Origin of the sequence: Thermonema sp., assembly GCF_026003375.1 — a bacterium.
Taxonomy (GTDB): Bacteria; Bacteroidota; Bacteroidia; order Cytophagales; family Thermonemataceae; genus Thermonema; species Thermonema rossianum.
Genome location: NZ_BPHD01000003.1, coordinates 419,401 through 476,872, shown reverse-complemented (window position 1 = coordinate 476,872; position 57,472 = coordinate 419,401). Strand labels below are relative to the sequence as shown.

Genomic DNA, 57,472 nt, shown 5'->3' with positions numbered 1-57,472 from the left:
CTTATCTTTTGCAGCACTACCCCATTGCCATCTGGTCTTTCTTCTTTGGTTTAATTGTGGCTTCGGTGTGGCTGGTAAGCAAAGAGGTAAAGCAATGGAATGCCGGTAGTGTGTTGGCTTTTATGGCAGGCACTGTTTTGGCTTATTGGCTCACGGCAGCCATGCCGGCCGAAACACCGGAAGCCTTATGGTTTGTGTTTTTGTCGGGCGCTATTGCTATTTGCGCCATGATACTGCCCGGCATTTCAGGTAGTTTCATTTTGGTTTTGTTGGGCAAGTATGCATTCATTCTGGAATCGCTGAAAGCATTGCGTTTTGAAGTGATGCTTACGTTTGCTGCCGGCTGTGTTGTGGGGCTGCTTTCCTTCGTGCGCCTGCTGTCTTATTTGTTGCATCGCTTCCCTTCGGTCACGATGGCTACTTTGTCCGGTTTTATGCTGGGCTCACTCAATAAAATATGGCCTTGGAAAGAAGTCATCAGCACCAATGCCAAGGGCGTGCCCGTGCTTACACGCAATGTGTTGCCGACAAGCTATGAACAGCTAAGCGGTCAAGAAGCTCAACCGGGTATTGCCTTGGCTTGTTGCATAGCCGGCATTGCCTTGATTGTAATACTTGAGAAAGTATCCCAAACCAAAGAAGTGGCCTCTTGATTGGTGGTGAGTGCCAAAATAAGGCAGCTTAAAAAAACAAACTGTGGCAAGGAAGTGCCTTTCTCTTTTGGCATCTGGTTGAGAAGGCACTTCTTTTCAAGCGCATTCTTTTTTGTCATTCCGGGCGCTTCTTCTTGTCACTTCGAGCCTTCCTTTTGTCACTTCGAGCGCAGCGGGAAATCTCTTTTATTTCTTGCCGCTTGGTTTGGGGTGATGAGATCTCTCACTCGCTTCGCTCGTTCGAAATGACAAGTTCCGCTTGCACCTTGTTCGAAATGATATGAGTCGTTGCGCTTTTGTTTGATGTTTGAAAGAATGCACCTGCAGCGTTTTTTTGAAAGACAGCAGGCTTTGCCTGCCTTCCATGTCACTTAAACATTCATTTTGTGAATGGTACGGCGCAAAGCCCATGCATTGAGTAACAAGGTGAAGCCTATCAAAAGCAAGGCAACCAAAGGCACTAAGGGATGCAAAACCGTGTCTATGTCGAAAGCATATGTTTCCATTCGCCGGGCAAAGAAATAACCACCGGCAGCCAAACCGGCAGCCACAAGCAAAAGCACCAGCAGCAGCATGCGGGCAAACTCACGCACAAAATGCCTTTCAATAAATCGTTGCTCATAGCCCAGCAGCAACAGCAATTCCACCTCGGTGCGCTTTTCCAAGAGAATGGAACGGAAAGTCAGGACAAACACAAGGAATGCCAACACCATAAAGGCAATGCCCACAAAGCCAATGGCAGACATGGCCACCACTGCCAACGCCCCCAGACGCCCCGCTTGTAGCTGGCTGCGATTGACTTCCCATCTTTTTTGTTTCAAGTAGTCAAGCAAAAGGGGGTCACCGCTGTTGGTTACTCGCACCAATAGCCGTGCCGGCGGGGTTTCTCCGGCAGTTATGCCTGCCAATCGTTCGTTTGCCCAACGCATAAAAGACATGGGCACCAAGATAGATGGAATACGATCCGAAAAGCCTACTACTTTCATTTTCACTATCACTTGTCCCCGGGGACCATATAGTTTGGTAGGCAAAGGAGGTGCCATGGCAATCAGGCCGGGGGTGATTTGGGGCAAGCCTTTTGCCAGGGCATAGCCAAAGTTGTAAAGGTTGAGAAACTCTTTCGACACCACCACCGGCACAAACTCATCGCCTTCGCGCCAATTCCAGCCGGGCGGGTCCACATCCAACAAGTGGTCGGGCACTGCTTCGAAAAACAGTTCCGTGCGCAAAGGGATGGTCTCGTTGCCATAAGTCCATGCGGCAAAATGGTTGCTTTCAAAAGGTCCCACCTCTTTCACAAAAGGCTGCGCCTGCAGGTCTTCAATTTCTTCTTGGCTGAAGCCCCCGGCCATGCCCGTAGCCGTATTGAATAAAGTAACCTCTTTGGTAATGATAAGGTAATTGCTTGCTTTTCCGGACTCAAATACCTCTTGCATGGTCATGTAAAGCTGGAGCATCAGCAAAACCAAACACAGCCCCGCGGCATAGCCTATAATTGCTATCCATACATGCCCCCCTCGAAAAGCACGAAAGACCAACTTCAATATATTGCGCCGCAAAATGGAAGGGTATAAAGGTGTCATAGCTTATCCGAGCAGCAGTTTTTCGTGAAATGTCATTTGATAATCGTAGCCTAACGAAGCCATAATAAAACCGGCATTTTGCTCCTTGCAGCGGCTTAGAATCAACTGACCGGCAAGTTTTATATTTTCCTCATCCAGGTGGCTGAAAGGCTCATCCAGTAGCAGCATTTCAAAGGGCTGTATGAGTGCACGAATGATGGCTATGCGCTGCCTTTCGCCATAAGAAAGCAAGGCTACCTGCCGGTGTAGCAAGTGCTTTACACCCAAATATTCTGCCATTGCCACTATCTTATCTGCATCTATGGGCTGCAGTGCCGCTTTCAACTGTAAGTTTTCCCATGCAGTAAGGTGCAGCAGCAAGCGCAGATCCTGAAAGACAATAGACAAATGCTTTTGGCGCAAAACAGCCCATTCTTGCGCCGGCATGCTTTGCACAGGTTTTTCATTTATGAAAACAGCGCCTTCATAGTCTTTGCGGATACCGTAAAGAATATGCAGAAAAGTGGATTTTCCACGCCCGGAGGGCGAATAGACCTGATAAAAACGCCCGCTTTCAAAAGTATAGCTTTGCCCCCACACTTGCGAGCGCCCATGCAGGCGCTCTTTCAAAGGGGCGGGCAGCAGGCCTTCGATACGTATTTTCATAAGCAAGGTAGTGGATTATGGAAACGCCTAAAAGACCGGTACTTCTTCCATGTCCTCCTCGTCCACTTCTTCCAACTCCATAGGCAGCCGTTTGTCGCTTGCCATTGGCTCTTCCTTGTAGCGGTTTTCTTTCTTTTTTGCCTCTGCTTTGATGGCATCTATAAGAATCAACAAGGCGTTTTTATCTTCTTCACGGAAGGAAAGCAAAACTTGTCCTTTTATTTTGCCATCGTCATATCCGGGACTCCAAATAACCAATTCGTTGATCAGCTGCACTGCTTCGGTGGCATTCATTCCCTTGAACCAAGGCAGCTGCGCCAACTGGGTCAGCAAATCGGCACGAATTCCCACAAAAGACGAAGCCTTTTTCATTTGGTCGCCCCACTCTTCGGGTATAGCAGCCGCCTCCCATATGGTTTCCGAAGCTCCCATAGCCAGGCGCAGGTAGTTTTCGTCTTTATACAGGTGAGCCATACCACCTGCAATCAAATAGACATCGCCCTCTGCATTGTTTTTTTTGACCAGCATGCCTTTCGAGAGCATGTAGTCGACCATTTTCTGATAAAGCTTTTCGTCACGTATTCCCATGGATACAGCCATTTCGGGGATGCCCGCGGCACCAAGGCTATTGAGCGCCATACAGAACTGACCATCCCACATGCTCATAAACTCATCGGCCGAAACTCCCAGCTGCCGGTCAAAATCTCTATTTGCCTCTGTCAACAGTTGTTTTTCCTTGATTTTATTGATGGCTGCCTCCGAAATGGCAAAGCTTAACAGCGCCAACGGCTTTTTGTAAGGTATTTTACTTACCGCCTTATTGATGTGCACATTGTAATAAAGCTGCATCTCTTTGCGTGTTTTCTCCGAAGGTATAAAAGCGGCATCACTGCGAATCAAGCCATCTTCAAAGGCAATTTGCATGGTAAAGAAAGCGTCTTTTAAGTATTGCTTTGCTTCTTCTTCCATTTCATCCACTGCGTCCAAGCCGGAGGTGGCATTCAGGTTTACCCACACAGTAAGGTCTTCGGCGTCGGCAAGCGCTTCTTTAAAAGATTTCTCTTGCTCGATAAGTTGCTTTTCCTTTGGTAATTTCAGCAACTCCAAAGCCTTTTCCACCAGAGCAGCGCTTTTTTCATCCTCCTTCTCATAGTAGCCCTTTTCCATGATGCCCACCAGTAGGACGTCGTCGTTCCATGCAGCCACCACTGTGGTGTAGCCTTTTTTTTCAAAAAACTTCACATCGTCTTTGGTCCGGATGGGGATTGGTTGCTCTTCTTCGAAGACCTCTTTCCAAAACTCAGGGTCTTCCATACTTTTATTCCATTTGCCGGCATCATCCAGAGGCACCACTATGCCTACAAAGTCATTCTCTTTTTTTCCAAAGACGTAGAAAGTGTTGGCGTAGTCGATACCGGAGTTTAAAATGCGCTCGAACTTTTGGGAGGTTTCCTTGGCTTCTTCTTCAGAAGCCCCCATTTCCTTTAAGTTCTTCTCGCTAAAAAGCTCGCCGGGTTGTAAACTTTTGCTAATCAAACGGCGCAGGTCTATAGCCACTGCAAAGTCGGCATCGGCAGGTAAATAGCTTACATGTGAGGGGGTGTTTTTCTTACCGGAGCAGGCAGCAAGCAGCCAAAGGCTCAGTAAGGCAAGTACCCATGCATTCAAGTTCGATTTCTTCATAATGAATAGGGTTTTTCTCAAGATTACATCTTTTTGCAAAGAAAAACAAAGCATATCAGCCTTTTTTTCGGCGTTTTATTTCTTGCTCCACCAAACGGTATTCGCGGTTGCTTTGTCCTTTGATAGAGGTATTTTCTTCTGCCCGCCGAATCAAATAAGGCACCACTGCATCTACCGGTCCATAGGGCACATACTTAGCCACGCGGTACCCTGCCTTTGCCAGGTTGAATGAAATATGGTCGCTCATGCCATAGAGCTGTGCAAAATAGATGCGTTCATCTTGGGGGGGTATGCCTTTTTCTTGCATGGCTTGTGCCAGCAACAGGCAGCTTTGTTCGTTGTGCGTGCCGGCACAAAAAGCTATTTTGTCCAAACGTTCGAGGCAAAAAAGCAGGGCTGCGTTGTAGTCTTCATCGCATTTTTGCTTGTTGGGCTGTATGGGGTCAGGATATCCCATTTCTTCGGCACGTTCGCGCTCTTTTTCCATGTAAGCGCCCCGCACCAATTTGGCTCCCAAATACACGCCTTGCTCTTGTGCCCAAGCAAAGGCCTCTTTCAACAGCTGCAGCCCATCGCGACGGTACAGCTGATAGGTGTTGTACACTACCGCCTGTTCGCGGTTGAAACGCTTCATCATCTCATAGGCAAGATGGTCGATGGCCGGTTGTATCCACGTTTCTTCGGCATCAATAAAAATACGCACGCCTTTCCGGTAAGCCGTTTCACAGATGCGACTTACACGCTGCTGCACTTTCACCCACTGTGCCTCCTCGGTTGCAGAAAGCGAAGCTTTGGTACTCACTTTTTCAAGCAAACCGAAAGGGGCTATGCCTGTCACCTTAAAGACAGCAAAAGGCACAGCAGGATGCCCGGCAGCAAAATCGATGGTGCGCAGCACTTCGGCCGTGGTTTTTTCAAAACCTTCTTCGCTCTTTTCGCCCTCTACCGAGTAATCCAAAATGGTGCCTATGCCATAGCGCGCCAGCTGTTCAATCACCGGCCGGCAGTCTTCAATGTCTTCGCCGCCGCAAAACTGCTTAAATAAGGTCGCTTTTACAATAAAACGGGTCAAAGGCTTGGTCAATGGAAATGCCAAAGTGGCTTTCACCAAAAAGGTGCCGGTATCGACCAGGGCAGGATAGTTCATCATACCGAAAAGCCAGTGCATGCGGCGCAAGTCTGCATCGGACTTGGAAGCAAAAGCAATGGAGGTATTTTGGAAGTTCAAAGCGATAGGTTCGGTTGGTTCGCTCATAGTTTTTTGCTTTAAAGTACAAAGACGCCCAAAGTTACAGTTTTTGTGCACTACTTTTGTTATCTTTTACAAAAGAACAGAAGCAAGGGCTACTGCCCTGTTCAACATTCAACCTTATGAAACTAAACCGGCAAATTATACTGCTTGTATGGCTGCTTTGTTGGCCGGCAACCAACAGCCGTGCACAACACAACGACGCCCGGCAAGCTGCCTTAATGGCCATGTATGAAGGAGATTACAAGCAGGCTATTCAGTATTACGAGCAAAGCCTTATTTATGACAACGACAAGCCGGAAATGCTTTGGGGGCTTGCACGCAGCCACTTCTATGCCGGCAACTACCCACAAGCAGTGCAAGTATGCCGGCAACTGCTGCAAAACAAAAAAAGCGCATGGAAGTGTCGTGCCACACTCTTGGAAGCATTTTGTTATTTCCGGATGGCCGATAGTGCCTTGCAGCAACGAATCGAAAAACTGCAGGCAGCACAAGAGTGCATGCCGCAGGACTACCGCACGCACTTTTACCTCGGTTTGCTGTATATGCAAAACGGCCAACTTAGCGAAGCAGAAACAGCCTTTAAACAAGCCTTGGCGTTGCGTCCCAAGCAAGGCGGCTTATGGATAGCCTTGGGAAACCTTTATGCCACACAAGAGCAGTGGAGCGAAGCAGCCAACTGTTGGTGTCAAGCGGCAGAGTTGCCCCAAGCCCCACCGGCAGCCGTTTATAATTGTGCCAAGCTGTTACTACGCAGTGGCAGCTATGAGCGTGGTTTGCAGATGATGGAACGCTATGCCCAAAATCATCCCCTGCAAGCCGACGATTATTTTGATGTGGCAAGGGCTTGTGCCGCAGGCCGACAATATGAAGAAGCCCTTCGCTACATAGCAGCTGCCATACAACTGGCTCCTCAACAAGGAGTGTACTATGCCGTGATGGCCGACTACCACGCGGCACTGCTGCAATGGGATGCCGCCTTGTATGCCAACAGCCAAGCCATACTCAAACAAGGCGAAGAAACCACCTACTTCATACAGCGCGCTCAACTGCTGCTCAACGCCGGCCGGGACGAAGAAGCAAAAGCATATCTTGAATTTTGGATACAACAAGAGCCCGACAACGCACAAGCCCACTATGCCCATGCCCTATGGCTGATGCGCAACAAAGGAAAAAGGCGTCAGATAAAACAGGCCGTAAAAGAAGCCGTGCGTCACGGCATGCACCCACAGGATATGGACGAGTCGCTTCAAAAATATGCTTATCGCCACCGTCAGCGCTTATGGTCTGCGCCTTAGGCGTTTGAGTAGTTGCCCGCCTATATGCACGAGCTCCTCCGACAAACGAAGCTTCCATATGGCTGCCGCCAGCAGAAGTAGCAACAAGCCTGAGCGAAGCAGTATATTGACCAAGGCAGGAAGGAGTCCTTGCACCGGTAGCAAGGGCAAAAACGCCAAGCCTCTCCACAATACCAGCAATACCAGCGTAGCCCACAGCGTCTGTTTGCTAAAAGGATGTATGCGCACTTTCACCCACAAAAAGAAGCTACGCAGCAGGTTATATACAAGCATGGAAAGGAAAGTGGCCAAAGCGGCACCCTCCAACCCCATCAAGGGAATAAGCCACCAGTTGGTGGCTATTACCAAAAGCGCCAACAAAATATTGGAAAGCAAAACAAACTTATAGTACCTTGACTGCAGCAAAATTTCGTTGTTCACGCCCATTGCCATATCGAAAAAGCGTGCCAGCCCCACCCAAAAGACCACACTCATTCCTTCGCGATATAGGTCGCCTTTGGGCATGATGGTAAAGATTTCTTCCCGGTTCAGCCATAACAATAAAAACAAAGCCCCACCAATCAACATTTGATTGATGGCCGATTGACGATACAGGTATGCAAGTTCGTCAATGGCTTGCTTTGCCCAAGCTCTTGCAATCAGAGGTGTGGTGATTTGAGAAAGTGCACGGCGGGGAATTTCTATCACATTCGCCATAAAAAAGGCTATGGTGTAAATGCCTGTATCGGCATCGCCCAGCAACATACCCAGCATCATAATATCGGCTTGGTTCACAACCACAATACTTAGTCCGCCCATCAAAATAAATGCGGCATATTTCATCATTTCACTTAAGCGTCCCCGCACTGCTTCCCACCAGCCGGCAGGAAACAGCCGGAAGCGATACAAGCGGTAAAGGTATGCCGTCAGCCCCAGAACAGCTATCACATAATAGGCAGTCACTGCGCCGAACATATACCCAAAGTGCATCCAATGCATCCCCACCGCAACTACCAGCAAGGCAATGGTCATTTTCAAAAAGAAATCCCGGAATAAAGCAGGCACGGCAATACGCAGATATGCCCGGCACCAAGCTTCCAGAATACTCTGAAATGCCATACCCAAAGTCAATGGAAAAAGGTAAAAGAAGTAATCTTTCACATGAGGCGAATTTTCATATAAGCTCAAATAATAGCTTCTCCCCCCCCACAAAAACAGACTCAACAAAAGGAAGGTAGTGAGTGTATAAGCAATACTCAAAGAAAAGAGAGCATTGCGCCGCCGCCCTTCAAAAAAAGGATGAAAACGTTCAATAACTTGCGGGGTGCCTGCAAGCACAAACGCACTTAGCAAGGTGGCATTGGCCAATATCTGCCGGATCCCCCCTATTTGTTCGGGGCTCAGTAAGGCGGGCATCAAAAAAAGATTAGTAAGTGCTCCTATCACAACCCCCACATACGCTATTAATGTGTATTTTGCCCCTTGACGAATGACAACCCCCATGCATTTTATTTTTTAAATTGCGCATCCAAGATAATTCAATTTTCATGTCAATAGTAAAGAAGTTGAAAAAATCCGTTTGGTGGGTACTCAACCAATTGCGCTTAGGCGCCCCCACCAACCTGGTATTGCAAAGCGGCTTGAAAGACTTAGGATGGTTTCGCTCTTTTTACACCAAACGCTCCGAAGATGCAGCAGGACACCCCATCCCTTGGTTTACCTACAGTGCCTATCTTTTTTTAGACCCGCGCCTGCAAGCCCACTTCCGGGTTTTTGAATACGGAAGCGGCAGCTCGACGCTTTACTTTGCCCAAAAAGTAGCTCAAGTGTATAGTGTAGAACACCACCCCTCATGGGCACAACAGATGCAAGCCAAGCTGCCGCCCAATGCCTCTGTGCTATACTGCCTGCCAGAAGACTATCCAACTGCTATCCGGCAGGCACAAGCCACTTTTCATCTCATTGTAGTTGACGGTATCTTGCGAAACGAGTGCATCCGGCAGGCGGTCAACTTCTTGACAGAAGATGGGGTCATTATTGTGGACAACAGCAACAGAAGTGAGTACCGGGAAGCTTTGTCCTGGCTGTGTGCACAAGGCTTCCGGCGGCTCGACTTTTACGGTATGGCACCTATAGGCACAGAGCTGTCCTGTACTTCCTTTTTCTACAAAGAGCTCAATTGTTTGAACATATGAGTTTATCGCCCATCATCATTTTTGCCTACCGGCGCCCGGAAGCCCTCCAAAGATTATTTGACAGCCTGACCCGGAATCCGGAGTGGCTTCATTCCGAAGTGTTTATATTTATTGATGCTGCCAAGCACCCCAGAGAAGAAGCCGATGTGGAAACTGTTGTTCAATTGACCCAAAGGCTGTCTCATCCACATAAGCACATCATCAGGGCATCGCATCCCAAGGGGCTCGCCCGCTCTGTGATAGAGGGGGTTTCGCATGTAATAGAAAAGCATCAAAGAGCCATTGTCCTGGAAGATGATTTGGAATGCACGCCCGACTTCCTTGCCTTCATGAATGCTGCTTTGAGGCTGTATAAAGACCATCAGCAAATATTTTCGCTAAGTGGCTATACTCCCCCTATTTCATGGCCCGGTGACTACCCGCATGACATAACCCTTCTACCTCGTCTGTCTTCGTTGGGCTGGGGCATATGGGCTGACCGCTGGCAAAGCATCGATTGGCAAGTAAGCGATTTTCAGCTCTTTTGGAAAAATCCAAAAGAAAGAGCAGCATTTTCCCGTGGGGGCGAAGACTTGCCTTATATGCTCTACAAGCAACAAAAAGGGCTCATTAATTCCTGGGCAATAAGGGCATGTTATGCCCTTTACCGCCAGGAAAAATACTGCCTGTATCCGCGCTATAGTAAATGCCGTCATGTGTACACCAAACACAGCACCCACCTTCGTTTTTACAGCCGACGGTTCAATACCACTTTGTCCACACAAGCCGTCCTGCTTCCGGACACGCCCCCGCCACCCGATGTACGCATCATACAATCTTTTGCACGTTACCACCGCTTGACGCCCTGGCGACGCCTGCTCAACCGCCTGCGCTACCGTTAACCCTTTCACAGGCGCTTAAAAACTGCTATCTTTGCCATTTGTCATACAGAACCGAATCGCATACAAGGATGAAATATTTGATAGCAGGACTGGGAAACCCCGGCAACGAGTACTTAATGACCCGCCACAATATAGGCTTTATGGTACTTGACCGCCTGGCAGCCGGCAAAGAGCTTTCATTTACAACAGAGCGCTATGGCGACATAACCCGGCTTTCGCATCGCGGGCGTAAGCTCATTTTGCTGAAGCCTTCTACATACATGAACTTGAGCGGAAAGGCCGTCCGTTATTGGCTTCAAGAAGAGAAAATTCCGGTAGAAAACTTGCTGGTCATTACCGACGATATAGCCCTGCCGTTCGGGAAGCTGCGCTTGCGCACCAAAGGCTCACATGGCGGACACAACGGGCTTCGCAACATAGAAGAGCTGCTTCAAACCAACGAATATGCCCGTTTGCGCATGGGCATAGGCAATGACTTTCCCAAAGGACAACAAGCCGACTATGTGCTGTCGCCTTTTAATGATGAAGAGCAGAAGCAACTGCCCGCCATTTTAGACAAAGCAGCGCAAGCCGTACTCAGCTTTGCCACCATTGGGGCTACCCAAACCATGAACCAATTCAACCGTTAACTTTTAAAACCATTTTACAGCTATGATAAAGGTATTATTTGTGTGTTTAGGCAATATTTGCCGCTCACCTATGGCAGAAGGAATTTTCAAAAAATTGCTCAAAGAAGAAGGACTGGAAAACAAAGTGATGGTGGATTCGGCCGGCACCGGCTCTTGGCATATAGGCGAGCTTCCTGATCGCCGCACCCGCCAAACCGCCGAAAAGCATGGTATCTTATTGAACAGCCGTGCCCGTCAAATCCATCGTGAAGACTTCGAAACATTTGATTACATACTGGTTGCAGACCGTAGCAATTTGCGCGACGTGGAGCGGCTGGCACAAGGCTGCCCTCATGCCAAGAGTAAAATCATGTTGATTCGTGCGTTTGATCCCATAGCCCCTCAATCGGAAGTGCCGGATCCTTATTACGGCGACCTGTCCGACTTTGAAGAGGTGTATCAAATTCTTGACCGTTCGTTGCGTCCGTTCTTGGACTTCATCAAGAAAGAGCACAGCGAACTGTTGCAAGAAATGCCTTCTTGATTCAGACAGACAACACCACTTTTTCGAGGCGCGCCATCACCTGCGCTGCCTCTATTCGCTCCATGCATGCCTTATCGCCGCGCACACAAGGCTTGCTCCCAAAGATAGAGCAAGGACGGCAGTCTAAATCGTCGCGTTGAATCATGTTTTCTGCGGGCTGAAACAAAGGGGCAAAACCGGCATGCGGGTGTGTAGCGCCCCATACAGACACCACGGGAATGCCGGCCAAGGCGGCCAAATGCATGTTGGCCGAATCCATGCTCAACATGGCATCGAGGCGGTGCATCAGAAGCCATTCCCGGCGCAACGACAAACAACCGGCCATATTGATTGCGCGGCCGGGATGCAAAGCACACAAAGCATCCATCAAAGCGGCTTCTTTTTTGCCCCCACCAAACAAAAAGACATGCCACTCCGGGTGGCGTTCCTTTATCAGGCGCAGCAGCGCCTCTACTTTATGCACGCCCCATTGTTTGTTTTCGTGGAAAGCAAAAGGCGCAATGCCCATCCAAGGCGAAGACTTGGGCAGCAAAGCCACAGAGGTCAAGAAGTTGTCAATGGCTTGTTCGTCTTCTGCTGAAGGAATAAGGTATGGCGGTGGCAGCAAATCAGTGTCAAGCCCCAACTGCCGGAATGGGGTTGCATACATGTCAGTAACATGGGGCAGGGCAAAAGCAGCCCGCTCCCGTATAAAACGCTTGCGCAGCTTTCTGTTTTTAGAAATGCTCAAGCAGCGGACGCCCTGCAAATGGGCGATTGCTTTGAGCACATTGCTCCGCAGGTTCTGATGGGCATCAATGAAATAGTCGTATTGCCTGATTTGCAGGTGCTTCCCCAAGCGCCATAGCCCGCCTATGCCCTTATACTCACCATCGACGTCGGCCGGCACAGGGCGCAAGCGCTCGATACCTTCAAAGAGGGAAGCCAGCTTAGGGCGCGTGAGCACGTCTATTTGCACGTCCGGATGCCGTCGCAAGACAGACACCAGCACCGGCAACAAAAGCGCCACATCGCCCATGGCAGAGAAACGAACAACCAACAGGCGCACTGCTTATGATTTTGCTTTTTTGTACAAAACAGGATTGAGCGAAGCGTCGTTGTACATCTTCATTTGACGGTACACCTTCATGTAGCGCTCGCCGTTGAGAATATCTTCTATGAGCTCATCGAAACAGCGCGCCAAATCTTCTTTTTGCTCCAATAAGACATCAAGCTTTTGCCGGCATTTGGCGATATGCTGCTCGTCCACGTCGGTGCGCAAGGTTTGCTCCCGCATATGGTATATCTTGAGCATCAAGATAGAAAGGCGGTCTAAAAGCCATGCCGGCGTTTCGGAATTCATGCGTGCGTGGGGCTTGCGTGCCACTTTTTGCTGCTCGAAATATTGCAAAAACCAATCGTCCATCAGCTCCACGGTATCGGTACGCTCCTGGTTCGAAGCATCGATGCGGCGTTTCAACTGGACCAGAGTTTCAGGCGCTATTTCAGGATCGCGAATCAAGTCTTCCAAATGCCATTGAACCGTGTCTATCCAGTTCTTTTTATAGAGCAGGTATTCCAAAGTATTTTCCGGATAGGGATTCTGCATGGGGGCATTTACGTCGTCGTGACGATGGTAATCTTCTATAGACTGTTCAAATATACGGATGCAGGCTTGCGCTTGGGGTCTTTCCATCGTTTTTTTTGTGGCAAAAATACGCTTTTTGCTTATTGCATCAAAGCATAAAGGATGATATTCACGCCGAAGCGTGTGTTGTCTTCCACCAGGAAACGTTTGTTCCGGTAGTCGTAATCCCACTCGCAGCCATAATCTTTGTTGCTGTAAAGCACAGCTATACGCCCGTCAATTTCTATGGCTTTCAGGTAATCGTGCACCAAGTCGTCGCCCCAACCGTTCAGCTCATAAGAGGTGGGCGGTGGCCCTTCCGGAAATTCAAAAAAACAGTGGTAGAGCCGGTGTGTATTGGGCAGCTTACGAAGCGCTTGCGCACCAAAAATAACCGCCATCTGCCTTTCAAAAGACTTGGCAAACAAACCGTCGATGTCGTGATTGCAGTCATCGACGAAGACAAAACCGCCATTACGCACATAGCGTTCAAAGGTCCGGCGTTCTTTGTCGGTGAACTGCACCAAGCGGTGCCCGCTCATGTAGCAAAAGGGATAGTAAAAAATTTCGTCGCTCTCCAGCGAAACCACCTTTTCCTTGGGCTCTACCGGCAGGGTTGTATAGGTAATCAAAGAGTGAAGCAAATTCGTGGGCATACGCTCGTCGGTGTACCAATCGCCCGAGCGGTATTGGATGCGTGCAAAGGTAAAAGGGGTTTTACGGCTGCTCTTCATGGTTGAAGTAGGTAGTTAGCTGGATACCAACCGGAACAGGAATTGGAAAGCCCGCCAAAGGCACACTGGTATCTATGTCCGTGTACAGTTCCAACTCATCGGCTGTAAGCTTTCGCACCTGGTAAGTCTGTGGCACATCTATGTTGAATGCCTGCAGCAACGAATCGATGCCCGGCGACAAAAAACTCACATTTTTTATTTCCAACGTTTTGGCATCGGCGCTTAGTGTCCAAGTGCCTTGCGAAGTTACTTCCCAAGTACCTTGTGGGGTCAGCTCCAGCAGTTGGGCGGTGTAGTCCTTCTTGAAGTCCAATGCGATGCTGTCGAGCGTGGTATCTTCTCCCAGGCTGTCAACGGGCACACCGGCAATGCTTACGGCCACACCGGCCCTGTAGGCATACCACCGCTCTGCCGTAAGCCAGTCTTCGGGCTTGGGGCTATTGTCCTTTTTACTGCACGAAGCCAGCAAAGTAAGAACAAAAGCAGCCATCAAAGGCAAAAAATTGATTTTATTCATCATCGTAAAAGCTGTTTTGTCTTTTTAATAACGAAAAACTTCCGTCTAAAGGTTATTGGATAGCCGTTTTTTTACTCTTCGCCTGCCTTTACGACCAAAGAAAGCGAAAGCACGCCTTTTTGCTCTATACTTTGCTGCTTAAATACAATTTTATTGCCATAAACAATTTGCTCTGCCGGCACAGAAATGATTTGCAGCAGTTTTTGCAAGCTTTCATCGCTTGGTTTATAGCTAATCAACTGACAGATGGAAGGCAAATGCAAGGCTTCATGACTGACCAGTAGCACGTAGCGATCCACACTCTTGCCTTCTACCTCTAGCGGCATACGCAAGTCGGCGGCGCTGTAACTCAGCAAGTCGCTTTCGCCTCTGCCCGGAAACAGCGGCACGGCCTGCTGCCCTACCATGCCAATGACGTAGAAAAAAGCAGGTGATTCAAGCGACACATGCAACAATAAGTCAGAAGACGCCGTTTCGGGTGCTTCCTGTTTTACTATGAAACGTTCATCGCCGGCCGCAGCAGTCCGCTGCCAACGCAGGGGATACCCATCCGTGGTTTCAACGATGAGCTCGCCTTGCAAAGGTGGTGCCGGCAGTGCCATGCTCAGCTCAAAGGCTTCCAAACAAATGCGCTCCATGTCTTCGTAGCGTATCCACAAAAAACCGCCCTTGCCCCAGCCGGTCCCCCAACTGTTCATCACCTCAAAAGCGCCCCCGTAACGTGCATCATCGTAGCCGACCACCGTAAGGGCATGCCCGCCGTAAGGCTGCCCCGTTTCTATTTGCTCATTGGGTTGGGGCTGCCACACCTCACCGGCCGGAAACAGAAACGAATGTGTACAACAGCGAATGCCCACCACTACCGGCTTGCCGGCTGCCAAGCTTCTTTTGATATACAAAGCTTTTGCCGGGGCATCGCTGTCAAACAAACGTTGGTAGTGTGTCAGACGGTTGGCTTCCGCCATAAGCAGCCAGTCGGGGCGCAGGGGCTGCCGGTGGCAGGAGTCGCCATACAGATAGCGTGGCAAGGCGCCCACTTCCTTCAATACCTGCAGAGCTGCCGGCAAGGTAGCCCCGGCCGTACAGTTCAAGTCGTTCATGGGCTTCACCTGGTCGTAAACGAAGGCTGCCGAAAAAGCCTTGCGGGTAATTTCTTCGCCTGCCCACTGCTTTTGCCGGGCTGCCAAAATGGTGCGTGCCGCATAGGCCACTGCCCAACCTACACAGTCGCCGCGGTCGCCCTGGTTTTGGGGTGTAGGGCAGTATTGGCGCAAACTGAAACGGGAAGGCGCCCGCGTCAGGGCGGCCCGGTTCAAAGGGGCAATGACCGGCACACGATGATAGGCCAACGAGTCGTAAATATAGCCTTGTGCCGAAGCCGTCAAAGTGGTCAATAGAATAAGCAGTATGTTTGTGACGTAAAGAGTCATAAAAAAAGGATATTCAGCATTCTTATAGTTTTTGGTAAATTAGCCAAAAGTTTCATTCAATATAAAGCCTTTTTTGAACTTATGGCCATTGTCAGTGCCCGGGAAGTGTTGTCACAATTGCAATCGAAGCAGGGAATTGCGCCCATTTATTTGTTGCACGGTGAAGAAGACTTTTTTATTGACCAAATAGCCCATTACTTCGAACATTTTTTCTTGCCCCCCGAAGCGCGCAGCTTCAACCAAAGTGTACTCTATGGTAAAGACATCAGCATAGGCGATGTGGTCAATCATGCGCGCAGCTTCCCCATGATGTACGATCACAGGTTGGTGCTTGTCAAGGAGTTTCAAGCGGTCAAAGACCTGAAAAAAAGCGAAAGCCTCAAACTCTTGGAAAAGTATGCGCAGGCTCCTTTGCCTTCTACGGTCTTGGTTTTGTGCCACAAGGGGGGATTTTTCGACAAACGCAAAGCGGCTTACAAGGCAATAGAGAAGCAGGGCATAGTGGTAGAGTCCAAACCTTTGTACGACAACCAAGTGCCCAAATGGATCGAAGAGTATGTGCAAAATAAAGGTGCCAAGATAGAACCCACGGCCATTCAGCTGCTTTTTGAGCACGTGGGCAATAATCTGAGCCGCCTTAGTCATGAAATAGACAAAATACTGCTGAACTTCGGTGAAGGCGAAGAAAAAGTCATCAAAGCGCAAGCTGTGTATGAATACGTAGGTATCAGCCGGGAATACAATGTGTTTGAACTGCAAAAAGCCCTGGGGCAAAAACAGCTGGCGCAGTGTATAAAAATCATTCGTTATGCTGCGCGCAATCCGAAGGCAATGCCTGCCATTCCAACCATTGCCATGCTTTACCGTTATGTCAATCAGCTATTGCTGGTGCATCACGCCCCCGATAAGTCAGAAAAAGCCTTGGCAGCCTTGTTGGAAGTGCATCCCTTTTTTGTAAAAGAATATGTGCAAGCCAGCAGGCGATACCGGGTGCAGGAATTGTATCACATGCTGCAAGTGCTTTTAGAAGCCGATAAGCGTGCCAAAGGCGTCGATGCCGCCCCGGCCTCCGATGCCGCCCTTCTTCAAGATATGATGTATCAATTTTTTATACCTTCACAATCATGAGTGACTTGAAAGAGTTATTAAAGGACTATCTGCTGCTACGCTATGAGCAAGGCAAGGTCGATATTGAAGAGCGTATCGACAGCGTAGCCCACTCGCTGGTCAGCTTGTTGTTCATCAGTACCTTGCTTTCTTCTACCCTGCTGTTTATCAGTTTGGGCATAGCATTTTGGATAAATGCATGGCTGCACAGCGACTTTCTGGGCTTTCTCATTGTTGGTGGTACTTCCTTGCTTTTGCTTGTTGGTTTTCTTCTGTCCCGTAAACGATTTCCTTTCTATCAACGCTTGGTGAACAAAATAAAAGACAACGTACATGTCTCTTAAACAGCTATTGCAAGACCCTGCTTATCAAAGTCTTTCGGTAAAAGAGCGCAAAATTCTGCTAAAAAAACTTCAGGCAGAATATGAAGAAGCGCTCGTGCGGCAAGCCACGGAAACAGCTGCACGCTGGCAAGAGCGCGCAAAAAAAATAGCCATAGGTGCTGCCGTAGGCGTGGTGGTCTTTGCCGGCATTCAGTGGTTTCTTTCACGAAAGAAAAAACGGAAATACACCGCCTTGCCTTCCGCCTCGCCGGCTGCCCAAACCCCGCTTTACCTTCATGCTTCCAAGAAAAAAAATGCCTGGCATTATCTGTGGGACTACCTTCAAAAAGAAGCCGCTCACCTTCTGGCACATGAACTGAGCAAACAAATTCGTAAATTCGCAGAACAAACCATCAATGCACAAGCGCATGGGCACAGTGCTTCCGAAAATACAGACGCTCCGGCAGCAAGGACAGAAGGCACTGGCAGTACTCATTGATCCGGATGATACCGACCGGGCTCGCTGCCAACGTTTGGTGGCGCATGCATGCGAAGCAGGCGCTCATTTCTTCTTTGTTGGTGGAAGCCTTATTGTCTCTGACCGTCTCCATCAGGTCATCGAGTGGATACGCACCTATTCTGCCGGCATTCCTATAGTTCTTTTTCCCGGCAGCAATCTGCACATAGACGCTTCGGCCGATGCCATTTTGCTCTTATCACTGGTTTCGGGGCGCAATCCCGAATACTTGATTGGACAGCATGTGTTGGCTGCGCCTATACTCAAACGCAGCGGTTTGGAAATCATCTCTACTGCTTACATGCTCATCGATAGTGGTGCCCCCACTACCGTCACCTACATAAGCAACACAGCGCCTATTCCTCAAAACAAAAGCGACATTGCTGCCTGCACCGCCATGGCAGGCGAGATGCTGGGCATGCGGCTGGTTTATATGGACGCCGGCAGTGGGGCACTCACGCCCATTCCACCGGCCATGATACGCCAAGTGCGCAAAGCCATTGAAGCCCCGCTGGTCATCGGGGGCGGTATACGCACGGTTGCACAAGCCCAACAGGCCTGGACAGCCGGTGCCGATGTGGTAGTGGTAGGCAATGCGTTTGAAGAAGAGCCGCACCTGGTTTATGACATGTGCCGCGCGGCACAGCAGGCAAGCAAGCACGGCTCGGATGTTCGTTAGGTTTTTGCTTGCTAAAAGTTGCCTTAGGTTTTGTACTGCTGTTTGCTGCCTTAAGCTTTGGTTGTTTCAAATGCTTTTGGCTTTTCGAGCTTCTTGTTTTGCCGCTGCGCGCCCCTTGTGCTTTCAGCGCAAGCAGGAAATCTACTTTATTTCTTGTTGCTTAGTTTGGTGAGCATGGGATTTCTCACTTCGTTCAACATGCCCCAAGCGGTTGGACCCTCCAAGTCTCTTTATTTTTTCTGTCCTTGCCTTCTGTTTCAAGTGCGGAAAGCAAGTTGTTTTTCTTTAAAGAAAAAGCCGGCGGCTGCACCCATTTTCCTGCTCATATTCAAGGTAAACCCGGCCTCACCTAAAAAAGCTAAAAGCCCCTTGCAGGCATGTTGTCTGCAAGGGGCGTACATCATAGTAGCAGGCTTTGATTTATGACTCCAGCGCCTTCACGCCGGGCAGTTCTTTTCCTTCAAACAGCTCGAGCAATGCACCGCCTCCGGTGGATACATAAGACACACGCCCGGCATATCCCAATTGGTTGACGGCTGCGGCCGAATCGCCGCCTCCCACCAAAGTGAATGCCCCCTTTTCTGTGGCTTCTGCCAGAGCCTCTGCCACGGCCTTCGTTCCTTCGGCAAAAGGCTTCATTTCAAACACGCCCATAGGACCGTTCCACAAGACCGTCTTCGATTGTACTATGGTTTCGTGGAACTGCTTGCGGGCTTCAGGACCAATATCCAATCCCATCCATCCGGCAGGTATCTGATTGCTGGGGGCAATCTGGGTGTTGGCAGTTTCGGCAAAAGCATCTGCCACCACCGAGTCGGCCGGTAATAGCAGCTGCACCCCTTTGTCTTCCGCTTTCTTCAAGAGAGTACGCGCCAAATCCAAGGCATCTTCCTCTACGATGGAGCTGCCTATTTCGCCTCCCAATGCCTTGAAGAAAGTGTAGGCCATTCCGCCCCCTATTAAGAGGTTATCAACCTTTTCAAGCAGGCGCTCAATTACCAATATCTTATCCGACACTTTTGCCCCTCCAATGATGGCTGTGAAAGGGCGCTCTGCCTCTTCCATCACGCGGCGCGCGTTGTCCAACTCGGCTTGCATGACGTAGCCACATACTTTGTCTTTAAAGAAACGGGCTACTACTGCCGTAGAAGCATGTGCACGGTGGGCTGTGCCGAAAGCATCGTTCACGTACACATCGCCCAAGGCTGCCAGCTGTTTGGCAAATTGCTCATCGCCTTTGGTTTCTTCTTTATAAAAGCGCACGTTCTCAAGCAAAAGCACTTCACCTGCCGGCAGTTGCTTCACAGCCGCCTCCACTTTCTCACCTACACAGTCATCTACAAAGTGCACTTTGGTGCCCAACGCCTGCTCCAGATAGCCCACCAGGTGCTTAAGAGAAAAGCGCGCTTCGCGCTCCCCTTTGGGGCGCCCTAAATGAGACATTAAAATGGCGGCTCCCCCATCGTTCAATATTTTTTTGATGGTAGGCAAAGAGGCTTTCAAGCGGGTGTCATCGGTGATTTCAAAACGCTCATTCAAAGGCACGTTGAAATCGACACGTACCAGCGCTTTTTTTCCCGCAAAATTGTATTGGTCGAGATATAACATAGTTAATAAGTGATTTTTTAGGAATGGACAATGTGAGTTGAAACGTGTGCAATTTGCTAAAAAAGAAGCAGCTCTCCAAGGTCTGAAGAGCTGCTCAAAGGAAACAGAAAGCGTTCGTATCGCCTAAACGCGAACAGCTACCAAAGAGATATCATCGCGCTGTTCGGTCCCCTTCATGTATTCACGCAAGGTCTGCTCCAAAATTTCTTTTTGCTTTTCGAGCCGTTCCGTAGCAATAGAAGCAAGTAGCTCTACAAAGCGTTTTTCACCAAATTTTTTGCGCTCCGTTGCATTTTGTTGATCGATGAAACCATCGCTTCCCAAGTAGATATAACTTCCTCTCGGCATTTCAATTACATGCCGCTCAAAGTGCAGGTCTTCGTTCTGCACCCCGCCGATAGAACGGCGTGTCCCCTTTACAATCTTTACTTCGGTAGTGCCCTTCTCAATGTAATACAAAGGACGACGCGCGCCGGCAAAAGTAACCACTACCGTTTCTCTGTCCTTATCTTCGATGGTTGCCAATGCCACATCCATGCCATCGCGGTTTTCCGACTCTTCCTGATGCAGCGCCAAACGCACTTCTTTATGCAGTTTTTCCAGCACGGCATCCGGATCGGTCATGTTTTGCAGCTTTATCAGCTTGTCCAGCAGGGTGTTGCCAATCAAGCTCATGAATGCGCCGGGAACGCCGTGTCCCGTACAGTCAACCGAGGCTACAATTTTTTTGGTGCCTTTGAGATATACCCAATAGAAGTCGCCGGAAACAACGTCGCGTGGCCAGAAAATCACGAAATACTCTTTGAACAGCACACTAAAGATAGCATTGCTGGGCAAGACTGCCTGTTGAATGGTTTTAGCTGCTTTGATACTGCTTTGGATGCGTTCGTTTTGCAGCTCCAACTCTTTTCTTTGCCTTTCGATTTCCTCATTTTTCTTCGCCAGGGTCCTATTGGTTTTACGGGTTTGTATCAACCCTACGATCACCAACACAATGACCGCTGCTGCCAAGCCTAATACCAGTATGTAGTACTTTTTAATTTCTTTTTCTCTTTCAGCTGCCAATTCTGCCTGCTTACGGGCTTCGGCTTCAGCCTTGGCACGGGCTTGCGCTTCTTGTTGTGCTTTCAGCGCCTCGGCGGCTGCTTTTTCTGCCTGCAGTTTGGCAATAGAGTCAGCGGCAGCCTTTTCGCGGGCTGCTTCGGCACGTGCCCGCTCCAGTTCAATGGTCCGCTGGCGCTCCAAGGCAAGGCGTCGCTGACGTTCAAGCTCAGCTTCTCTTTCTGCCCGCAAGCGTTCTTCTTCTGCCAATTTGAGTTGTGCATCTTGTAGCTCCTTTTCTTTTGCCAAGCGCTCACGCTCGGCACGTTCTTTTTCTCTTGCCAGCTGTGCTTCCCGCAATTGAGCTTCCCGCTGTGTCAGCTCCAGCTGATAGCGCAGCTGCTCGCGCTGACGGATCTCTTCTTGTACACGCAGTTCGTTTTCTACTTCCAAACGTTTTTGCTCGTACTCTGCCATTTTATCGTAACGCTTGCGGCTTTTGTAAAGATCTTCCATTACTTTATAGCTGAAAACCAGCGTTTGTTTGTCGCCGGCTTCCTGCGCCAGCTTAATGGCAGTTTCAGCCGCATCGAAGGCTTTATTCATGCGGTTGGAAAGCATTTCGTTGATGGCTATGTAGTTGTATATATTGGCCATCTCCGACTTATCGCCGCTTTCGGTGGCAATCGCCAAAGCCCGGTTATAATAATCGGCTGCCTTATCGTATTGCCGCAAGTTGGTATACAATACTCCTATGTTTTGCAAAACCACCGCCTGTTCGGCTTTTTTAAAGATGTCGGGGTTTTCTGTTGCCAAAGCGTAGGCTTTCTCAAAGGCTTCAAGTGCACGCTCCGGCGAACTCACTTTCTTATGCAAGAAACCAAGGTTGTTGTACAACTTAAATTGACTGCGTTTGTCGTTTATCTGCCGGGCCAAGGTCAAAGCCTCTTCGGTATATTCAAGCGCATGGCGGTAATCTTCGGCCTTGGATGCCACTTCTGCAAGGGCTTCCAAAGTGCGAAGCTCCCCATTTTTATTGCCCCACTGACGGTAAATGAAGAGAATCTGCTTATAAATTGCTTCTGACTTCTTGTATTCTTTCAATTCAGCATGACAAATAGCGTTTCGCTCCATCACGCTGATGCGCTGCTCAAAGCCAAAACGGCCAACCGGGACGTTTTGCATCATTTTCGCAGCGTTTTCATAATACTCTATTGCTTTGGAATAGACACGCTGCGCTTCGTAGGTCAGCCCTATCTGATAGGCTATTTCAGCCCTTGCTTCAGGCGAAGTAGCCGTATTGTATTGTTCAATCAGCTGCTCTACGTTCTGTGCCCGGCCATCCACTGCCCACAAGAGGCAGGCAAGCAACAGTAAAAAAGCGATTTTTATTCTTTGCATAACTTACACGCTATTTGCCATACTACATTGTAATTATAGAAAATATTTTTTCTATAAACAAGTTTTTTACTTATCAATCAAGCGCATGGCTTATCTGATACTCAGCTCGTAGCACCCCCAGTTATAGGTGGTATTTCCGTTGTCATCGATAATATAGGGGTTTTCGGGGTCGCCTTCTATCAAAGAAATGAAGCGATGATTTTCTTTGAGCCCTTCAAAGTACAGCACAAAAGCTATCAACTCCCCATAAACCATGGGCATATACGCCGGGGCTGTGGGGATGCCAAACACTTTTTTTACAGGAAATTGAGTGGCGGAAGCTATGTCGTAGGCTGTAAAAGCGTTGTCGGTGCCGGGCGCAGGGGTATACACAACGGCTCCGTTGTGTAGCGTAATATTCTGAAAATGGAAATAGACCAATGCGCCTCCGGCTGTATATTGAATTTTATCGACATACAAGCCGCCGCCCCGTTGGTCACACTGAAAAGAAAGTTGCTTTTCTTTTTGCACGGGGTTTTGTGCCAAAAAGCTTTCCAAAGACTCTGCCCCTTCTTTCAACTTGCCCTGAGCAAAAAGCAGAGTGCGGGAAGGTTTACCACTACGATAGCTGTCTTCGGTTTTGCCGTCTCTTAATCCATTTTTCACTTCTATGCGTGCATACACACGGCTTAGAGGAGCGTTGCGGTCTTCAATGACCCCGGTAAATGGCTGCCCCGAGGCAGTCAAGAAAGTTTCTTTCTTCAGTATGTCATAATCATAAATGCGCCGGCAATAGGCATTATTGTTTGGATAATATTCTTTCCACTCGCCTACCCGGCGGTTCATATCATAACGCCCTTCTTCTTTTACATAGGGGCTTCCTGTGCTGTCTATGAATATTTTTTTATAAGCCCCATGAAAAAACTCATTGAAACTGTCGCCCACAGGCTTGCGGTAGCCTTCGGCTTGCACTTCGCCGGCCGTAGAGAAAAAGGTAAAGCGTACTTTCCACTGTTGTCCTTCCCGTCCTAAATACTCTACCCTTTTATCAACGCCTTCTTTGCCGGGGAAGTAGTAGTCAACACGCTTCAATTCACCTTTTTCATAAAGCTCTTCTGTCTCCAGTTCGCCAAACACATAGTTTTTTACCATGCCGTCTTTCAAACCGGCAAAAAAATGCCCCTCCATGATGAGCTGCTTTTCGCCATCGAGTCCTTCTATGTAAAGCTTCACTTCACCATGGAGAGGTGTGCCTTTAAGCATACCCACCCCACTCTGCACTGTGTTGTTTTCCAACCAAAAGTACTCCTTGGAAGGCTCAGGCTTGATACCGGTGCAGTTGGTGCATACCGATACTTCGCCCTTGTATTCGTCCGTTTCAATCTTTTCCATTTTTGACTGAAACTGTTGGGCGGCTCCCCACAAGGGAATGCCCAGCGCCAAGCAGAGCAGGTAAGTTTTCATGGTACATAGAGATTTAGAGTTGTTATTTCACATTGACCTCGTAGCACCCCCATAGATACTGAGCGGTGCCGTCTTCTCTTACAATATACGAATTTAATGGGTCACCTTCAACTATGCTGATGAAACGATTGGCAGGACTTAAGCCGCCAATCACCAACTGAAAACTGATTTGCTCGCCAAAGGTGATGGGATAAAATGAAGGGGGCAACTCTATGTTGAAAATTGCTTTTACAGGAAACACTTTCTGTGTAGCTATGTCAATAGCGGCAAAAGCATCGTCCGCTCCGGGTGCTCCGGTAAAGACGCTTGAGTAGGGCTTCAGCGAAAGCGCCCGGAAGTGCACATACACAATGGCTTCGTTTTTATCGGTATATTGAATCTTATCAATAAAGAGCCCGCCTCCACGCTGGTCGCATTGCAGCTTCAACTTGGCTTCTTTCACGATGGTGCGGTTTTTCAGAAAAGCACGAAAGGCATGCGTGTCGTTGTAGTTGTCTATGGGTACGCCGTTGGCATAGTTCACTTGCTTTTGGTAAGTGTCTTTGCGGTAGGCAAACTTGGATACCCCATTGCGCAAGCCGTCTTTCACCTCATATTCACCCACACGGATACGATGGTTAAAGATTTCATCCACCACTGTTCCGGTGAAAGGTTGCCCGTCTTTCAAGAATTTTTCTGACACCAATAAGCCTTGCTCGTCATAGGTACGTATGCCCACTACTCCATCGTTGTAGTAAGTTTTCCATTCGCCCACCCGGTTGTTCATGCGGTAGGTACCTTCTTCTTTGAGCTCTTCCTGGTCTTTGTAAAAATAGAAGCGCTTATACACACCGTCGAAGATGTGAATCAGTTCGCCGTTGCGCTCCTGTTCAATACCTTCGCCCTCAATACGGCTGGCAAACGTATGATAAGCCACCTTTACGCGGACGCCTTCCGGTCCTTTGCCCAGGTATTCCACGGTGTGGTCTATCTCTACCCCTTCGCCCTCCGACTTGGGAGTATAATATACTCGTTTTTTAAGCTGTCCCTTGTCGAAGACTTCCACCAGCTCGAGCACACCAAACACATAGTGCTTAAGCTCACCATCGGGCAGCCCCTGCACAAAAGTGCCTTCCATAATCAACTCTTCGGTGCCGGGCTCCATGCCTTCATTAAAAAGCTTGGCTTTGCCATGAAGTACTGTGCCCTCTACTTTTCCCTTGCTTTTCTCTACTTTACCGTCTTTTAGAAAATAATAAGTAAGCGCTGCCTGCGGCTGCACCCGGCAGTCCGTACATACTTCCACTTCCCCTTGATACTCATCGGTCTGTAAGGTCTTCTTTTCAACGGTTTGAGCATATGCAAAGCTCACTCCCAAAAGCATGGTCGCTACAAATAGTCTAAGTTTTTTCATATTGCTTACATTTAATTTATACTGTGTAATGAAACGGTTAAGCCTTGATTAACAAAGATAGAAAATTCATCTTTTTTGCAATAGAAAGTTTTACAAACCTTTAAATAAGGCAAAAATTCACAAGGGCAATTTTTCAAAAATGAAGATTTTATACCTGCATCAATACTTCAAAACGCCGGCACAAAATGGTGCGCGCCGCTCTTATTACCTGGCCACGGCACTTGCCGAAGCGGGCTGTCATGTAAAGGTTATCAGCAGCCGGCAACAAAAGAGCGCCCCTTCCGGTCCCCCACTGCCCAAGCGCCTGCAAGTGAAGACTTACTATATTCCTTATGACAACCTCTTTTCTTGGATAAAACGTTTGTGGGCATTCGTTCAGTATGCCGGGCTCGCTTTATATCATGCCTTCATTGACCGCTACGACTGGTTGTATGCCACCTCCACGCCGCTCACCGTAGGTTTTGTGGCTTATGTTGCCCACCGCCTGCGCGGCAAGCCTTATGTGTTTGAAGCAAGGGATTTATGGCCCGAAATTCCTTTTGCTTTGGGATTCTTCAAACGGCTGCCTTTGCTGCAAAAACTTCTATACAGCCTCACGGCAAAAGTGTACCGGCATGCACGGCTGGTAGTAGCCGTATCGCCCTCCATGAAAGCCTATATCAAACAACGCTACGGTATTCAGCATGTAGTGTGTGTTCCCAATATGGCGGATGACTTATTTTTTCAAGTGCCGCTTCATTGCTCTGCCTCTGTACCTTTGCGTATGCTGTATGCCGGCAGTTTGGGCGAAGCCAATGACTGTCTGCGTATGCTTCAATGGCTGCATGCCTTGCCGCCATCTTTGCAACAGCAGGTGCGGCTCAGCATCATGGGCAACGGCAAACAAAAACAAGCCATGCAAGCGTATATTGACCAACACGGCATGCAAAAGATGGTCCGGTGGTTGCCGGCCGGCAATGCCGAAGCCGTGCAAGAGGCATTTGCCGGGCACGATGCGTTTTGGGTCTGCTTTGCACCTATTCCATGGATAGATACCGGCAGTCCCAATAAGTTTTTTGAAGGATTGGCCGCCGGACGCATCGCTTTATCGACGCTACCCGGATGGACCGCCCATGTGTTGCGGCGCTATCGTTGTGGCTTTGTTGTGCACAGTGCCGAAGAGTTGCAAAAAAGCATAGAAAAGCTACTGGACGCCCAATTGCGCACAAGCATGCAACAAAATGCACGCCGGGTGGCACAGCGCTATTTTCATAGAAGGCAGCTCACACGTAAGTGGTTAAGCGCCCTGCATAAATATGGTTTGCTAAAATCCTGTCCGGAATGACACTTTGAACACCCAATTATCGGACGCAGCGGGCAGTTGGTAAGCACCATAGCGGTAAAAAACCCCGGCACCTATACGTAACTTCGAAAAAAAGCTGCCCATACTATAAAGCCCATCGAGCACACAACCGCTTTCCCAATACCCCTTTTCCATGGTTTGAAAGGCAATATTGCCGTGCAGGGCAGGTTCTGCCAAGGTGCCCCAAGCCGCTTTCTGCAACACTCCCACGCGCGGACGAATGATAAAAAGATTCAAGGTAGGCGACCATAATTCCACAGCCCCCATGACGTAGGTATCGGAAAGGAACTCATACAGCCCCATGGTTTGAAAGTTCTCCGGGGCTTCAAACCAAAGGTCCGGGTCATAAGCAGCTGCCCCATGCATCAGTTTCAAAGCCGGCACTTCGCCCCACACACGCGCGCCTTCGGTTCGTAAGCGCAATTCGCCAAGGCGCAGCAAAGGCAGGTTCCAACGCCCCATCCACTGAAGCCGGCGATAATCATAGCCTTCATTGCCCACACGCCAGCCCTGTGCATAAGCAAGCAGCAATTGGGGATAAGCTGCCGCTATCAAGCGGGGACGCCCGGCAGTCCATGCATAGCGCTCCCCGAAGGTGTAGCTCAACTGCAGCTTGCTTTCTGCAAACAGAAAATCGTTTCTACCGGGCTCCTGCATGAAAGCATAGTCAAATTGTGGGCGGTAACGTCCTTCTTCCCAACCTACGAGCAGATGCCAAGCCGGCAAAGGCTGCAAGGCTATGCCGGCACGCCAGCTATCTACCACGCTCATACGCTCGGCATAGAACGCACGCCAGCCGCCCGCCATCGCACCGGCATGCAGGTCATGTTCAAAGTGCAGTTGTCCCGGTTCCTCCACATCATGCTTAAAGCCGCCCCAAACAGACAGGTTGATGTCTTTCCACAGCAGAAGGCTTCCGTCAGCTCCATATTTCCAGGCAGCATCTCGAAAGCCATAGGCTGCGTAGCCGCCCACACGCAAGGGCGCCCACAAGCGATGACCGGTGTAGAGTGCCGCCCCCGGGCGCAAACCTTGGTATTGGTCGTAATGAAGCAGGGAATTGAAAGGCACCTCAAAATAGTGCAACAAAGGAATGCTTTGATACCAAGCCGTAGATAAAAGGTTATTTATTCTCTTTTCAAAACCGGTAGCTTTACTCACCGAGTCGCCCCAAGCATAGGTGGCCATGGCTTTTTCGGAAAGGGAATCGGGGCGCACCTTTTCCCACTCATTGAAGCGATGCGCCTGCGGATGGATTTCAAAAGCTACGGCTGCTTTCTTTTTCAACTGCACCCCCAACGCCACTTGTTCTATGCGTGTGCGGTTGACAAAACGCAAAGGATAAGCCCCTCCCGAACCGGTGCTGTCCTGCGTGCTGAGACGTATCTCGTTGAATACATAATCTACCGATAACTGACGCGGGAACCAGTACCCCTCCACTTTTTCGTAAAGTTGATGTATCTGAAAAGCAACTTCCACTTTGGGCGTGGCGTTTTTTATCATTACCCCTTTCAAGGCATAGTCGGGCAGGTGCACATACAGAATACCTTTCAGCTGTGTTTCAGCGGTATTGACCTCCCATGGCTCGAAGGCAACCACCAAAATGGTGTCGTTTATGCCCGCCAAAGTATCTTTTAAAACAAAGTCGAAAATACGCCAGCTCCCCGGACTCACAGGATTCACATACGTGCGCCCCAAAATCTTCAACGGGCTTTCATAAAGAGAAAACGGCATAATCTGTTCACCCAGCAAGGCAAACTCCGGTCTTTGAAAACCCATCATTTTGTTGGCTATCACTTCCGTATGCACATAGCCCGGGCGCTTGTACTCGCTGACACTGATGTTTTCAGCAAAAAAGAAGTAGCGTTTATCCAAGAATTCTATCAATTCCCGGGTGACCGTGTCAAGCAATGATTTTTCGTAGAGGTCGGCCGGCAAATCGACAGTAGCCAGCTGCTGATTGTAGCTTTTAAAGCGGTAAGAATCGTAAAACGCCGGATTGTGTTGCTTTCGGCGGCGTATTACCTCACGCATAACGCCCACCGCCGGGTCTTCGGCAGCTGCCACCACCACTTCGCCAATGGCATAACTGGTAGGCAGCAGGCCAATCACACGCCGTCTTAGCGGCAATGTATCGGTCAGTGTTTCGTATCCTACATAAGAAAACACCACCTTACCTTTGGTAAGGCTATCGGGCAGGCTGAAGTAGCCCCTGTCGTCTGTAGTAAATACCAGCTGGTAGTCGCTTACCCATATGTTGGCAAAAGGCAGGGGTTCCTTGGTTTGAGCATCAATCAAACGCCCCTTTTGTTGAGCCAATAGCGGTAAGTATAAAAGCATTCCCAATAAGCACAACGCAGCGCAACGCATAAGGCAAAATTTAGTATCTTCCTTTCCAAACGGAAATCAAAGATAAAAAGTAACATGAAAGTACACACGCTTGACCTTTCTTTTCTGGATATTCCACAAGCCATTGCTGCTTTTTTAGTTGAAGCCGGCGACACCCATATTTTGATAGAAACCGGTCCTTACTCTACCATCCGGCAGCTTGAAGGCAGCCTGCAGTCCCTGGGCAAGTCTGCCGCTAAGCTTGATGCCGTGTTGGTTACACATATTCACTTAGACCATGCCGGCGCTGCATGGTACTTCGCACAAAAAGGCATTCCGGTGTATATGCACCCCATTGGCGCGCCCCATATGGCCGACCCTTCCAAGCTGCTACAATCGGCGCAGCGCATCTATGGCGACCAAATGGAACGCCTGTGGGGCACACTCAAGCCTATTCCGGAAGCATGCTTGCACACGGTGTCGCACGGCGAAGAGCTGCACATTGGCAACTGCCGCATAAAGGCATGGCATACACCCGGCCATGCCATTCATCATGTGGCGTGGCAAATAGAAAACCATTTGTTTACCGGCGATGTGGCCGGCGTGCGTATCGGCGGCAGCTTGGTGGTGCCGCCCTGTCCTCCACCCGACATAGACGTGGAAGCCTGGGACCAATCCATCGAAATCCTGCGCAAGCAAGCGCCCGGGCAATTACTGCTCACTCATTTTGGCGCATACACCGATGTGCAGGCTCATTTGCAAGAGCTACAAGAGCGCCTGCATGCTTGGGCAGACTGGATGCGCCCCCATGCCGAAACCGGGCGCCCCGCACAAGAGATAGTACCCCTCTTTCAAGACTTTGTGCACAGCCAATTGCGCGCTGCCGGCCTGAACGAACAGCAAATCGCACGCTATGAAGCAGCCAATCCGTCTTTTATGAGTGTGGCAGGTTTGTTGCGCTACTGGAAAAAGAAGTTCGAAAAACAAAAAACTGAAAATCAATAAAGAGAACAAAGGCGGTGCAAAAAAGTAGATTTTTTTCTTGCACAAAAGGAAAATAAGCCCTACTTTTGCAACACCAAATGGCGAGGTAGCTCAGCTGGTTAGAGCGTCGGATTCATAACCCGGAGGTCGGGGGTTCAAGTCCCCCCCTCGCTACCAAACAGAAAGGAAGCAGCCTCATGCAGAGAAGCTGCTTTTTTGTTTTAGTTCATTTTGCGCCTGCCAGCTGCCGAAGCGGCGTTCCAAAGTGCGAAAACGGTAGTCGAAGATTTGCTCGAGTCGTTTCCTTACGAACAAAGCATGCGCCAGGCGTCCCAGCACACCCATTGGCAGAGCATAATGCACCAAGTCTGTCATCTTAACGCCCCCTTCCACTTCTTCGAACCAATGCTGATGGTGCCACAGCGCATAAGGACCAAAGCGCTGCTCATCTACGAAATAATGAGGTGCCTGCACATGCGTAATTTCAGTGAGCCAGCGCATGGGGATGCCCCACAACGGGCGCACCACATAGCCAACAATCATGCCCGGATACATGGCTTTGCTTTCTTCGATAAGTACAATATCGAATCCCATATCCGGCGGTGTAATGTCTTTTAAATTGCGGGGCGAAGAGAAAAAGTCCCATGCTTCGGCAAGGCTGATGGGCAAATACTGCTCTCGTTTTAACTGATACACTTTCATGCTTTTATTTGCTTTTAAATTCTATGCTTCAACCCGATGTAATACCTTTTTGTTTTTTGTAGCTTTGCGGCAACGTTCATCATCTGCACAAACAGGCAACTGCCCTATGATACTTTCAGGTAAAGAGATTGCACGCCGCATTGGCAAAGACATCATCATCGAGCCATTCAACCCCGAGCAACTGAACCCCAACAGCTACAACTTGCGCCTGCACAATGAGTTGCTGGTATATAGCGACCCCGTACTGGATATGAAAAAGCCCAATGCCTATGAGCGCATCCGCATTCCGGAAGAGGGCTTGGTGCTCGAACCCAACAAGCTGTATTTGGGGCGCACCATGGAATACACCGCCACCGAAGGGCTGGTGCCTATGCTCGAAGGGCGCTCATCGGTAGGGCGCTTGGGACTCTTCGTCCACGTAACTGCCGGCTTTGGCGACGTGGGCTTTGCCGGCTATTGGACACTCGAGATATTCTGTGTGCAGCCCATACGCATCTATGCAGGCGTAGAAATTTGCCAAATCTATTATCACACCATAGAAGGCGACTACGAGCGTTACCGCAGTGGCAAATACCAGAATAACCGTGACGTGCAACCCAGCCTTTTGTACAAAGATTTTGAAAAAAAGAAGTAGCCCCTGCCTTGGAATGATTTGCAGGCTTCTTTTGTTGCATCGAATGAAAGAAACATCATACAAAAAAAGGAGGAAAACATGATGGACTTTGCAAAAGAAGTCATTGCGCGCAGCCACGAAGTACCGGTATTGGTTGATTTTTGGGCGCCATGGTGTGGTCCTTGCCAGTTTCTGGCACCGGTGCTTGAAAAGCTGGCAGCCGAAGCACAAGGGCAATGGGCGTTGGTCAAAGTCAATACCGATGAAGAGCCGGAAATAGCCGCCCAATACCATATTCGAGGCATTCCGGCCGTAAAGCTGTTTCATCGTGGCGAGGTAATAGCCGAATTCACAGGCGCCATGCCGGAGTTTCAACTCAAACAGTGGCTTGCCAAACACTTGCCCGATCCTCTGCGCGAACGCATAGAAGCACTATTTGTGCAGCTGCTCGAAGTAGCACCCGCCGACATAGCCAAGAGCATAGAAGACCTTTATCAACAACAGGCATCGAAAGCAGAGGTGCAATTGCTGCAAGCCCTTTGGCAGCTGCGACAAGGCAACATTCAAGAGGCGCAAAGCTTATTGCAGGAGGTGCATCCGCAAGACATGCAGTGGATTGAACGCAAACAACACCTGCTCACCCTTGCCGAGTTGCTCAGCTGCACCCCCACAGGGGCAGCCCAAAATGCACTCGCGAATGCACAACAAGCATGGAAAAAGGGCAATATGGAGCAGGTCATCGAACAGTTGATTCAGGCGGTCATGCTGGACAAACGCTTTCAAGACGAGTTGCCCCGCCGCGCAACCATTGCGCTTTTTCAGCTCTTGGGCGAAAGCCATCCGTTGGTCAAACAATACCGCCGCCGCTTCGATATGGCTTTGTACTAAAGCAGCCACTGTCTGTTTTAATATAGCGCTGCTTTGCTCGATGACAGGGCGAAGCAGCTTTTTTTTAAAAAAAATTCACCCTGCCATGCAACCTTTTCCCCCCTTGATGCATCTAATTGAATGGAAAGCAAAAAACGGCAGATTATTTTTCTGTAAACTTTCGAACAGAATGCGAACTTATACGTATCTTTGTATAGTGCAATTGCAATAAAATATCGCTAACTTTTGTTATAAAAGTGAACAAAATAAACGCAGAAGGTTAAGTCATATTCATGAAACACTCATACTCCGTCATATCGTTCTTTTTGGGGCTGCTCGTTGTAGGGCTGCTCAGTGGCATTGCCAAACGGCCGATGCAAGATTATGTGGCATCGGTGTACAAGCGCACTGCCCATGCAGCAGTAGCCGTTCCAATGAACGACAAGGACAACCCCAATGCAACGGACAAAAAAACCGGCGAAGAACCGGAAGAGTTTTTAGTTAATCTGCCACAAATCAGCATTTCATTGGCTTATCCCAATCCTGCTTCCGAGTACGTGTTTTTCAATTATCAAATTCAAGACCGCACCCACCGTTATTTCATTGGCATCAGCGACGTGCTGGGGGCGCAGTCGCGCATGTATCCCTTGGATCCCGACAGCCGGCAAATACGCATCCACCTGAACGAGATGGTCTCAGGCATTTATTTTTACTCTCTGTGGATGGATGACCGTGTGATAGCCACGCGCAAACTAATTGTAAAACATTGATTTTTTCCCTACCTTTGCGCATTGCAATAGTTCACAGATATTTACCATTTATGACGCGCACACATCTACTGCTTCTCACATTTGCCTTGCTGTTGAGTGCCTGTAGTAAGTTTACCCGCCTGCAACGTAGCAACGACGTGCAAGAAAAATATGCGGGCGCCATGGAGTTTTACGAAGACAAAGACTACTACAAAGCCAGCCTGCTTTTGGAAGAAATCATTCCCATTCTACGCGGGACAACTCAGGCAGAAGAAGCACAGCTCACCTTGGCTTATTGCTATTACTATCAAAAAGATTATACCCTTTCTGCCTTTTACTTTAAGCGTTTCTACCAGACCTTCGGGCGAAGCCCCAAAGCTGAAGAGGCTATGTATATGTACGCCTATTCGCTGTACAAGAACTCACCTGAACCCAATCTGGACCAAACCGATACGGAAAAAGCCATTACGGCCTTTCAATCTTATTTGAACGCTTACCCCACCAGCAGCCGCACCGAAGAGTGTAACCGGCTCATCAAAGAGTTGCGCAGCAAGCTGGAAATCAAAGCCTATGATTTGGCCAACCAATACTACAAACGTGATCTTTACCAAGCGGCGGTCATCACACTTTCAAACTTCATAGAAAAATATCCTGACTCTGATTACCGTGAAGAGGCTTTCTACAAGCGTTTGCAAAGTGCTTATCTGTTTGCCAAGAACAGTATTCTAAACAAACAGGCAGAGCGTTATCAAGAGGCTATCAACTATTATGAAGAGTTTGCCGAGCGCTATCCGGAAAGCGAGTGGTTGTCAAAAGCCAGCAACATCTACGAAAAAGCAGTAGAAGGCTTGCGCACTGCTCAAGAGCAAATGAAAGAACTGGAAAAACTGCAGAAGCCGAAAAAAGAAGAGGAAGAAGATAAAGCCCAGCCTTCATTTTAAGTTAAGTAAAAAACTTGACGAAAACCCAAATCCTATGAAAAAGATACAAGCACCGATTTCTATTGTCACACGCGACACCAACCAGATTGCAGCCAAAACCGGCAACATCTACGAGTCGGTACATATCATTGCACAGCGTGCCAACCAGATTTCGCAACAGCTCAAGGAAGAATTGCACGAAAAACTGCGCGATTTCAGCATGCCGCATGACAACTTGGAAGAGGTATTCGAAAACAAAGAGCAAATCGAAATTTCAAAATATTACGAGCGTCTGCCCAAGCCAACGGCAATAGCCATAGAAGAGTTTTTACAAGACAAACTCATGTGGCGCCTTAGAGAAGAAGAAAAAGGCGATGCCGAACAGCTCTAATACCTCGCGCATCATCTGTTGCCGCATCCCCATTGCTTCCGGAAAGCAGTGGGGATTTTGTTTTTCCGTCTCTTTCATGCCTTTCAATGAGCAAAGCAAGGGCCTTGGCGTTTAAGTATTTTGTTGCTTTTTGTATTTTTGATAAAAATCGAAGGCAGCTTTATGGAAGTCTGCCGGTAAAGTCATGTAGCTCAAAACCCAAGCTGAAACGATTAGTTATTATGCTGAAAGACAAAAAAATACTGCTGGGAATCACCGGCGGCATCGCTGCTTACAAAAGTGCCTTGCTTTGCCGTCTGTTGATTAAAGAAGGGGCACAGGTGCGTGTCATCATGACCGAAGCTGCCAAAGGATTTATCACGCCATTGACTTTAGCCACCCTGTCGAAACACCCTGTATATAGCGACTTGTATGACGCCCGGACCGGTGAGTGGCATAACCACGTGGATTTGGGCTTATGGGCAGACGTGCTGCTCATAGCCCCCGCCACTGCCCACACCCTGGCCAAGTGTGCCCAAGGGCTGTGCGACAATTTGCTCACGGCCACTTTTCTTTCAGCCAAGTGCCCGGTGTTTTTTGCACCTGCCATGGACAGAGACATGTATTTGCACCCGGCCACCCAGCGCAACCTGCAACAACTCACTGCCGACGGGCACCACATCATACCCGCCGAACACGGCGAGCTGGCAAGTGGTTTGATAGGCGAAGGGCGCATGGCAGAACCCGAACATATCGTACGTCATCTGTACGACTATTTCGCGCACAGACAAAAGCTCAAAGGCAAAAAAGCGATTGTAACGGCCGGTCCTACCTACGAAGCCATCGACCCCGTGCGTTTCATTGGCAATCACTCTACCGGCAAAATGGGCTATGCCATTGCCGAAGCGCTGGCACAGTATGGTGCCGAAGTGGTATTGGTCAGCGGACCCACCGCCATTGCTCCTCCCAAGCACCCCAACATAGAGCTGTTCAAAGTAACCAGCGCCCGCGAGATGCTGGAAGTGGCACTGGATGCCTTCCGCGAAGCCGACATAGCCGTATTGGCAGCTGCCGTGGCTGACTACCGCCCCAAAGAAGCGGCCACTCAGAAAATCAAAAAGAAAAGCGACAGCATGCAAATAGAACTGGTGAAGAATCCCGACATTGCAGCCACACTGGGGCAACACAAAAAACCTTATCAGTTCATGGTAGGTTTTGCTTTGGAAACCGAAAACGAAGAAGCCAACGCCCGGGAAAAACTACAGAAGAAAAACCTCGATTTCATCGTGCTGAATTCACTGAACGATGAAGGCGCCGGCTTTGGGCACGACACCAACAGCATCACCATACTCACGGCCGACAAGGAAAGCTACCGCTCGGGCCTGAAATCAAAAAAAGAAATTGCTTATGACATTGTGGAACAGATTTGCCGGCAAATGCAAAAGAAAGAGCTACTGCCTGTGGATGCTTAGTCTTTTCGTGAGCCTGTGTTCCGGCACGCCGGTTGCCTATGGGCAGTTTCAAGAACTTGCCCGCTATCAATACAGGGAAAAGAAGCGCGAAAACAAAGAGTTCCGCGTAATTCCTTTGCAAAAAAAGCGGGCGGTGCTGCTCTACGGCACCCTTTTTTCACCTCAAAAAAATTTAAGCGGCGCCAATCAAGGTTATTTTTTTGAGTTGCTCGACGAAGAGCTGCGACCCCGCTGGGATACTACCTACGCCTTGCGCCTGTCTTGGGAATTGCAGCATGTTTTTCTGGAAGGTGAAGAATACTTTCATTTGCTGTTCCGGCGCAACTTCCGCGAATATGGTGTGCTCAGTGTACAGCTCGACAACGGCGAGTTGCAATGGCTAAGCACCACCCTGCCCACTCCGCTGGACGTAGATGAGTTCTTGGTATTCGGAAAAAACGCCTTTCTGCTCGGCTACTACAAGCGCCATTTGATAGGTTACGACTTCAGCTTTTTCGATGCCTCGGTAAAAGCCATACCTAAGATATACGAAAAATGGCTGGAGCCGGTAAGTTATACCATCGCTCCACAAGAGTTTAAGGCTTATATTGCGTTTCAATATGCCAAAACCAAAGACTGCTACCTGCTGTTGCGCGAATTTTTGAGCAATGGCGAGATGGTCAGCGAGTTATCCATCCCGCGCTTTCAAGAACGCACCTTCGACCACGTGCGCCTGCTTGCCCTGCCCGGCAAAGGGCTTTTCATGGCAGGCAGCTATGCTTTCCGCTGCGACGATGACGCCGAAGGTTTGGCTTTCGGTCTCATCCGTAAGAACGCGCCCCCCCGCTTGCAATATATGCCCTTTGTCGATTTCAGACACTTCTACGATTATTTGCCCGACAGGCGGCAAGAAAAGCTATCGGAAAAAGCAGAGCGCAGACAACAAAACCAAAAGCGAAAAGACAACCCCAAACAACATAAAATGCTGTTGCAGCAGCCCATTGCAGGGCAGCAACACATCTACTTGCTTGGCGAAGTCTATCGTCTCAATTATAGAACAAGCAACAACAGCAATCTGAACATAGCCATGCGCGGGCGCTCCGTGCTTAGCACCTACGATTACCTGCATGCCCACCTCTTCGTTTTCAATCATGAAGGGCAATATGTGGACGACTACACCATGGAATTGGACAGCGAGTATTCGCGCAGCACACAGCTCAAACCCATGGTGCGTTTTGTGCCTGCCGGCAAGGGCTTTGCCTTGCTACACCCCCACAAAAGCGGCATTCATGTAAAAGTGATGGAAGGCGACAGCCTTGTATTCGAAGAAAAACGTGTACCTTATCGTAAAACCTATGCTGCGGAAGAAGGGCAAAAGATACGCCCGCAAGATGCCGATGCTTTCTTTTGGTACGACGATTATTTCCTTCTATGGTTCCCCTACCAGGAACCCCTTCAGTTCAGCGACCGCCCCACTTTTTATTTGATGAAGTTAAAAGTAGTGCCCCCACCCCCACAGGATGAAGCAAATTAAAATTCTTGTTTAACTTTACAGCCGAAAACCGGCTTCATTATGTCCAAAAAACAACTCTTCGACAGCCCCCAGTTGTCCATTACCATTGAGCGCCTATGCCGGCAACTGATTGAAAACCACGATACTTTTGAAGACACCGTTTTGATAGGCATTCAACCCCGGGGCTCCTTCTTGGCCCGGCGCCTCCATTGCCGCTTGCAAGACATTACGGGCAAAAATATACCTCTCGGTTTTTTGGATATCACCTTCTTCCGCGACGACTTCCGGCGCCGCACCCAACCCATACAAGCCAACCGCACACACATTGATTTTATCATTGAAGATAAGAAAGTAGTGCTCATCGATGACGTCCTTTATACCGGGCGCACCGTGCGTGCCGCCCTCGATGCCATGATAGGCTTTGGGCGTCCGCAAAAAGTAGAACTGCTGGTGCTTGTTGACAGAAAATATAGCCGCGACTTACCCATACAAGCCGACTACGTAGGGCGGCGAGTCAGTATTTTACCTGCCGAACGCATTGTGGTGCAACTCTGCGAACAAGGCTTTGCCTCCGATAGCATACAACTGGTTTCACAAGACGAAAAATAAGCATATAACTATGTCGAGCCTTAGCGTACGCCACCTGTTGGGCATCAAAGAATTGAGTGTAAAAGATATAGAGCTCATCTTTTCTACTGCTGACCAGTTCAAAGAAGTGCTGCAGCGCCCTATTAAAAAAGTGCCCTCTTTGCGCGACATCACCATTGCCAATGTGTTTTTTGAAAATTCAACCCGCACCCGCCTGTCTTTCGAGCTGGCTGAAAAACGCCTGTCTGCCGACGTAGTCAACTTTTCGGCAAGCTCTTCCTCTGTTAAAAAAGGGGAAACGCTGCTCGATACGGTGCAAAACATACTGGCCATGAAGGTAGATATGGTGGTGATGCGCCACTCAAGTCCCGGTGCCCCTCATTTTTTAGCCAAACACATTCAAGCCAATGTCATCAATGCAGGCGACGGCACTCACGAACACCCCACACAGGCACTGTTGGATGCCTACTCTATGCGTGAAAAGCTGGGGGACTTGGGCGGCAAACGCGTGGCAATCATTGGTGACATATTGCACTCGCGTGTAGCCTTGTCCAACATATTTTTACTTAAAAAGATGGGCGCCGAAGTGATGCTTTGCTCACCGCCTACGCTTCTTCCCAAATATGTAGGACAACTGGGCGTACAAATCACTTACGACGTACGCCGGGCACTGGCTTGGTGCGATGTGGCCAATGTGCTGCGTATTCAGCTGGAACGGCAACAAATCAAATATTTTCCTTCGTTAAGAGAGTACAGTCTTTACTTCGGCATCAACAAAGCCATGCTCGACGCCCTCGATCGCCCCATTGTATTGATGCACCCCGGTCCCATCAACAGGGGCGTGGAACTAAGCAGCGATGCCGCCGACTCGCACCATTCCATCATTTTAGACCAAGTGGAAAATGGCGTAGCCGTGCGCATGGCTGTGCTTTACCTGCTTGCAGGACAAAGGTAAGTTCAAGTCAACTATTGAGAGTGTAAGCTCAAAAAAATAGATGAGACTTGATACCTTCGGGCTTACCTTTCTTGTCATTTCAGGCGCAAGACAGAAATATCGTTTTGAGGGAATTGGCTTCCTCACTGCGCTTGCGCTTTATTTGAAATGACAGGCAGCACCGGTATTGATTTTACACAACATCTATCTTTGAGCTGCACTCTCCAAAAACCAAGGCCATGGTATCGAGCCTTTCATTTTTTGAATACACACCGGCTCACATACACTTCTGACACGTGTTGGCTTATGTATCTCCTTTGGACAGCTTGACGATATACATGGTTAATAGCGAAAACATGATGTTTGTATTTTTAAAACACAATCTTCACATCTTCTTTATAGTTTTGCAAAGTGCCGTTCAGGCTGGCTGTCCATCCGTCAATAAACATTTTTCCACCGCTTTTGAGTATAGTGGCGTAATCTTCGCTTGCAAGCTTTTCGCTGTTGGTGATGTAGTAATGGTTGCCGATTTTGTATATGCAATCTTTTTTAACTTCTTCGGGCACTTGTGTGGGTTCGTCTAAACCAACGGTGAAAATCATATTGTAAATACGGCTGATGGTATCGGCATGAATTTCAGGGAACTTTATTTGTCCGTTATCATCTACTTCCAACTTAGGTTTATCTACCAAATCAAACACTTTAAACCCAATATCCGGCACTTGTTTTTTGTGTTCTTCAAACATGCCGGCTTTTTTGTTTTCTTCTTCAATCTCTTTTTTGATTTTTTCGCCAGCTCTGCGTAAACGTTCTATGGTAATGCTGGAAATTACGGGTGGCAAGTTGTTTTCTTTACAAAATTTGTATGCGGGCTTCTTTTCATCTATTGGCTCATCTATTTGGCATAAAATAAATTTACGGTTGCCGCCGTCTTCGGCATTGAGCTGCATTACTGCGTGTCCTGTGGTGCCACTGCCTGCGAAGAAGTCAAGGATGATGTTGTTTTCGGGTAAAGATTTTATTAAAAACTTTATTAATTCAACTGGTTTAGGATAAGTAAAAACTGGTATGTTAAGTTTTTCTAAATCTTCGATACCTTTTTCAGATAAAACTTTAATAGTGCTATCATTACTATTAATAATTGAATAAACTTTTGAATACGCTTCTTCAAGTGGTTCTAACTTACATATTTTATGTAAACCTGATTCTGTTTTTTCTAAAAAGTATTCTCCGTTATTAATCTTTTCTTTAATTTTTTTAACCTGTGCTTCATTCTTGTATTTATTTAATTCTTCATAATAACATCTTCTGTCTCCCATGTTTTTGTTGTATTTACCGAAAGTTTTTCTAACAACATCATCATTATAAATATATTTTTTTCCATTTTTATCAATAATTTTATACTGTTTGGTTTTATCTCTTCTAAAAGGTTCAATTAAATTTATATTTTTACTATACAACAATATATAATCATGCCCTTTTACTATATGCTTGGCTTGTCCACCTCCCTTGGCTCTTTGATGTATAAGTGTAGCCACAAAATTCTCCTCCCCAAAAATTTCATCACAAAGTAGTTTTAGATTTGCTTGCTCGTTGTCGTCTATACTTATAAAGATAACGCCGTCGTTGCTTAATAATTCGCGTGCCAACAATAGGCGTGGATACATAAATGCCAGCCAGCCGTTGTGGCTTTTTTTGGTTTTGAAGGCAAACTCCATACGGGCAAAATCGTCTTCGCTCAAGTTTTGCAAGCCCAGCACTTCGGCTTCTTCTTTGTCGAATTTGTCGGGGTAAACAAATTCGTCACTATCTGTATTGTAAGGCGGGTCTATGTAGATGCACTTGATTTTACCGCTGTAATAGTTTTTGAGTATTTTCAGGCAATCCAGGTTATCGCCTTTGAGCACCAGGTTTTGAGTGGTGTCTATGTTCTTGCTCATTTCGGTATTCAGGCGTAGCTCTTTGTCTGTTTTTTGAGCATATTTGGCACGGGCAAAATTTCTGCCTACAAAGTTAAGTCCGTAGCCGTTTACCTTTTCGTCAACCGGCAAGCCGGCAATGGCTTTTAACTCTTGTAAGTTAATCTCATTGTCTTTTATTACGCTCGGGTAGTTTTCTTTCAAAAACTTTATGAGTTTATTTTCGTTGGCTTCTTCGCCAACCACATGAAAGCCTGCTTTTATAAATTCTTGCTTATCCATTGCTTTATGCGTTTTTTATCAATGCCGCCAATTGGGTTTTATTGATACGTTCTTTAAATGAAATTTTAATATTTTGGTCTTTGTAGTGTTCGCTTAAGGCTTCAAAATACTTTTTGGCAAAGTCGATTTTGGCTTTCTCAGCCTCGGGAATAGCCGTTGACGATTGATAGCCTTTAGCTTCCACTACCAAGAATATTTTGTTACCTTCACTGTTTTTAACAACATAACAAAAGTCCGGATTGTAATCGCCCAATGGGGTTTTAATTTTTAAGCGTGGTAATTTGCCAAAAATTTCAATGCTTTCGATGTCGGGGTCTTGCTCCACAATTTCCAATTCAAAATCACTGTCGTATTCAATCACTTCTTCAAATACCCATTTGTTTTTCAACGAAAAACATTTATCAATGTCTTTTTGAAATTTGCCGGTGCTGCCGGGATCTAAGTAAGTTTTTCCTTTTTCTGTTTTGAACACATTGGGCAGACCTGTTCCGTTAATTCCGTCATACTTAATATTTGCTTTGAGCATAGCAATTAAGTTCCTGTTGATGATTTCGGTAATTTCGCGTTGTGCCTGCTCGGGATTGTTTGCAAGCATTTTCTTTTTAAAATCATCGCTTAGGGCATTGAAAACCTTTACCACAAATGAAAGAGGGGTTTTGGTGTTGTTGCTCAATGTGCGAACCAATTCCAAATAATCCACTTTGCTTTTGTATGAAATTGTATCTTTTAACTCTTTGGTTATGGCATCATTCTTATCAAGTTTGTTTACATTGAGTTCGGCACGAATGGTTTGCAACAGAATTTCCTCAATGTTTAGTGCTTCAATTTCCGTTTTAATGTTTTGTATCAGTTGGGTCTCCTGTTCTGCCGTTAAGGATTCTAACACATAAAAAGCATTTTTATTGATAGCGTTCCAGAGGTCTTGAAACTCTTGTAAATGGGTTGCTTTTATAAAAACTTTCTTTTTCTCTTTTTTCTTCTCGGCTTTCTGAACGTAAGTATTTGTGTCGGTTGCAAACAAGCTTTCGATGGCTTTTACCTGTTCTTCGGGCAAATTTTGTTCTTTTAGAATAGTGTAAAAATCTGGTGATTTTTCGTAAATCTTTTGACCGTCAACAATTGCCTTGCGAATAATCATTTTCTTGTCCTTCAACACATCATCCACCAATGTAATAATTGTATCATCATCAAAACCCGATTTTTCTTTGAGTGTTTTAATGAGTTCCTGTTCGGTGAATGTTTCGGAAATAAGGAATGAGTTGCTTAAAATTTCGTTTTGAATTGCTTCAACAAAACCTTTTTCTTTGCTTGAAACAACTACATCAAGGTTGTTGATTTTCCAAAATGCTTCCTGGTCGTAGTTCAAATTTTTAAGCGTTTGGCGTTGCAAGTTTTGATTGACGCAAATGCGTAAGCCACGCCCAATTTGTTGCAGTTTAGATATTTCGCTACCCTGATTGGATAATTTACAAATGGTAAACACATTGGGATTGTCCCAACCTTCCTGCAAAGCCCAAATGGAGAAAATAAAACGAGTAGGACTTTCAAACGAAAGCAATTTCTTTTTGTCTTTTAGAATTTCATCAACTCCAGCTCTTATTTTTTCGTCGGCGTTCCCTTTGTCACCGGAAAAATATCCTTTGTGAACCTGTAAATTACCTTCGCTGTCAAGATCATTTTGTAGATATTTGTAATAATCGCTGTTTTTATCAAGTTTTTCCAATATTGCAGTTCGTTGTTTTAAATATTCCTTCTCAAAAAAATTCTTTATTTTTGGATTTGCTCCCCGGTAAAGATTTATGTTATTGGGTATAAAAAACAATGTGAGCGATTTGATTCCTTTTTCAAAGAGTTCTTTTTCCTTTTCAAAATGAATTTTTATGGATTCACCAATCATAGCCCTCATACTTTCATCAGAGATGGAATAATCAATTTTTTCAACAGAACCATCCGACAATACTATAGAATCTTTATTTATTTTTTTTATACTTAAACCATTAAAAATCGAACCAATACCCAGCTCTCTTCTTATTACGATGCCATTGGTCAAAGTATTTACAATCGCTTTTTTGTTTTCTATACTTACAAGTGTGTCTGTATTTTCGACTACATCCTGAGTATAAACCACAATTTTCTTCACTAAACATTTTCTAAAAGAAGTTATGCTGTCTAATACATATGCCACGTTAGAAAGAGGAATACTGTTCTTTTTTTGGGGAAATGTTGCGCCAAATCGCAAATAGTAATTATTGAAACCTTGAAAATATTTTTTGAACGCATCGCCATCAAAACGGTGAGGTTCGTCCATTATCACTATAGGATTCAGGCGTTTTAGGCATTCCAAATAGGTTTTTGGTGGCGCCTGATTGTTTACAAATAGTTCGGGTGTGTTAATATCTTTATCTAATCGTCGGTTCAGGATATTATCTTTGCGGCTGAATGAGCTTGATGTCATTACCAAAACAGATAAATGGGAAGTGCCAATAAATTGTCTTACGGCAGAAATGTTACCTCCTTCGTAAACAAAGGTTTCAATTTCTTTTTCTTTCTCGTTGGCGTAAAGAGCTTTAAAGTATTCTTTGGTGTCTTCGAGATTTGTTTTAGTTCCCTCACGAATGGCTACAGATGGTACAAGAATAATAAATTTTTTGTAGCCAAAATGCTTGCACAGTTCAAAAATGGTTTTTATAAACGTGAACGTTTTTCCCGTTCCCGTTTCCATCATTATGTCAATATTTCCAGTATCTTGTACCGGAAAATTGTAGTTGTTCTTTTTGTAGTGTTCCTTCAACACCTTAACGAAATCATCCCCTTGCCGAAGTCTTTCAAAAAGACTGATAATGTTATTTACACAGTCTTCTTGGTAGCTTTGTATTTCATATTGAAACTGTTTTGTTCCGTTTTTTGCAGTCATTTATAGCTTCAATTTTTATGTATTAATATATACATCTAAAAAAAAATTTCCTAATTCTGCCTATTGTAAAAGTTCCTATCGTGCAACTTGGGTTAAAGCAACGATTGAAGCGAAAACCTTTCTGCCAGCTGTTTCAGGTCTTCCACTACTTGCGGCATCAGGGGAATGCCCGCCCGGCGCCTATGTGCTTCGTTGGCACGCTCCGGGTCGCCCGGAATAAGCACCTGCTTGCCTTCTACGGCTTTCGATGCACGAAAGCGGCGAATCCAGTTGTCCATATGCTTTTTGAACTCATCTGCCGGACGGAAAGCATCGACCCGCATGGCGCCCAAAAAGTGACCGATGCCCTCTCCTACCGGGTCTTGGGGCAAGGGCAGATAACTCACAAAAGGCGGCACCCAAGGACCGTAGTTGGCACCGGAAAGCACTGCCGTTAAGATGTCAACCATGGCGCCCAAGCAATACCCTTTATGACTGCCGTGCTCGTAGTCGCTGCCCAAAGGCAACAAAGCACCGCCTTGCTTACGTGCTTGGGGGTCGGTAGTAGGCTTTCCTTCGGCATCTTGCAACCACCCAATAGGGGCTTCGCGTCCTTCTCTTTCCAATATTTCAAATTTTCCGTTGGCAGCCGTAGTAGTGGCAAAATCGGCTACAAAGGGGGGCTCTTCACCTGCCGGCACCGCCAACGCAATGGGGTTGGTGCCCAACAAACGCTCTACCGAGAAGGTAGGTGCCACTATGGGGCTGGCATTGGTCATAGCCATGCCTATCATATCGTGGGCAAGCGCCATCATGGCGTGGTAGCCGGCTATGCCGAAGTGGTTGGAGTTTTTCACGGCCACCCAGCCGCTGCCTGCCTGCTTGGCTTTGTCTATAGCCACACGCATGGCAAAGGGCGCTACCACCAAGCCCACGCCTGCATCGCCATCGACGGTGGCAGTGGAAGGCGTTTCGTGCACAATGCGAATATTGGGGCGGGCGTTCAGCCGTCCGGCCTCCCACAAGCGCACATAGCCCGACAAGCGGGCAATGCCATGCGAGTCAATACCGCGCAGGTCGGCAGCCAACAGCACTTCGGCTGCCAAGCGGGCATCTTCTTCCCGGAAACCAATAGACTGAAAAACCGATACGGCAAAGTCGTACAGCTGACTGAAGGTAAATGTTTGCTTCTCCATCATGAATGAAACCGCTTATGTATGAAATCATCACTTGGTGCAGGACATGGTCCGGCAGCGGCAATAATACCAAAAAAGAAGCCCTTAAAAAAGAATCACTCGCTGTCCGTCAGTTTTTCAGTACAATAAAAGCATTCAAGGAAGTGGCTATCAGCAGCCACAAGAAATAAGGCAACAATAAAAGCGACTTCAAGCCAAGGCTCTGCCGGTAATTCCACAGGAAGAAACCTATGAGCAGCGTCAATAACAAGATGACGGTCAGCGCCCATGCAGGTTTTCTAAAATGAAAGAAAAGCGGATTCCACGCAACGTTGAGAAGCCACTGCAGGGCGTATAGCCCCCACAACAAGGTTTTGCTTTCTGCTTGCGGCAGCAAGTAAGCCATGTACAACGAAAAACACAGCATGATGGTAGTCCATGCTGCGCCAAAAACCCAGCCGGGGGGTGTCCAAGGTGCTTTGTCCAAGCCTGCATACCATGCCGATGCCACACCACTGCCCGTAAATAAACCACCAATGCCCAAAGCAGCAAAGTTGAGTATGAGAAAAATTGCAAGTCTTCCTAACATCATTTTCTTTTAAGTTAAAAAACAGCAAGGGTGGCTCAATTGTTTTCAGTGCCGGGCAGTGGTCTGCCAAAAGGCATGGAAGTGGTGTACCGGTCCGGCGCCCTTCCCCAAACGCCATCCTGCACCTTTTTCCAGAGCCTGCACAAGATAATCTTCGGCACGCTCTACGGCTTCCATCAACTCGTAGCCATGTGCCAAATAAGCAGCAATGGCAGAAGAAAGGGTGCAGCCCGTGCCATGGGTATTGTTGGTTGAAATACGAGTATGTTCAAAACGATGCACCAGATGCTTGCCGGGTACAAGCAAATAATCTACAATTTGGCTGCTTGCTTGGTTGTGTCCGCCCTTAATCAATACCGCCCGAGCTTGTAGCTCCTCCCACGCTTCCATGCTTTGGGTAGGGTGCTCTTCATCGAAGGCAGTGCCCAGCAAAGCAGCCGCTTCAGGCAGGTTGGGGGTAATTAAGGTGGCCAAGGGGAATAGTTGCTTTTTCATTGCCTCAATGGCCTCTTCCCGGATGAGCGGGTCGCCACTTTGGGCTATCATCACGGGGTCCAGCACAATGGGCACCTCCGCAGCATAGGGCTTCAAAACAGCCGCCACCGCCTCTATGATGGGGGCACTAAAAAGCATGCCTATCTTGATGCTGCGCACCGGCATGTCTTCCATGACTGCCTCGATTTGCGCATGCACTACCTCCGGGGGCATGGCCTGCACCATGCGCACACCACAGGTGTTTTGAGCAGTAACAGCCGTAATGGCAGTAGTGGCAAATACGCCCAAGGCACTCATGGTTTTGATGTCGGCTTGAATGCCTGCGCCACCGCCCGAATCCGAGCCGGCTATGCTTAACGCTACCACATAGCTTTTGCTTTCCATGCTTTTATCCCGTTTTTTTAGTGTGCTTCCAACCAGTTGGCGCCCTTGCCTATATCCACCTTCAAAGGAACGGACAGCTTCGCTACACCGCTCATGAGCGCAGGCACTTTTGCCATCAGCTGCTCTACTTCCTCCGGGTGGGTATCGAACAACAGCTCGTCATGCACCTGCAGCACCATCTTCGAACGCAATCCTTCGCGACACAGCCAGTCGTACACCTTCACCATCGCCAGCTTGATAATGTCGGCAGCGCTTCCCTGCAAGGGGGTATTGATGGCGTTGCGCTCGGCATGCCCCCGCACGGTTTGGTTGCGTGAGTCGATGCCACGCAAATAACGCCGCCTGCCAAAGATGGTTTCCACATAGCCCTGCTCTCTTGCCTTGCGTATGATTTCTTCTTGATATTCCCGCACGGCAGGGAACTGTGCAAAGTATTCATCAATGATTTTCTTTGCTTCGGTGCGGCTGATGCGCAGGCGCTCGGCCAAGCCAAAAGCAGACACACCATACAGGATGCCGAAGTTGGCCGTTTTGGCTGCCCGGCGCATGGCCGGCGTCACTTCTTCTACCGGCACATGAAAGATGCGCGCTGCCGTAATGGCATGAATATCTTTGCCCTCGGCAAAAGCTTGCTGCATGGTGGGGTCGCCGCTCAGGTGCGCCATCAGGCGCAGTTCTATCTGCGAGTAGTCTGCCGATACGATATAACCATTTTCATAGGAAGGTACAAAGGCTTTGCGAATCTCTTGTCCGCGTTCCGTGCGAATGGGTATGTTTTGAAGGTTTGGATTGGTAGAGCTAAGACGCCCGGTGGCTGTTACCGCCTGATTGAAGGAAGTGTGCAACTTGCCCTGCGCATCTACCATAGAAGGCAAGGGGTCCACATAAGTAGATTTCAGCTTTTGCAGCTCCCTGATGTCGAGAATCAAAGCCACGATGGGGTGCTTGTCCACCAGCTTAGCGAGGATTTCCTCCCCTGTGGCATATTGTCCGGAAGGTGTCTTTTTGGGCTTTTTATCGAGTTTGAGTTTATCGAACAGGATTTCGCCCAGCTGTTTGGGTGAAGCGATATTGAACTGTTCGCCGGCCAGTGCGTAAATCTGTTGTTCAAGTGCCTCTATTTCCTCACCTAAGCGCTCCGACAACTGCTGAAGCACCGCCACGTCTATTTTAATGCCACAGCGCTCCATGGCTTCGAGCACGGGCACCAAAGGCAGCTCTATTCCCTGCAGTACCTCTTGCAAGCGAGGGTAGGCCTTCATTTTTTGTTGCAATACGGCATACAGCTGCCAGGTAATGTCTGCATCTTCGGCAGCATATTCTTTGATTTCATCCAGTGCCACATCCCGCATGTTACCTTGATTTTTTCCCCGCTTGCCAATCAGGGTTTCTATGTTGACAGGCTCATAGCGAAGAAACTTCTTTGCCAGGAAGTTCATGCCATGCTTTTCGTCCGGGTCAAGCAGGTAGGCTGCCAGCATGGTATCGTAGAAAGGGGGGCTTAGCTGTATGCCGTAGTTTGCCAATACAGCCATGTCGTATTTCAGGTTTTGAGCCACTTTGATGATAGCCGGCGACTCAAAGACGGGGCGCAAAGGCTCCAAGAGCTTCATTGCTTGCTTGCGGTCTTCGGGCAAAGGCAAATAGTAGGCTTCGTGGGGATGCCAAGCGAAAGCAATGCCTACCAGTTCTGCCTGCAGTGCTTCTATGTGCGTGGTTTCGGTATCGAAACAAAAAGCCTTCAGTTGTGATAATTTATCTGCCAGCAGTTGTATAAGCTCCGGGGTGTCTATCAAGTGGTAGAAATGGCGGGTGGTGTAAATATTACGCAGGGTAGTTGCCGCAGTTTCCTCTGTTGCCGGCTCGTTGGCTGCCGCAGCCCGGCTTTCTTCATTCCGCTCACTGATAAAAAGCCCCAATTGACCATTACCGGCCGCTTGCTTTTGTGCTTGCTTCACCACTTCGGGTTTTTTAAAAGCCTTGTGTTCAAGCAAACGGTTTTTAATGCTGCGAAACTCCAGCTCGTCTAAAAGCGGCAACAGCTCCTCCGCATTGAAAGGCTCGTAGCGCAATGCTTCCAAATCTATTTCTATGGGCACTTCGGTATGAATGGTCACCAGCTCTTTGCAAAGCAAGGCTTGCTGTGCATGCTCTTTCACCTTGTCGCGCAGGCGTGGGGTCAATTCATCGGCATGGGCTATCAGGTTTTCCACACTCCCGTATTGTGCAATGAGCTTTTGTGCGGTCTTCTCACCAATGCCCGGTATGCCCGGTATGTTGTCGGCACTATCGCCCTGCAGAGCCAAGATGTCAATCACTTGTTTTACTTCCTGAATTTTGAATTTCTTGAGCACTTCGGGCACGCCCATCACCTCTACCGGCTTGGTCTTGGTAGCGGGTTTGTAAAGAAAAATATGCTCACTTACCAACTGGCAGTAGTCTTTGTCGGAAGTCATCATGTAAACCTGAAATCCCTCTTTTTCGGCACGCTTTGCCAAGGTGCCTATGATGTCGTCGGCTTCGTAGCCGTCCATCTCCAAAATAGGAATATGCATTGCCTGCAGTAGTTTTTTAATATAAGGAATGGCAACGCTGATGCCTTCGGGCTGCTCTTGACGGTGGGCTTTGTACTCTTCGTAGCTGTCGTGGCGAAAAGTAGGGGCAGCCGTATCAAAGGCTACACCTATGTGCGTGGGTTTTTCTTTTTGCAATACCTCCAACAAAGTGTTGGTAAAACCGTAAATAGCACTGGTGTCAAGTCCTTTAGAGTTTCGGCGTGGGTTGTTGATAAAAGCATAATAGGCACGGTAAATCAGCGCCAAAGCGTCTAAAAGAAATAGTTTTTTCATAAAAAAATATTTTCTTTGGGCTGGAAGTTGCAATTTTTTTACCAAGAATACAATTCATCTTTTGAACATACACATTCATTCAAAACAAAACCGGAAGGCTTATGAGCAGTGCTTTAACGCTATGGGATTGGGGCATCATCGTATTTTTTTTATTGCTGTTTGTGGGCATTGGCGTGAAGGCGGGGAAAAGTAGTGCCCTGAACATACAAGAGTACTTTTTGGGGGGGCGGCGTCTTCCCTGGTGGCTGGCAGGCGGCTCTATGGTGGCCACTACTTTTGCTGCCGACACGCCCCTGGCTGTGACTGAACTGGTTTACAAAAATGGGATTGCCGGTAACTGGCTGTGGTGGAATGCCGTAGCCGGCGGCATGCTTACCGTGTTCTTTTTTGCTGCCTATTGGCACCGTTCCGGTGTGATGACGGACGCTGAGCTGGTAGAGCTGCGGTACAGCGGCAAAGCCGCGCGTTTTCTGCGTGGATTCCGGGCGGTATATCTGGGCTTGTTCATGAATGTGCTCATCATTGCCTGGGTCAACCTGGCCATGCTGTCCTTGTTAAAAGTTTTTTTTGACTTGCAAGACACGGAAGCTTTCCTTTGGCTTGCCGGCATGATGGTGCTTGTGATGTTTTATGCTTCTTTGTCGGGATTGAAAGGCATTGCGGCTACCGATGTGGTGCAGTTTGTGGTTGCCATGGGCGGATGCATTGCCTTGGCGCTGTTTGTGCTGCACTCGGAATCGGTAGGTGGCATGCAAGCCTTGAAAAGCAGGCTGGCAGAAGACCGCCTTTCTTTTTTCCCTGCCATAGGGAAAGCAGCAGAAAACGGGCATGCCATGACCATAGGTATAGGCAGCTTTTTGGCATTCATAGGCGTGCAATGGTGGGCAAGTTGGATGCCGGGTGCCGAGCCGGGGGGCGGTGGTTACATTGCGCAGCGTCTTATGAGCACGCGCAGCGAAACCGAAGCCGTAAAGGCAGGGCTTTTCTTTCAGATACTCCACTATGCCCTGCGTCCTTGGCCATGGATAGTGGTTGCCCTTTGTGCGGTGGTGCTGTATCCCGACTTACTGGCCCGTAACGAAGCCCGTTATGGTTTTGTGTATGTCATGCGTGACTTTCTACCTGAAGGCTTGCGGGGCTTGCTGCTGGTTGCTTTTATGGCTGCCTATATGAGCACCATCTCTACGCAACTCAACTGGGGGGCTTCTTATTTGACCGGCGACTTGTACCGTCGTTTTTTGGTGCCCCCTTCCAAGTTTCCTTCACAAACCGGCCTGAACCGCCATTATGTGATTGTGTCAAAGTTGTTTACCATCCTGCTGGCATTGGCCGGTTTGGTTCTTACGCGTTATATCGATAGCATCACGGCTATTTGGGAATTCGTCATTGAGTGTGGCGCAGGTCTGGGGCTGGTCTTGATTCTGCGATGGTACTGGTGGCGTGTCAATGCCTGGAGTGAAATTACGGCTACTTTTGTGCCCTTGGTGGTCTATTTTATTGCCAAGTTTATACTGGTGCGCTGGGATCCGGTCTGGGGCATGGGGCTTCAGGATGCGCCCCATGGCTATTATCTCACAGTAGGGGTTACCACGCTTGCTTGGATTGCCGTTACTCTTCTCACCCCACCTACCGACAACTCACAGCTTAAGGCTTTCTATGAAAAAGTGCAACCACTGGGCTGGTGGAAGCCTGTCAGCGGGCAATCCGGTACTCGCCCCCTACTGGGGCTGCTCATCGCCTGGGCACTGGGTGTAGGGCTCGTTTACAGCCTTTTGTTTGGTATTGGCTATGCCGTGCTGCTCGACTTCGTGCTTATGGCTGCCAGCTTAGCAATAGCCGCTATCTGTGGCACGGCTCTATTTTTCGTGATGCGCCGTCTGCAGAAATAAGGGCATGTAAGAAGGTCAAACTCAAAAAGGCTATCCCTGCAAGAGATAGCCTTTTTGGGCATTATGTACTACGAAGCGTCCTGTATTCTAACCTTATGCCTTTTTAGCAGCAAATTCGGCTTTTACCGCTTCTACATCTACAGTCTTCATTGGCGGCACGAAGTTCAAACGCTTGATTTCTTTGATTCGGTTCACCGCTCTGCGACGACGCTTAATTTCCTTGGTTGTCAATTTCTTTGCCATGACTTCTTATCGTTAAATAATCCACATTTCCTTATTTGGAATCGCAAGTTTACAAGTTTTTGCTGAAAAAACAAAACTATTTTTTTGAATAAAAATCAATGGTTTGCTAAATTCAAGCAATACTGCCACCTCAGAACACACACTAAAGTATGGAAAAGCTCGCAGAAAACCGCTTTATGGAAATGTGGTACGACCCGCCACATGAAACCATTCACTTTTTGTATAAACCGGGGACCACCGCAGAAATGACCGATGAGGACTTCAAGGAAAACCTCAACTTGTATGCCGATTGGGCAGAACGCCTGCAAGCCAAACGGCTGTTTGTGGACAACCGGCACATGCAATTCACCATTTCGCCGGAACTGCAAAGGTGGGTGGCTACCGATATTTACAGCCGCATCAATACGATTGAAGAGATAGCCATTCTTTTGAGTAGCGATATATTTGCCGAAGTAGCGACTGAGCAGGCATTGGAAGAAATCATACAGGTGAAGCACCTGATACGGGTACACTATTTCGACAATAAAGTAGATGCCTTTGCATGGCTGCAAAGCTGAATAACTGCCTGCTTTCAACTGAATTGAGCATAAAACCGGCTTTGTTTTATCCTTTTTTATATTTTGAAAGTGTCGTATGCAAAACGAAAAAATTGAAACAACCGAAATTTACCAAAACGATTACCTGCGCTTCTACTATGACCACCACCTTAATAGCGTAGTGCTGGAATACGGGAGCGAAAGCGAATTCCTGACCGACGAGGCATTCAAAGAGGCGATGCAGGCATATGCCACCTGGGTGGAGGCACACCGCCCCACACGCTTACTCTTGGATAACCGGCAAATGAAATATATCATATCGCCTGAAGTGCAGGCATGGGTAGTGGAAAACATATCGCCGCGCACACAGAGTATCACACGGGTGGCCGTGGTCGTGTCACCTGATTTGTTTGCCGAGATATCTACCGAGCAAGGGCTGGACGACGTACAGAAAGAAGGCACGTAGCCTTCAAACGCGTTCGTTTCAAACAATAGAAGCAGCCGCCCGCTGGTTGGTGGAGGAATAAAAAAAGGCAACTTTCTGTTGAAAGTTGCCTTTGGTGACCCGTACGGGACTCGAACCCGTGTTTCCACCGTGAAAGGGTGGCGTCCTAGACCGCTAGACGAACGGGCCTTGTTTCATTTGGTTGTGCAAAGGTAGGCTATATTTTTTTTCCTTCCAAACAAAAAGTGATTTTTTTATTCATAAACACCGCAACAGGCTGATATTCAAACCCAAACCTATTAAACCTTGTAATATTAGAATCTTTCCTACCTGCCCGAAAGACCAACCTTTTAGCAAAAAGCAGTCTTTTCAAAGGGAATAGGCACAAACAAACCTTCGAAATAAAACCTTAATGCTACATTTTCGCTTACCTTTTAATTTGTATGCATACCTACTATAATATTAAATTCGAGACCGATCACCAAATTTCCTCTTTATGATGACGGTAAAGCAAGAGTGTACAAGTATTCTCAACAATGCCTATGCCGAAATTTTTTATCACACGGAAGCCGACTGCATCGTATTGCGCTTTAAATTGGCAAGCGCCCAAATGAGCGACGCCGATTTTCAAAACGTTATGCTTACTTATGCCCAGTGGATAGAAAAACAGCAAATAAGTAAATTGTTGTTGGACAACCGCGAACTAAGATACATCGTAGTACCGGAAATGCAGGAATGGATTACCCAAAAAGTAGCTCCTCGTACCTTAAGTTTGCGGTATGTAGCCAATGTGGTATCGGAAGATATCTTTGCGGAAGTGTCTGCTGAACAAAGCATTGAAGAGTCACAAAAAATACGCCCCTTAGAAACAAACTATTTCCGCAGCACTCAAGAAGCCATCGATTGGCTTAAGCAGTGCCAATAATTTGGCAGGCACCACTGCAATTTATAAAACGGTATCGAGTGCCACTCGATACCGTTTACTTGTTCTCTGCTGCATGGGATTGTTGAGTGCATTACTCTCTTAGCATGTATCAAGCATTGCCTACAAGCTCCAATACCGGTAAGGCGTTTTTTCTGCCATCTTGCGCCAGATTCCCTTCAAATCAACCAACAAGCCCCCGTTTTGTAATAAGCCGGCAAGTGTTTGCTCATTCCATGCTTTGTATTCATTATGAGCCACAGCCAATATAACTGCTTGATAAGGACCTTGCGGGGCTTGACTCAACTGCAAACCATACTCTTCTTTTACCTCCTCCTCTTCGGCATGCGGGTCAATGACATCCACCTGCAAATGAAAAGAGCGGAGCTCGTGTATCAAATCGGCTACTTTGGAGTTGCGTATATCCTTCACATTTTCTTTGAAAGTAATGCCGGCAACCAATACTTTGGCAGTCCGCAGGTCATGCCCTTCTTCGAGTAGCAACTGTACCACACGCTTGGCCACATGTGCTGCCATGCGGTCATTGATGCCTCGTCCACTTAATATCACTTCGGGGTAATGCCCAATTGCCTTGGCTTTGTAGGTCAGATAGTAAGGGTCCACACCGATGCAGTGCCCCCCTACCAAGCCCGGCACAAAACGCAAAAAATTCCACTTGGTGCCCGCTGCTTCCAACACATCGTAGGTATTGATGTTCATCTTGTCGAAAATCATCGACAGCTCGTTCATGAGGGCAATATTCAAATCGCGCTGTGTGTTTTCTATAACCTTGGCTGCTTCTGCCACCTTAATGGAAGGGGCGCGGTGCACGCCGGCATCTACCACCAGCTCATATACCCGGGCGATGGTATCGAGTGACTCGGGGCAACAACCTGCCACCACCTTCACTATCGTGCGTAAGGTATGCTCTTTGTCGCCCGGATTGATACGCTCCGGTGAATAGCCCACCTTAAAATCGCGGCATGCCTGCAAACCGGACAGGCGCTCCAAGATAGGCACGCAGTCTTCTTCGGTACAACCCGGATACACCGTAGATTCATAAACCACATAATCGCCTTTCTTCAATACTTTTCCTACGGTTTCCGTAGCCGAAAGCAGGGGGCGCAAATCAGGCTGGGCATGGCGATCGATGGGCGTGGGTACTGCCACAATATAAAAACGTGCACGTTTTAAGTCCTCTATCCGGTCTGTAAAAACAATGTCTTTCCCTTCAAAATCGGCCGGTGGCACTTCCCCGCTCGGGTCAATGGCTTGGCGCATCATTTCAATGCGCTTGCTGTTGATGTCAAAACCAACCACCCGGGTTTTCGAGGCAAAAGCCAAAGCAATAGGCAAGCCCACATAACCTAGTCCAATCACGGCGATGGGGGCTTTTTTCTCGATAATTTCTTGATATAATTGGCTCATATTACTATTGGTGCTTTTGTGAAAAATAAAAGATGCACAAAGATAACAGTTCTCTTCATATGGGGCACTTACGACAAAAGCAGCCTTTTGTCACTTAGAGTGCGCCGCTTGATATTGCCGCAGTGCGTTCAGCCCGCCTTCAAGCACCCAAAATTCATATTGTGGATAAAGCTGCCGAAGCCGCGCTGCTGCCTGTCGTGCACGGACGCCCCCCTGACAAAGCACCACCACCGTTTGTGTATGAGTAGGCGGCACAAACTGTTGCTCCACCTGTGACAAAGGACACAAAATCCCTCCTATATTTTCCTGCGCATACTCCTCTCCCGTGCGCACATCCAGCAAGGCAAAAGGCTTCTGCTCTGCCTGCCAGCGCAAAAAATCCTCTGCTTTTAATGTCCGTACCGTGTCGGCAGAGCAAGCCCACTCTACGGGACGTATGCGGTCAAGCTGCAGGTTTTCCGGATTTGCATAAAACCGAAAACAGTTCGTTTGGTTCGTCAGCAAGTCAAGGGTCATCAGTGTGTTTACCAGGGGTTGACCAATGCCTGTCAGCAATTTAATGACTTCATTGGCCTGCCACATGCCCACAATGCCCGGTAATGTGCCCAATACACCTGCTTCGCTGCAAGCCGGCATTTCGTGTGGCAAAGGGGGCTCGGGGAACAAGCAGCGGTAGGTAGCACTTCCTTTATAGTTGAAAACCGCCACCTGCCCTTCAAAACGGAAGACTGCCCCATAAACCAATGGTTTCTGCGCAATCACACAGGCATCGTTTACCAGGTAGCGCGTAGCAAAGCTGTCGCTTCCGTCAACTACCACATCGAAACGGGCAATCAAGTCAATGGCATTGTCTGCCGTCAAAAAGAAGGGATAAACCTCATAGGCTATCAAGGGGTTGAAAGCCTTTAAACGCTCCGCTGCGGTCTCTGCTTTATTTTTGCCTATGTCGGCGGGGGTGTAAAGTGGCTGGCGCTGCAGATTAGACAAAGAGACGGTATCGCCATCGACGATGCCCAAGGTGCCCACCCCGGCAGCCGCCAAGTATTGCAACACGGGGCATCCCAAGCCACCGGCACCTACCACCAACACTTTGGCTTGCTTTAGACGCAGTTGGGCATCCAAACCAAAGCCCTGCAGGCGCAAGTGCCTGTCATATCGTAAGTTTTCTTCTGTCGAAAGCATGTTTGGCTTGATTTAAAAACAAAGAAGCATCCCAGTCCTTCCATACTGCCTCGTAGCCCTGACGGCGAATCATGGCTGCCACCTCCTGCGGACTGCGTGTGTCGTCGGTTTCAAACTGTTCAAGCGTTTGCGGGTCCACGGCATATCCCCCGGGATTGGTGCGCGAACCGGCACTCATCGAAGTAATGCCCAGTTTCAAGACGTGATCGCGAAACTTGGGCGACTCACGTGTAGAGAGTGAGAGCTCCACGTCGCCATCAAGCAGACGGTAAGCGCAAATGAGCTGCACCAGTTCGCGGTCGGTAATATGCACTTTGGGCTCAAACTCCCCTTCATGAGGGCGCAAGCGCGGAAAAGAGATAGAGTATTTTGTTTGCCAGTAGCGCCGTTTCAGATAGTCCAAATGCAGTGCCACAAAGAAGCTGTCGGTGCGCCAGTCTTCCAAGCCTATGAGTGCTCCCAAGCCTATTTTATGAATGCCGGCACGCCCCAAGCGGTCGGGCGTGTCGAGGCGGTAAAAGAAGTTTGACTTTTTCCCTTTGGGGTGATATTCTCTGTAGGTCGCCTGTCTGTAGGTTTCTTGATACACCAAGACGGCATACACCCCTTTGGCAACCAAACGGCGATAATCCGGTTCATCGAGCGGTTGCACTTCCATCGATACATTGGCAAAATGGGGCACTATCAGGTCCAAGGCATGTTCGAAATAATCCATGCCCACTGTTTTGTTGGCTTCGCCCGTTACCAGCAACACATGCTCAAAGCCCATGGCCTTGATAGCTGCTATTTCGCGCTGTATCTCGGCATCGTTCAGTGTACGGCGCGGAATTTTATTGGTGAAGCTAAACCCACAATAGGTGCATATGTTTTGGCACTCGTTCGACAAGTAAAAAGGCACATACAGACTAATGACCTTGCCAAAGCGCTGCACCGTAAGCCGGTGGCTCAGCTGTGCCATCTGTTCCAAGTAAGGCGCCGCCACAGGTGAAATAAGCGCTTTAAAGTCTTCTATGTCGCGCTTTCTTTTTGCCAAAGCCCGTTCCACGTCGGCGCTCGTTTTGCTGTATATGCTTTCTTGCACTGCCTCCCACGAATGCTGCTCAAATATTTCTCTAAAGCTCATAGCTGTGAAAGATTAAAGTTCGTCTAAGAATTGGGTAAGCGGGCTGGTAGGCGAAGCCTTGAGACCTGCAGCTGCCGGTTTAGCTTCATAAGCCATGCGCCCGGCTTCCACTGCCAAACGGAATGCCTTGGCCATCAACACGGGGTCATCGGCAGCGGCTATTGCCGTATTGACCAAGACGGCATCGGCGCCCAACTCCATTGCCCAAGCGGCATCGGAAGGGGTACCTATGCCGGCATCTACTACTACCGGCACGTTGCTCTGCTCAATGATGATTTCCAAAAACACCTTGGTTTCCAAGCCGAGGTTGCTCCCGATGGGTGCCCCCAGAGGCATGACTGCGGCGGCGCCGGCTTCTTCCAGACGCTTGCACAACACCGGGTCGGCATGCACATAAGGCAGCACCACAAAGCCGCGCTTTGCCAGCTCGGCAGTGGCTTTGAGTGTTTCCACCGGGTCGGGCATCAGATAGCGCGGGTCAGGGTGTATTTCCAGTTTCACCCAGTGGGTTTCCAGCGCCTCGCGCGCCAGCTCGGCTGCAAACACTGCCTCTTCGGCCGTGCGCACGCCCGACGTATTGGGCAACAGGTTCAGGCCTTCCCAGTTCAAGTAGGGCAAAATATCGTCGTCTTTTTCTTGC

Annotated in this window: 52 protein-coding genes and 2 tRNA genes (2 of these 54 running past the window's edge); 26 read left to right on the top strand and 28 right to left on the bottom strand. The window is 48.2% G+C overall.

The window, feature by feature from the left end:
* On the top strand, positions 1 to 653 hold the 3' portion of the coding sequence (locus tag QVE43_RS11730) for a DUF368 domain-containing protein (RefSeq protein WP_288007386.1). The gene continues 274 nt to the left of window position 1, outside the view; only the last 653 of its 927 coding nucleotides appear in the window; its start codon lies beyond the left edge, outside the window; it ends in the stop codon at positions 651 to 653.
* Between the two features lie 371 nt (positions 654 to 1,024).
* On the opposite strand, the gene QVE43_RS11725 is transcribed toward QVE43_RS11730, so the two are convergent.
* The 4 genes from QVE43_RS11725 to QVE43_RS11710 are packed head-to-tail and all read right to left on the bottom strand — an operon-like array spanning position 1,025 to position 5,819.
* Complete coding sequence (locus tag QVE43_RS11725) at positions 1,025 to 2,236, bottom strand: FtsX-like permease family protein (protein ID WP_288007384.1); 1,212 nt, start codon at positions 2,234 to 2,236, stop codon at positions 1,025 to 1,027.
* 3 nt (positions 2,237 to 2,239) lie between these two features.
* A complete protein-coding gene (locus tag QVE43_RS11720; protein ID WP_288007382.1) occupies positions 2,240 to 2,881 on the bottom strand; it encodes an ATP-binding cassette domain-containing protein in 642 nt (213 codons plus the stop codon).
* 27 nt (positions 2,882 to 2,908) lie between these two features.
* Entirely contained in the window at positions 2,909 to 4,564 is a 1,656-nt protein-coding gene (locus tag QVE43_RS11715; protein WP_288007380.1) for a DUF4836 family protein, read from the bottom strand.
* Between the two features lie 55 nt (positions 4,565 to 4,619).
* Complete coding sequence (locus tag QVE43_RS11710; protein WP_288007378.1) at positions 4,620 to 5,819, bottom strand: proline dehydrogenase family protein; 1,200 nt, start codon at positions 5,817 to 5,819, stop codon at positions 4,620 to 4,622.
* Positions 5,820 to 5,935: 116 nt separating this feature from the next.
* Here QVE43_RS11710 and QVE43_RS11705 point away from each other — a divergent pair, with 116 nt between their 5' ends.
* Positions 5,936 to 7,111, top strand: a complete 1,176-nt coding sequence (locus QVE43_RS11705; RefSeq protein WP_288007376.1) for a lipopolysaccharide assembly protein LapB — start codon at positions 5,936 to 5,938, stop codon at positions 7,109 to 7,111.
* On the opposite strand, the gene QVE43_RS11700 is transcribed toward QVE43_RS11705, so the two are convergent.
* Positions 7,094 to 8,593: an oligosaccharide flippase family protein gene (locus QVE43_RS11700; RefSeq protein ID WP_288007374.1), complete on the bottom strand. Its 1,500-nt coding sequence runs from the start codon at positions 8,591 to 8,593 to the stop codon at positions 7,094 to 7,096. The two genes, QVE43_RS11705 and QVE43_RS11700, sit on opposite strands and share 18 nt — an antisense overlap.
* A gap of 44 nt (positions 8,594 to 8,637) precedes the next feature.
* On the opposite strand from QVE43_RS11700, the gene QVE43_RS11695 reads away from it, so the two are divergent.
* The 4 genes from QVE43_RS11695 (at position 8,638) to QVE43_RS11680 (ending at position 11,318) form a co-directional block, all read left to right on the top strand.
* Entirely contained in the window at positions 8,638 to 9,285 is a 648-nt protein-coding gene (locus QVE43_RS11695) for an FkbM family methyltransferase (RefSeq protein WP_288007372.1), read from the top strand.
* Positions 9,282 to 10,166, top strand: a complete 885-nt coding sequence (locus tag QVE43_RS11690; protein ID WP_288007370.1) for a glycosyltransferase — start codon at positions 9,282 to 9,284, stop codon at positions 10,164 to 10,166. The genes QVE43_RS11695 and QVE43_RS11690 overlap by 4 nt, the downstream gene beginning before the upstream one ends.
* A 68-nt stretch (positions 10,167 to 10,234) precedes the next feature.
* The gene (gene pth, locus QVE43_RS11685; RefSeq protein WP_288007368.1) at positions 10,235 to 10,795 is read left to right on the top strand and encodes an aminoacyl-tRNA hydrolase; all 561 of its coding nucleotides are present in this window, start codon (positions 10,235 to 10,237) and stop codon (positions 10,793 to 10,795) included.
* Between the two features lie 22 nt (positions 10,796 to 10,817).
* Positions 10,818 to 11,318, top strand: coding sequence for a low molecular weight protein-tyrosine-phosphatase (locus QVE43_RS11680; protein WP_288007365.1), 501 nt, complete (start codon positions 10,818 to 10,820; stop codon positions 11,316 to 11,318).
* A gap of 1 nt (position 11,319) precedes the next feature.
* Here the strand turns inward: QVE43_RS11680 and QVE43_RS11675 are convergent, their stop codons facing one another.
* From QVE43_RS11675 to QVE43_RS11655, 5 genes are all read right to left on the bottom strand, one after another.
* Positions 11,320 to 12,366, bottom strand: coding sequence for a glycosyltransferase family 9 protein (locus tag QVE43_RS11675; RefSeq protein WP_288007363.1), 1,047 nt, complete (start codon positions 12,364 to 12,366; stop codon positions 11,320 to 11,322).
* 3 nt (positions 12,367 to 12,369) lie between these two features.
* Positions 12,370 to 12,993: a DUF4254 domain-containing protein gene (locus QVE43_RS11670; RefSeq protein WP_038031504.1), complete on the bottom strand. Its 624-nt coding sequence runs from the start codon at positions 12,991 to 12,993 to the stop codon at positions 12,370 to 12,372.
* 32 nt (positions 12,994 to 13,025) lie between these two features.
* On the bottom strand, positions 13,026 to 13,658 hold the full coding sequence (locus tag QVE43_RS11665) for a DUF4159 domain-containing protein (protein WP_038031503.1): 633 nt from the start codon (positions 13,656 to 13,658) through the stop codon (positions 13,026 to 13,028).
* The gene (locus QVE43_RS11660; RefSeq protein WP_288007360.1) at positions 13,642 to 14,178 is read right to left on the bottom strand and encodes a hypothetical protein; all 537 of its coding nucleotides are present in this window, start codon (positions 14,176 to 14,178) and stop codon (positions 13,642 to 13,644) included. The genes QVE43_RS11665 and QVE43_RS11660 overlap by 17 nt, the downstream gene beginning before the upstream one ends.
* Before the next feature lie 68 nt (positions 14,179 to 14,246).
* The gene (locus QVE43_RS11655) at positions 14,247 to 15,605 is read right to left on the bottom strand and encodes a C1 family peptidase (protein WP_288007357.1); all 1,359 of its coding nucleotides are present in this window, start codon (positions 15,603 to 15,605) and stop codon (positions 14,247 to 14,249) included.
* Between the two features lie 81 nt (positions 15,606 to 15,686).
* Between QVE43_RS11655 and holA the strand changes: the two genes are divergently transcribed.
* The 4 genes from holA to QVE43_RS11635 are packed head-to-tail and all read left to right on the top strand — an operon-like array spanning position 15,687 to position 18,231.
* Positions 15,687 to 16,733, top strand: a complete 1,047-nt coding sequence (gene holA, locus QVE43_RS11650; RefSeq protein WP_288007355.1) for a DNA polymerase III subunit delta — start codon at positions 15,687 to 15,689, stop codon at positions 16,731 to 16,733.
* The gene (locus QVE43_RS11645) at positions 16,730 to 17,056 is read left to right on the top strand and encodes a hypothetical protein (RefSeq protein ID WP_038031498.1); all 327 of its coding nucleotides are present in this window, start codon (positions 16,730 to 16,732) and stop codon (positions 17,054 to 17,056) included. The genes holA and QVE43_RS11645 overlap by 4 nt, the downstream gene beginning before the upstream one ends.
* On the top strand, positions 17,046 to 17,534 hold the full coding sequence (locus QVE43_RS11640; RefSeq protein WP_038031496.1) for a hypothetical protein: 489 nt from the start codon (positions 17,046 to 17,048) through the stop codon (positions 17,532 to 17,534). Before QVE43_RS11645 ends, QVE43_RS11640 begins: the two co-directional genes overlap by 11 nt.
* Positions 17,452 to 18,231, top strand: a complete 780-nt coding sequence (locus QVE43_RS11635) for a geranylgeranylglyceryl/heptaprenylglyceryl phosphate synthase (protein ID WP_038031494.1) — start codon at positions 17,452 to 17,454, stop codon at positions 18,229 to 18,231. Before QVE43_RS11640 ends, QVE43_RS11635 begins: the two co-directional genes overlap by 83 nt.
* Before the next feature lie 420 nt (positions 18,232 to 18,651).
* On the opposite strand, the gene pgk is transcribed toward QVE43_RS11635, so the two are convergent.
* The 4 genes from pgk to QVE43_RS11615 form a co-directional block, all read right to left on the bottom strand.
* Positions 18,652 to 19,839, bottom strand: a complete 1,188-nt coding sequence (gene pgk / locus QVE43_RS11630; protein WP_288007344.1) for a phosphoglycerate kinase — start codon at positions 19,837 to 19,839, stop codon at positions 18,652 to 18,654.
* 123 nt (positions 19,840 to 19,962) lie between these two features.
* Positions 19,963 to 22,281, bottom strand: coding sequence for a tetratricopeptide repeat protein (locus tag QVE43_RS11625; RefSeq protein WP_288007337.1), 2,319 nt, complete (start codon positions 22,279 to 22,281; stop codon positions 19,963 to 19,965).
* 90 nt (positions 22,282 to 22,371) lie between these two features.
* Entirely contained in the window at positions 22,372 to 23,724 is a 1,353-nt protein-coding gene (locus tag QVE43_RS11620) for a hypothetical protein (RefSeq protein WP_288007331.1), read from the bottom strand.
* A 22-nt stretch (positions 23,725 to 23,746) separates the two neighbouring features.
* Positions 23,747 to 25,117, bottom strand: a complete 1,371-nt coding sequence (locus tag QVE43_RS11615; protein WP_288007329.1) for a hypothetical protein — start codon at positions 25,115 to 25,117, stop codon at positions 23,747 to 23,749.
* 139 nt (positions 25,118 to 25,256) lie between these two features.
* On the opposite strand from QVE43_RS11615, the gene QVE43_RS11610 reads away from it, so the two are divergent.
* A complete protein-coding gene (locus tag QVE43_RS11610; protein ID WP_288007327.1) occupies positions 25,257 to 26,441 on the top strand; it encodes a glycosyltransferase family 4 protein in 1,185 nt (394 codons plus the stop codon).
* Here the strand turns inward: QVE43_RS11610 and QVE43_RS11605 are convergent.
* Entirely contained in the window at positions 26,421 to 28,757 is a 2,337-nt protein-coding gene (locus QVE43_RS11605; protein ID WP_288007325.1) for a DUF5686 family protein, read from the bottom strand. The genes QVE43_RS11610 and QVE43_RS11605 overlap by 21 nt on opposite strands.
* Before the next feature lie 126 nt (positions 28,758 to 28,883).
* On the opposite strand from QVE43_RS11605, the gene QVE43_RS11600 reads away from it, so the two are divergent.
* Complete coding sequence (locus tag QVE43_RS11600; protein ID WP_288007323.1) at positions 28,884 to 29,792, top strand: MBL fold metallo-hydrolase; 909 nt, start codon at positions 28,884 to 28,886, stop codon at positions 29,790 to 29,792.
* Positions 29,793 to 29,871: 79 nt separating this feature from the next.
* Positions 29,872 to 29,948, top strand: a tRNA-Met gene (locus QVE43_RS11595).
* Between the two features lie 18 nt (positions 29,949 to 29,966).
* On the opposite strand, the gene QVE43_RS11590 is transcribed toward QVE43_RS11595, so the two are convergent.
* Positions 29,967 to 30,473, bottom strand: coding sequence for an SRPBCC family protein (locus tag QVE43_RS11590; RefSeq protein ID WP_288007321.1), 507 nt, complete (start codon positions 30,471 to 30,473; stop codon positions 29,967 to 29,969).
* A gap of 106 nt (positions 30,474 to 30,579) precedes the next feature.
* On the opposite strand from QVE43_RS11590, the gene dcd reads away from it, so the two are divergent.
* From dcd to QVE43_RS11545, 9 genes are all read left to right on the top strand, one after another.
* Positions 30,580 to 31,107 (top strand): dCTP deaminase, encoded by a 528-nt coding sequence (gene dcd, locus QVE43_RS11585; protein ID WP_288007319.1) that lies wholly within the window; start codon positions 30,580 to 30,582, stop codon positions 31,105 to 31,107.
* A gap of 78 nt (positions 31,108 to 31,185) precedes the next feature.
* Positions 31,186 to 31,974, top strand: coding sequence for a thioredoxin (gene trxA / locus QVE43_RS11580; RefSeq protein WP_288007317.1), 789 nt, complete (start codon positions 31,186 to 31,188; stop codon positions 31,972 to 31,974).
* 272 nt (positions 31,975 to 32,246) lie between these two features.
* Positions 32,247 to 32,723 carry a T9SS type A sorting domain-containing protein gene (locus QVE43_RS11575; RefSeq protein ID WP_084147177.1) on the top strand — a complete coding sequence of 159 codons (477 nt, stop codon included), beginning with the start codon at positions 32,247 to 32,249 and terminating at the stop codon, positions 32,721 to 32,723.
* 50 nt (positions 32,724 to 32,773) lie between these two features.
* The gene (locus tag QVE43_RS11570; protein ID WP_038031474.1) at positions 32,774 to 33,643 is read left to right on the top strand and encodes an outer membrane protein assembly factor BamD; all 870 of its coding nucleotides are present in this window, start codon (positions 32,774 to 32,776) and stop codon (positions 33,641 to 33,643) included.
* Positions 33,644 to 33,677: 34 nt separating this feature from the next.
* Complete coding sequence (locus QVE43_RS11565; RefSeq protein ID WP_038031472.1) at positions 33,678 to 34,013, top strand: DNA-directed RNA polymerase subunit omega; 336 nt, start codon at positions 33,678 to 33,680, stop codon at positions 34,011 to 34,013.
* Between the two features lie 221 nt (positions 34,014 to 34,234).
* Entirely contained in the window at positions 34,235 to 35,464 is a 1,230-nt protein-coding gene (gene coaBC, locus QVE43_RS11560) for a bifunctional phosphopantothenoylcysteine decarboxylase/phosphopantothenate--cysteine ligase CoaBC (RefSeq protein ID WP_288007313.1), read from the top strand.
* On the top strand, positions 35,400 to 36,977 hold the full coding sequence (locus QVE43_RS11555) for a hypothetical protein (RefSeq protein WP_288007311.1): 1,578 nt from the start codon (positions 35,400 to 35,402) through the stop codon (positions 36,975 to 36,977). Before coaBC ends, QVE43_RS11555 begins: the two co-directional genes overlap by 65 nt.
* 39 nt (positions 36,978 to 37,016) lie before the next feature.
* Entirely contained in the window at positions 37,017 to 37,565 is a 549-nt protein-coding gene (pyrR, locus tag QVE43_RS11550; RefSeq protein WP_288007308.1) for a bifunctional pyr operon transcriptional regulator/uracil phosphoribosyltransferase PyrR, read from the top strand.
* A gap of 10 nt (positions 37,566 to 37,575) precedes the next feature.
* The gene (locus QVE43_RS11545) at positions 37,576 to 38,499 is read left to right on the top strand and encodes an aspartate carbamoyltransferase catalytic subunit (RefSeq protein WP_038031465.1); all 924 of its coding nucleotides are present in this window, start codon (positions 37,576 to 37,578) and stop codon (positions 38,497 to 38,499) included.
* A gap of 350 nt (positions 38,500 to 38,849) precedes the next feature.
* Here the strand turns inward: QVE43_RS11545 and QVE43_RS11540 are convergent, their stop codons facing one another.
* The 6 genes from QVE43_RS11540 to polA all read right to left on the bottom strand — a co-directional run bounded on the left by QVE43_RS11540 (position 38,850) and on the right by polA (position 49,064).
* On the bottom strand, positions 38,850 to 40,679 hold the full coding sequence (locus QVE43_RS11540; protein ID WP_288007306.1) for a site-specific DNA-methyltransferase: 1,830 nt from the start codon (positions 40,677 to 40,679) through the stop codon (positions 38,850 to 38,852).
* A 4-nt stretch (positions 40,680 to 40,683) separates the two neighbouring features.
* On the bottom strand, positions 40,684 to 43,593 hold the full coding sequence (locus tag QVE43_RS11535) for a DEAD/DEAH box helicase family protein (protein ID WP_288007304.1): 2,910 nt from the start codon (positions 43,591 to 43,593) through the stop codon (positions 40,684 to 40,686).
* A gap of 92 nt (positions 43,594 to 43,685) precedes the next feature.
* On the bottom strand, positions 43,686 to 44,771 hold the full coding sequence (locus QVE43_RS11530; RefSeq protein ID WP_288007300.1) for an Ldh family oxidoreductase: 1,086 nt from the start codon (positions 44,769 to 44,771) through the stop codon (positions 43,686 to 43,688).
* A gap of 106 nt (positions 44,772 to 44,877) precedes the next feature.
* A complete protein-coding gene (locus QVE43_RS11525) occupies positions 44,878 to 45,339 on the bottom strand; it encodes a TspO/MBR family protein (RefSeq protein ID WP_288007298.1) in 462 nt (153 codons plus the stop codon).
* Positions 45,340 to 45,381: 42 nt separating this feature from the next.
* Positions 45,382 to 46,215, bottom strand: coding sequence for a bifunctional hydroxymethylpyrimidine kinase/phosphomethylpyrimidine kinase (thiD, locus tag QVE43_RS11520; protein WP_288007296.1), 834 nt, complete (start codon positions 46,213 to 46,215; stop codon positions 45,382 to 45,384).
* A 17-nt stretch (positions 46,216 to 46,232) separates the two neighbouring features.
* Positions 46,233 to 49,064 carry a DNA polymerase I gene (gene polA / locus QVE43_RS11515; protein ID WP_288007294.1) on the bottom strand — a complete coding sequence of 944 codons (2,832 nt, stop codon included), beginning with the start codon at positions 49,062 to 49,064 and terminating at the stop codon, positions 46,233 to 46,235.
* A gap of 101 nt (positions 49,065 to 49,165) precedes the next feature.
* On the opposite strand from polA, the gene QVE43_RS11510 reads away from it, so the two are divergent.
* Positions 49,166 to 50,953 (top strand): sodium:solute symporter family protein, encoded by a 1,788-nt coding sequence (locus tag QVE43_RS11510; RefSeq protein ID WP_288007292.1) that lies wholly within the window; start codon positions 49,166 to 49,168, stop codon positions 50,951 to 50,953.
* A gap of 93 nt (positions 50,954 to 51,046) precedes the next feature.
* Here QVE43_RS11510 and QVE43_RS11505 read toward each other — a convergent pair whose 3' ends face one another.
* A complete protein-coding gene (locus tag QVE43_RS11505) occupies positions 51,047 to 51,196 on the bottom strand; it encodes a hypothetical protein (RefSeq protein ID WP_288007290.1) in 150 nt (49 codons plus the stop codon).
* 149 nt (positions 51,197 to 51,345) lie between these two features.
* On the opposite strand from QVE43_RS11505, the gene QVE43_RS11500 reads away from it, so the two are divergent.
* The gene (locus QVE43_RS11500) at positions 51,346 to 51,753 is read left to right on the top strand and encodes a hypothetical protein (RefSeq protein ID WP_288007289.1); all 408 of its coding nucleotides are present in this window, start codon (positions 51,346 to 51,348) and stop codon (positions 51,751 to 51,753) included.
* A 76-nt stretch (positions 51,754 to 51,829) separates the two neighbouring features.
* Positions 51,830 to 52,198, top strand: coding sequence for a hypothetical protein (locus QVE43_RS11495; protein WP_288007287.1), 369 nt, complete (start codon positions 51,830 to 51,832; stop codon positions 52,196 to 52,198).
* A 92-nt stretch (positions 52,199 to 52,290) separates the two neighbouring features.
* Here the strand turns inward: QVE43_RS11495 and QVE43_RS11490 are convergent.
* Positions 52,291 to 52,366, bottom strand: a tRNA-Glu gene (locus QVE43_RS11490).
* A 307-nt stretch (positions 52,367 to 52,673) separates the two neighbouring features.
* On the opposite strand from QVE43_RS11490, the gene QVE43_RS11485 reads away from it, so the two are divergent.
* Entirely contained in the window at positions 52,674 to 53,102 is a 429-nt protein-coding gene (locus QVE43_RS11485; protein ID WP_288007285.1) for a hypothetical protein, read from the top strand.
* Between the two features lie 120 nt (positions 53,103 to 53,222).
* Here QVE43_RS11485 and QVE43_RS11480 read toward each other — a convergent pair whose 3' ends face one another.
* From QVE43_RS11480 to QVE43_RS11465, 4 genes are all read right to left on the bottom strand, one after another.
* Entirely contained in the window at positions 53,223 to 54,527 is a 1,305-nt protein-coding gene (locus tag QVE43_RS11480; protein WP_038031452.1) for a nucleotide sugar dehydrogenase, read from the bottom strand.
* Between the two features lie 90 nt (positions 54,528 to 54,617).
* Complete coding sequence (moeB, locus tag QVE43_RS11475; RefSeq protein WP_288007282.1) at positions 54,618 to 55,709, bottom strand: molybdopterin-synthase adenylyltransferase MoeB; 1,092 nt, start codon at positions 55,707 to 55,709, stop codon at positions 54,618 to 54,620.
* A complete protein-coding gene (gene thiH, locus QVE43_RS11470; protein WP_288007279.1) occupies positions 55,678 to 56,832 on the bottom strand; it encodes a 2-iminoacetate synthase ThiH in 1,155 nt (384 codons plus the stop codon). Before thiH ends, moeB begins: the two co-directional genes overlap by 32 nt.
* A gap of 12 nt (positions 56,833 to 56,844) precedes the next feature.
* Positions 56,845 to 57,472: the 3' portion of a thiazole synthase gene (locus QVE43_RS11465; protein WP_038031450.1), read on the bottom strand. It continues 140 nt past the right edge of the window; the window shows 628 of its 768 coding nt (coding positions 141-768); the start codon falls outside the window, past its right edge; it ends in the stop codon at positions 56,845 to 56,847.

Excerpts from the sequence above, each read along its gene's own strand:
- QVE43_RS11725 (WP_288007384.1), bottom strand. The coding sequence starts at position 2,236 with ATGACACCTTTATACCCTTCCATTTTGCGGCGCAATATATTGAAGTTG.
- QVE43_RS11720 (WP_288007382.1), bottom strand. The coding sequence starts at position 2,881 with ATGAAAATACGTATCGAAGGCCTGCTGCCCGCCCCTTTGAAAGAGCGC.
- QVE43_RS11715 (WP_288007380.1), bottom strand. The coding sequence starts at position 4,564 with ATGAAGAAATCGAACTTGAATGCATGGGTACTTGCCTTACTGAGCCTT.
- QVE43_RS11710 (WP_288007378.1), bottom strand. The coding sequence starts at position 5,819 with ATGAGCGAACCAACCGAACCTATCGCTTTGAACTTCCAAAATACCTCC.
- QVE43_RS11705 (WP_288007376.1), top strand. The coding sequence starts at position 5,936 with ATGAAACTAAACCGGCAAATTATACTGCTTGTATGGCTGCTTTGTTGG.
- QVE43_RS11700 (WP_288007374.1), bottom strand. The coding sequence starts at position 8,593 with ATGGGGGTTGTCATTCGTCAAGGGGCAAAATACACATTAATAGCGTAT.
- QVE43_RS11695 (WP_288007372.1), top strand. The coding sequence starts at position 8,638 with ATGTCAATAGTAAAGAAGTTGAAAAAATCCGTTTGGTGGGTACTCAAC.
- QVE43_RS11690 (WP_288007370.1), top strand. The coding sequence starts at position 9,282 with ATGAGTTTATCGCCCATCATCATTTTTGCCTACCGGCGCCCGGAAGCC.
- pth (WP_288007368.1), top strand. The coding sequence starts at position 10,235 with ATGAAATATTTGATAGCAGGACTGGGAAACCCCGGCAACGAGTACTTA.
- QVE43_RS11680 (WP_288007365.1), top strand. The coding sequence starts at position 10,818 with ATGATAAAGGTATTATTTGTGTGTTTAGGCAATATTTGCCGCTCACCT.
- QVE43_RS11670 (WP_038031504.1), bottom strand. The coding sequence starts at position 12,993 with ATGGAAAGACCCCAAGCGCAAGCCTGCATCCGTATATTTGAACAGTCT.
- QVE43_RS11665 (WP_038031503.1), bottom strand. The coding sequence starts at position 13,658 with ATGAAGAGCAGCCGTAAAACCCCTTTTACCTTTGCACGCATCCAATAC.
- QVE43_RS11660 (WP_288007360.1), bottom strand. The coding sequence starts at position 14,178 with ATGATGAATAAAATCAATTTTTTGCCTTTGATGGCTGCTTTTGTTCTT.
- QVE43_RS11655 (WP_288007357.1), bottom strand. The coding sequence starts at position 15,605 with ATGACTCTTTACGTCACAAACATACTGCTTATTCTATTGACCACTTTG.
- holA (WP_288007355.1), top strand. The coding sequence starts at position 15,687 with ATGGCCATTGTCAGTGCCCGGGAAGTGTTGTCACAATTGCAATCGAAG.
- QVE43_RS11645 (WP_038031498.1), top strand. The coding sequence starts at position 16,730 with ATGAGTGACTTGAAAGAGTTATTAAAGGACTATCTGCTGCTACGCTAT.
- QVE43_RS11640 (WP_038031496.1), top strand. The coding sequence starts at position 17,046 with ATGTCTCTTAAACAGCTATTGCAAGACCCTGCTTATCAAAGTCTTTCG.
- QVE43_RS11635 (WP_038031494.1), top strand. The coding sequence starts at position 17,452 with ATGCACAAGCGCATGGGCACAGTGCTTCCGAAAATACAGACGCTCCGG.
- pgk (WP_288007344.1), bottom strand. The coding sequence starts at position 19,839 with ATGTTATATCTCGACCAATACAATTTTGCGGGAAAAAAAGCGCTGGTA.
- QVE43_RS11625 (WP_288007337.1), bottom strand. The coding sequence starts at position 22,281 with ATGCAAAGAATAAAAATCGCTTTTTTACTGTTGCTTGCCTGCCTCTTG.
- QVE43_RS11620 (WP_288007331.1), bottom strand. The coding sequence starts at position 23,724 with ATGAAAACTTACCTGCTCTGCTTGGCGCTGGGCATTCCCTTGTGGGGA.
- QVE43_RS11615 (WP_288007329.1), bottom strand. The coding sequence starts at position 25,117 with ATGAAAAAACTTAGACTATTTGTAGCGACCATGCTTTTGGGAGTGAGC.
- QVE43_RS11610 (WP_288007327.1), top strand. The coding sequence starts at position 25,257 with ATGAAGATTTTATACCTGCATCAATACTTCAAAACGCCGGCACAAAAT.
- QVE43_RS11600 (WP_288007323.1), top strand. The coding sequence starts at position 28,884 with ATGAAAGTACACACGCTTGACCTTTCTTTTCTGGATATTCCACAAGCC.
- QVE43_RS11590 (WP_288007321.1), bottom strand. The coding sequence starts at position 30,473 with ATGAAAGTGTATCAGTTAAAACGAGAGCAGTATTTGCCCATCAGCCTT.
- dcd (WP_288007319.1), top strand. The coding sequence starts at position 30,580 with ATGATACTTTCAGGTAAAGAGATTGCACGCCGCATTGGCAAAGACATC.
- trxA (WP_288007317.1), top strand. The coding sequence starts at position 31,186 with ATGATGGACTTTGCAAAAGAAGTCATTGCGCGCAGCCACGAAGTACCG.
- QVE43_RS11575 (WP_084147177.1), top strand. The coding sequence starts at position 32,247 with ATGAAACACTCATACTCCGTCATATCGTTCTTTTTGGGGCTGCTCGTT.
- QVE43_RS11570 (WP_038031474.1), top strand. The coding sequence starts at position 32,774 with ATGACGCGCACACATCTACTGCTTCTCACATTTGCCTTGCTGTTGAGT.
- QVE43_RS11565 (WP_038031472.1), top strand. The coding sequence starts at position 33,678 with ATGAAAAAGATACAAGCACCGATTTCTATTGTCACACGCGACACCAAC.
- coaBC (WP_288007313.1), top strand. The coding sequence starts at position 34,235 with ATGCTGAAAGACAAAAAAATACTGCTGGGAATCACCGGCGGCATCGCT.
- QVE43_RS11555 (WP_288007311.1), top strand. The coding sequence starts at position 35,400 with ATGACATTGTGGAACAGATTTGCCGGCAAATGCAAAAGAAAGAGCTAC.
- pyrR (WP_288007308.1), top strand. The coding sequence starts at position 37,017 with ATGTCCAAAAAACAACTCTTCGACAGCCCCCAGTTGTCCATTACCATT.
- QVE43_RS11545 (WP_038031465.1), top strand. The coding sequence starts at position 37,576 with ATGTCGAGCCTTAGCGTACGCCACCTGTTGGGCATCAAAGAATTGAGT.
- QVE43_RS11540 (WP_288007306.1), bottom strand. The coding sequence starts at position 40,679 with ATGGATAAGCAAGAATTTATAAAAGCAGGCTTTCATGTGGTTGGCGAA.
- QVE43_RS11535 (WP_288007304.1), bottom strand. The coding sequence starts at position 43,593 with ATGACTGCAAAAAACGGAACAAAACAGTTTCAATATGAAATACAAAGC.
- QVE43_RS11530 (WP_288007300.1), bottom strand. The coding sequence starts at position 44,771 with ATGATGGAGAAGCAAACATTTACCTTCAGTCAGCTGTACGACTTTGCC.
- QVE43_RS11525 (WP_288007298.1), bottom strand. The coding sequence starts at position 45,339 with ATGATGTTAGGAAGACTTGCAATTTTTCTCATACTCAACTTTGCTGCT.
- thiD (WP_288007296.1), bottom strand. The coding sequence starts at position 46,215 with ATGGAAAGCAAAAGCTATGTGGTAGCGTTAAGCATAGCCGGCTCGGAT.
- polA (WP_288007294.1), bottom strand. The coding sequence starts at position 49,064 with ATGAAAAAACTATTTCTTTTAGACGCTTTGGCGCTGATTTACCGTGCC.
- QVE43_RS11510 (WP_288007292.1), top strand. The coding sequence starts at position 49,166 with ATGAGCAGTGCTTTAACGCTATGGGATTGGGGCATCATCGTATTTTTT.
- QVE43_RS11505 (WP_288007290.1), bottom strand. The coding sequence starts at position 51,196 with ATGGCAAAGAAATTGACAACCAAGGAAATTAAGCGTCGTCGCAGAGCG.
- QVE43_RS11500 (WP_288007289.1), top strand. The coding sequence starts at position 51,346 with ATGGAAAAGCTCGCAGAAAACCGCTTTATGGAAATGTGGTACGACCCG.
- QVE43_RS11495 (WP_288007287.1), top strand. The coding sequence starts at position 51,830 with ATGCAAAACGAAAAAATTGAAACAACCGAAATTTACCAAAACGATTAC.
- QVE43_RS11485 (WP_288007285.1), top strand. The coding sequence starts at position 52,674 with ATGATGACGGTAAAGCAAGAGTGTACAAGTATTCTCAACAATGCCTAT.
- QVE43_RS11480 (WP_038031452.1), bottom strand. The coding sequence starts at position 54,527 with ATGAGCCAATTATATCAAGAAATTATCGAGAAAAAAGCCCCCATCGCC.
- moeB (WP_288007282.1), bottom strand. The coding sequence starts at position 55,709 with ATGCTTTCGACAGAAGAAAACTTACGATATGACAGGCACTTGCGCCTG.
- thiH (WP_288007279.1), bottom strand. The coding sequence starts at position 56,832 with ATGAGCTTTAGAGAAATATTTGAGCAGCATTCGTGGGAGGCAGTGCAA.